The 55,954-nt window shown below is 70.7% G+C and carries 55 protein-coding genes and 7 pseudogenes (2 of these 62 running past the window's edge); 5 read left to right on the top strand and 57 right to left on the bottom strand.

Annotated elements, in window-relative coordinates; all coding sequences use genetic code 11:
• The 14 genes from QQK35_RS12430 to groES form a co-directional block, all read right to left on the bottom strand.
• Positions 1-261, bottom strand: the 5' portion of a protein-coding gene (locus QQK35_RS12430; protein WP_284254442.1) for a cation:proton antiporter. 1,188 nt of this gene lie to the left of the window's left edge; 261 of the gene's 1,449 nt are visible here — the first part of the coding sequence; the start codon lies at positions 259-261; its stop codon lies beyond the left edge, outside the window.
• Positions 261-788 (bottom strand): cation:proton antiporter regulatory subunit, encoded by a 528-nt coding sequence (locus tag QQK35_RS12425; protein ID WP_284254441.1) that lies wholly within the window; start codon positions 786-788, stop codon positions 261-263. Before QQK35_RS12425 ends, QQK35_RS12430 begins: the two co-directional genes overlap by 1 nt.
• 55 nt (positions 789-843) lie before the next feature.
• On the bottom strand, positions 844-1,965 hold the full coding sequence (locus QQK35_RS12420) for a GuaB3 family IMP dehydrogenase-related protein (RefSeq protein WP_425564953.1): 1,122 nt from the start codon (positions 1,963-1,965) through the stop codon (positions 844-846).
• Positions 1,966-1,967: 2 nt separating this feature from the next.
• Positions 1,968-4,841: a glycoside hydrolase family 2 TIM barrel-domain containing protein gene (locus tag QQK35_RS12415; protein ID WP_284254438.1), complete on the bottom strand. Its 2,874-nt coding sequence runs from the start codon at positions 4,839-4,841 to the stop codon at positions 1,968-1,970.
• Positions 4,838-6,949: an alpha-galactosidase gene (locus QQK35_RS12410; RefSeq protein WP_284254437.1), complete on the bottom strand. Its 2,112-nt coding sequence runs from the start codon at positions 6,947-6,949 to the stop codon at positions 4,838-4,840. The genes QQK35_RS12415 and QQK35_RS12410 overlap by 4 nt, the downstream gene beginning before the upstream one ends.
• A 14-nt stretch (positions 6,950-6,963) precedes the next feature.
• Positions 6,964-7,866 (bottom strand): carbohydrate ABC transporter permease, encoded by a 903-nt coding sequence (locus QQK35_RS12405; protein WP_284254436.1) that lies wholly within the window; start codon positions 7,864-7,866, stop codon positions 6,964-6,966.
• Positions 7,867-8,808 carry a carbohydrate ABC transporter permease gene (locus QQK35_RS12400; RefSeq protein WP_284254435.1) on the bottom strand — a complete coding sequence of 314 codons (942 nt, stop codon included), beginning with the start codon at positions 8,806-8,808 and terminating at the stop codon, positions 7,867-7,869.
• Position 8,809: 1 nt separating this feature from the next.
• A complete protein-coding gene (locus tag QQK35_RS12395) occupies positions 8,810-10,105 on the bottom strand; it encodes an ABC transporter substrate-binding protein (RefSeq protein ID WP_284254434.1) in 1,296 nt (431 codons plus the stop codon).
• A 107-nt stretch (positions 10,106-10,212) separates the two neighbouring features.
• Complete coding sequence (locus tag QQK35_RS12390; protein ID WP_284254433.1) at positions 10,213-10,767, bottom strand: substrate-binding domain-containing protein; 555 nt, start codon at positions 10,765-10,767, stop codon at positions 10,213-10,215.
• Positions 10,768-11,258: 491 nt separating this feature from the next.
• The gene (guaB, locus tag QQK35_RS12385) at positions 11,259-12,761 is read right to left on the bottom strand and encodes an IMP dehydrogenase (RefSeq protein ID WP_284254431.1); all 1,503 of its coding nucleotides are present in this window, start codon (positions 12,759-12,761) and stop codon (positions 11,259-11,261) included.
• A gap of 125 nt (positions 12,762-12,886) precedes the next feature.
• Positions 12,887-13,939 carry an ABC transporter substrate-binding protein gene (locus QQK35_RS12380; protein WP_284254430.1) on the bottom strand — a complete coding sequence of 351 codons (1,053 nt, stop codon included), beginning with the start codon at positions 13,937-13,939 and terminating at the stop codon, positions 12,887-12,889.
• Positions 13,924-14,139, bottom strand: a complete 216-nt coding sequence (locus QQK35_RS12375) for a hypothetical protein (protein WP_284254429.1) — start codon at positions 14,137-14,139, stop codon at positions 13,924-13,926. Before QQK35_RS12375 ends, QQK35_RS12380 begins: the two co-directional genes overlap by 16 nt.
• 51 nt (positions 14,140-14,190) lie before the next feature.
• The gene (rarD, locus tag QQK35_RS12370) at positions 14,191-15,090 is read right to left on the bottom strand and encodes an EamA family transporter RarD (RefSeq protein WP_284255697.1); all 900 of its coding nucleotides are present in this window, start codon (positions 15,088-15,090) and stop codon (positions 14,191-14,193) included.
• Positions 15,091-15,152: 62 nt separating this feature from the next.
• On the bottom strand, positions 15,153-15,446 hold the full coding sequence (groES, locus tag QQK35_RS12365; RefSeq protein WP_284254428.1) for a co-chaperone GroES: 294 nt from the start codon (positions 15,444-15,446) through the stop codon (positions 15,153-15,155).
• Between the two features lie 284 nt (positions 15,447-15,730).
• Here groES and QQK35_RS12360 point away from each other — a divergent pair, with 284 nt between their 5' ends.
• On the top strand, positions 15,731-16,906 hold the full coding sequence (locus QQK35_RS12360) for a THUMP-like domain-containing protein (protein ID WP_284254427.1): 1,176 nt from the start codon (positions 15,731-15,733) through the stop codon (positions 16,904-16,906).
• Positions 16,907-16,994: 88 nt separating this feature from the next.
• Here the strand turns inward: QQK35_RS12360 and QQK35_RS12355 are convergent, their stop codons facing one another.
• The 8 genes and pseudogenes from QQK35_RS12355 to glmS all read right to left on the bottom strand — a co-directional run bounded on the left by QQK35_RS12355 (position 16,995) and on the right by glmS (position 23,757).
• Complete coding sequence (locus QQK35_RS12355) at positions 16,995-17,354, bottom strand: hypothetical protein (RefSeq protein ID WP_284254426.1); 360 nt, start codon at positions 17,352-17,354, stop codon at positions 16,995-16,997.
• Positions 17,355-17,462: 108 nt separating this feature from the next.
• Positions 17,463-17,972: a DUF4190 domain-containing protein gene (locus QQK35_RS12350; protein ID WP_284254425.1), complete on the bottom strand. Its 510-nt coding sequence runs from the start codon at positions 17,970-17,972 to the stop codon at positions 17,463-17,465.
• A gap of 4 nt (positions 17,973-17,976) precedes the next feature.
• Positions 17,977-19,038, bottom strand: a complete 1,062-nt coding sequence (gene tsaD, locus QQK35_RS12345) for a tRNA (adenosine(37)-N6)-threonylcarbamoyltransferase complex transferase subunit TsaD (protein WP_284254424.1) — start codon at positions 19,036-19,038, stop codon at positions 17,977-17,979.
• Positions 19,035-20,105 carry a tRNA (adenosine(37)-N6)-threonylcarbamoyltransferase complex dimerization subunit type 1 TsaB gene (gene tsaB / locus QQK35_RS19810; protein WP_348534937.1) on the bottom strand — a complete coding sequence of 357 codons (1,071 nt, stop codon included), beginning with the start codon at positions 20,103-20,105 and terminating at the stop codon, positions 19,035-19,037. Before tsaB ends, tsaD begins: the two co-directional genes overlap by 4 nt.
• A 9-nt stretch (positions 20,106-20,114) precedes the next feature.
• Complete coding sequence (gene tsaE, locus QQK35_RS12330) at positions 20,115-20,549, bottom strand: tRNA (adenosine(37)-N6)-threonylcarbamoyltransferase complex ATPase subunit type 1 TsaE (RefSeq protein WP_284255696.1); 435 nt, start codon at positions 20,547-20,549, stop codon at positions 20,115-20,117.
• A 35-nt stretch (positions 20,550-20,584) separates the two neighbouring features.
• Positions 20,585-21,663: pseudogene (alr, locus tag QQK35_RS12325) on the bottom strand (alanine racemase).
• A complete protein-coding gene (locus QQK35_RS12320; protein WP_284254422.1) occupies positions 21,660-22,013 on the bottom strand; it encodes a holo-ACP synthase in 354 nt (117 codons plus the stop codon). Before QQK35_RS12320 ends, alr begins: the two are co-directional and overlap by 4 nt.
• A gap of 4 nt (positions 22,014-22,017) precedes the next feature.
• Positions 22,018-23,757 carry a glutamine--fructose-6-phosphate transaminase (isomerizing) gene (gene glmS / locus QQK35_RS12315; protein ID WP_431311808.1) on the bottom strand — a complete coding sequence of 580 codons (1,740 nt, stop codon included), beginning with the start codon at positions 23,755-23,757 and terminating at the stop codon, positions 22,018-22,020.
• 147 nt (positions 23,758-23,904) lie between these two features.
• Here glmS and coaA point away from each other — a divergent pair, with 147 nt between their 5' ends.
• The gene (gene coaA, locus QQK35_RS12310; RefSeq protein WP_284254421.1) at positions 23,905-24,843 is read left to right on the top strand and encodes a type I pantothenate kinase; all 939 of its coding nucleotides are present in this window, start codon (positions 23,905-23,907) and stop codon (positions 24,841-24,843) included.
• On the opposite strand, the gene QQK35_RS12305 is transcribed toward coaA, so the two are convergent.
• The 9 genes and pseudogenes from QQK35_RS12305 to QQK35_RS12265 all read right to left on the bottom strand — a co-directional run bounded on the left by QQK35_RS12305 (position 24,840) and on the right by QQK35_RS12265 (position 37,061).
• Positions 24,840-25,283, bottom strand: coding sequence for a nitroreductase family deazaflavin-dependent oxidoreductase (locus QQK35_RS12305; protein WP_284254420.1), 444 nt, complete (start codon positions 25,281-25,283; stop codon positions 24,840-24,842). The genes coaA and QQK35_RS12305 overlap by 4 nt on opposite strands.
• Positions 25,284-25,310: 27 nt before the next feature.
• A pseudogene (glmM, locus tag QQK35_RS12300) lies at positions 25,311-26,679 on the bottom strand (phosphoglucosamine mutase).
• Between the two features lie 5 nt (positions 26,680-26,684).
• Complete coding sequence (gene rpsI, locus QQK35_RS12295; RefSeq protein ID WP_284254419.1) at positions 26,685-27,170, bottom strand: 30S ribosomal protein S9; 486 nt, start codon at positions 27,168-27,170, stop codon at positions 26,685-26,687.
• 29 nt (positions 27,171-27,199) lie between these two features.
• Complete coding sequence (gene rplM / locus QQK35_RS12290; protein WP_284254418.1) at positions 27,200-27,646, bottom strand: 50S ribosomal protein L13; 447 nt, start codon at positions 27,644-27,646, stop codon at positions 27,200-27,202.
• 186 nt (positions 27,647-27,832) lie between these two features.
• Positions 27,833-28,279, bottom strand: a complete 447-nt coding sequence (locus QQK35_RS12285; RefSeq protein ID WP_284254417.1) for a hypothetical protein — start codon at positions 28,277-28,279, stop codon at positions 27,833-27,835.
• Between the two features lie 49 nt (positions 28,280-28,328).
• Positions 28,329-29,180, bottom strand: a complete 852-nt coding sequence (locus QQK35_RS12280) for a DUF7927 domain-containing protein (protein ID WP_284254416.1) — start codon at positions 29,178-29,180, stop codon at positions 28,329-28,331.
• On the bottom strand, positions 29,177-33,175 hold the full coding sequence (locus QQK35_RS12275; RefSeq protein WP_284255695.1) for a beta strand repeat-containing protein: 3,999 nt from the start codon (positions 33,173-33,175) through the stop codon (positions 29,177-29,179). The genes QQK35_RS12280 and QQK35_RS12275 overlap by 4 nt, the downstream gene beginning before the upstream one ends.
• Positions 33,106-36,480, bottom strand: coding sequence for a DUF7927 domain-containing protein (locus tag QQK35_RS12270; RefSeq protein ID WP_284254415.1), 3,375 nt, complete (start codon positions 36,478-36,480; stop codon positions 33,106-33,108). Before QQK35_RS12270 ends, QQK35_RS12275 begins: the two co-directional genes overlap by 70 nt.
• Positions 36,477-37,061 carry a hypothetical protein gene (locus tag QQK35_RS12265; RefSeq protein WP_284254414.1) on the bottom strand — a complete coding sequence of 195 codons (585 nt, stop codon included), beginning with the start codon at positions 37,059-37,061 and terminating at the stop codon, positions 36,477-36,479. The genes QQK35_RS12270 and QQK35_RS12265 overlap by 4 nt, the downstream gene beginning before the upstream one ends.
• Before the next feature lie 111 nt (positions 37,062-37,172).
• Here QQK35_RS12265 and QQK35_RS12260 point away from each other — a divergent pair, with 111 nt between their 5' ends.
• Positions 37,173-37,751 carry a hypothetical protein gene (locus QQK35_RS12260; RefSeq protein ID WP_284254413.1) on the top strand — a complete coding sequence of 193 codons (579 nt, stop codon included), beginning with the start codon at positions 37,173-37,175 and terminating at the stop codon, positions 37,749-37,751.
• A 101-nt stretch (positions 37,752-37,852) separates the two neighbouring features.
• Here the strand turns inward: QQK35_RS12260 and QQK35_RS12255 are convergent.
• Positions 37,853-38,760, bottom strand: a pseudogene (locus tag QQK35_RS12255) (tRNA pseudouridine synthase A).
• A 48-nt stretch (positions 38,761-38,808) separates the two neighbouring features.
• Here QQK35_RS12255 and QQK35_RS12250 point away from each other — a divergent pair.
• Together QQK35_RS12250 and QQK35_RS12245 are read left to right on the top strand one after the other, a co-directional pair.
• Positions 38,809-39,870: pseudogene (locus QQK35_RS12250) on the top strand (acyltransferase family protein); the annotation flags it as partial.
• A gap of 893 nt (positions 39,871-40,763) precedes the next feature.
• Positions 40,764-41,815, top strand: a pseudogene (locus QQK35_RS12245) (ATP-dependent DNA ligase).
• A gap of 12 nt (positions 41,816-41,827) precedes the next feature.
• Here QQK35_RS12245 and ligD read toward each other — a convergent pair.
• The 25 genes and pseudogenes from ligD to rplB form a co-directional block, all read right to left on the bottom strand.
• Positions 41,828-42,849: pseudogene (ligD, locus tag QQK35_RS12240) on the bottom strand (non-homologous end-joining DNA ligase).
• 78 nt (positions 42,850-42,927) lie between these two features.
• Positions 42,928-43,525, bottom strand: a pseudogene (gene rplQ, locus QQK35_RS12235) (50S ribosomal protein L17).
• A gap of 46 nt (positions 43,526-43,571) precedes the next feature.
• Positions 43,572-44,561 (bottom strand): DNA-directed RNA polymerase subunit alpha, encoded by a 990-nt coding sequence (locus QQK35_RS12230; protein WP_284254412.1) that lies wholly within the window; start codon positions 44,559-44,561, stop codon positions 43,572-43,574.
• Positions 44,562-44,743: 182 nt separating this feature from the next.
• Positions 44,744-45,145, bottom strand: coding sequence for a 30S ribosomal protein S11 (gene rpsK, locus QQK35_RS12225; RefSeq protein ID WP_284254411.1), 402 nt, complete (start codon positions 45,143-45,145; stop codon positions 44,744-44,746).
• Positions 45,145-45,525, bottom strand: coding sequence for a 30S ribosomal protein S13 (gene rpsM, locus QQK35_RS12220; protein WP_284254410.1), 381 nt, complete (start codon positions 45,523-45,525; stop codon positions 45,145-45,147). Before rpsM ends, rpsK begins: the two co-directional genes overlap by 1 nt.
• Before the next feature lie 191 nt (positions 45,526-45,716).
• Complete coding sequence (gene rpmJ / locus QQK35_RS12215) at positions 45,717-45,833, bottom strand: 50S ribosomal protein L36 (RefSeq protein WP_055821300.1); 117 nt, start codon at positions 45,831-45,833, stop codon at positions 45,717-45,719.
• Between the two features lie 72 nt (positions 45,834-45,905).
• Positions 45,906-46,127: a translation initiation factor IF-1 gene (gene infA, locus QQK35_RS12210; protein WP_284254409.1), complete on the bottom strand. Its 222-nt coding sequence runs from the start codon at positions 46,125-46,127 to the stop codon at positions 45,906-45,908.
• Positions 46,128-46,275: 148 nt separating this feature from the next.
• A complete protein-coding gene (locus tag QQK35_RS12205; protein WP_284254408.1) occupies positions 46,276-46,863 on the bottom strand; it encodes an adenylate kinase in 588 nt (195 codons plus the stop codon).
• Positions 46,860-48,206 (bottom strand): preprotein translocase subunit SecY, encoded by a 1,347-nt coding sequence (secY, locus tag QQK35_RS12200; protein WP_284254407.1) that lies wholly within the window; start codon positions 48,204-48,206, stop codon positions 46,860-46,862. The genes QQK35_RS12205 and secY overlap by 4 nt, the downstream gene beginning before the upstream one ends.
• 98 nt (positions 48,207-48,304) lie before the next feature.
• Positions 48,305-49,081: a 50S ribosomal protein L15 gene (rplO, locus tag QQK35_RS12195; RefSeq protein WP_284254406.1), complete on the bottom strand. Its 777-nt coding sequence runs from the start codon at positions 49,079-49,081 to the stop codon at positions 48,305-48,307.
• The gene (gene rpmD, locus QQK35_RS12190; protein ID WP_284254405.1) at positions 49,081-49,266 is read right to left on the bottom strand and encodes a 50S ribosomal protein L30; all 186 of its coding nucleotides are present in this window, start codon (positions 49,264-49,266) and stop codon (positions 49,081-49,083) included. The genes rplO and rpmD overlap by 1 nt, the downstream gene beginning before the upstream one ends.
• Positions 49,266-49,973: a 30S ribosomal protein S5 gene (rpsE, locus tag QQK35_RS12185; protein WP_425564966.1), complete on the bottom strand. Its 708-nt coding sequence runs from the start codon at positions 49,971-49,973 to the stop codon at positions 49,266-49,268. The genes rpmD and rpsE overlap by 1 nt, the downstream gene beginning before the upstream one ends.
• A gap of 35 nt (positions 49,974-50,008) precedes the next feature.
• Positions 50,009-50,398, bottom strand: a complete 390-nt coding sequence (gene rplR / locus QQK35_RS12180) for a 50S ribosomal protein L18 (RefSeq protein WP_284254404.1) — start codon at positions 50,396-50,398, stop codon at positions 50,009-50,011.
• Positions 50,398-50,934: a 50S ribosomal protein L6 gene (gene rplF / locus QQK35_RS12175; protein ID WP_284254403.1), complete on the bottom strand. Its 537-nt coding sequence runs from the start codon at positions 50,932-50,934 to the stop codon at positions 50,398-50,400. Before rplF ends, rplR begins: the two co-directional genes overlap by 1 nt.
• Positions 50,935-50,940: 6 nt before the next feature.
• Positions 50,941-51,339 carry a 30S ribosomal protein S8 gene (gene rpsH / locus QQK35_RS12170; protein WP_284254402.1) on the bottom strand — a complete coding sequence of 133 codons (399 nt, stop codon included), beginning with the start codon at positions 51,337-51,339 and terminating at the stop codon, positions 50,941-50,943.
• A gap of 89 nt (positions 51,340-51,428) precedes the next feature.
• Entirely contained in the window at positions 51,429-52,019 is a 591-nt protein-coding gene (gene rplE / locus QQK35_RS12165; protein ID WP_284254401.1) for a 50S ribosomal protein L5, read from the bottom strand.
• Entirely contained in the window at positions 52,019-52,378 is a 360-nt protein-coding gene (rplX, locus tag QQK35_RS12160; RefSeq protein WP_284254400.1) for a 50S ribosomal protein L24, read from the bottom strand. Before rplX ends, rplE begins: the two co-directional genes overlap by 1 nt.
• A 3-nt stretch (positions 52,379-52,381) precedes the next feature.
• Positions 52,382-52,750: a 50S ribosomal protein L14 gene (gene rplN, locus QQK35_RS12155; RefSeq protein WP_284254399.1), complete on the bottom strand. Its 369-nt coding sequence runs from the start codon at positions 52,748-52,750 to the stop codon at positions 52,382-52,384.
• 3 nt (positions 52,751-52,753) lie between these two features.
• Positions 52,754-53,050, bottom strand: coding sequence for a 30S ribosomal protein S17 (gene rpsQ, locus QQK35_RS12150; protein ID WP_284255693.1), 297 nt, complete (start codon positions 53,048-53,050; stop codon positions 52,754-52,756).
• A 140-nt stretch (positions 53,051-53,190) separates the two neighbouring features.
• The gene (gene rpmC / locus QQK35_RS12145; protein WP_284254398.1) at positions 53,191-53,532 is read right to left on the bottom strand and encodes a 50S ribosomal protein L29; all 342 of its coding nucleotides are present in this window, start codon (positions 53,530-53,532) and stop codon (positions 53,191-53,193) included.
• The gene (gene rplP, locus QQK35_RS12140; RefSeq protein WP_284254397.1) at positions 53,532-53,951 is read right to left on the bottom strand and encodes a 50S ribosomal protein L16; all 420 of its coding nucleotides are present in this window, start codon (positions 53,949-53,951) and stop codon (positions 53,532-53,534) included. Before rplP ends, rpmC begins: the two co-directional genes overlap by 1 nt.
• Before the next feature lie 2 nt (positions 53,952-53,953).
• Positions 53,954-54,709 carry a 30S ribosomal protein S3 gene (gene rpsC / locus QQK35_RS12135; RefSeq protein WP_284254396.1) on the bottom strand — a complete coding sequence of 252 codons (756 nt, stop codon included), beginning with the start codon at positions 54,707-54,709 and terminating at the stop codon, positions 53,954-53,956.
• Complete coding sequence (gene rplV / locus QQK35_RS12130; RefSeq protein ID WP_284254395.1) at positions 54,709-55,080, bottom strand: 50S ribosomal protein L22; 372 nt, start codon at positions 55,078-55,080, stop codon at positions 54,709-54,711. Before rplV ends, rpsC begins: the two co-directional genes overlap by 1 nt.
• Positions 55,080-55,361, bottom strand: coding sequence for a 30S ribosomal protein S19 (gene rpsS / locus QQK35_RS12125; protein WP_284254394.1), 282 nt, complete (start codon positions 55,359-55,361; stop codon positions 55,080-55,082). The genes rplV and rpsS overlap by 1 nt, the downstream gene beginning before the upstream one ends.
• A 30-nt stretch (positions 55,362-55,391) precedes the next feature.
• Positions 55,392-55,954, bottom strand: partial view of a 50S ribosomal protein L2 gene (rplB, locus tag QQK35_RS12120; protein WP_284254393.1) — the 3' portion only. 277 nt of this gene lie beyond the right edge of the window; 563 of the gene's 840 nt are visible here — the last part of the coding sequence; its start codon lies beyond the right edge, outside the window — the gene reads right to left on this strand; its stop codon occupies positions 55,392-55,394.

The raw sequence follows: 55,954 nt of genomic DNA, 5'->3' as shown, positions 1-55,954 counted from the left end.
GAACTCGAGGCCGAGGTTGAACAGCAGGAAGATGAGCCCGAAGACGGCGATGAGGTGCACGTCGGCGGACGGCACCTCGAGGGGGAAGAAGTGGAAGTTCGGGCTCGCGATGAGGCCGACCAGCATGTAGATCGGGATCGCCGGCAGTCCGATGAGCTTGCCGAGCCGCCCCAGGATGTAGGCGATGACGAACAGCGCGCCCAGCACGAGAAGCTCTTCGCCGATGGACTGGCCGGCATCGGACTGGGCGGCGAACAGCATCAGCGACCCGGCGGAGCGACGGCCTCGGACTTGGAGAACTCGCCGGCACGGTAGAAGTGGAACGCCTTCGCGACCTTCTCCGGAGCGCCCGCGAGCACGAGCGTGTCGCCCGGGAACACCTTGAAGTGCGTGTCGGGAGCGGGATTGGCGGACTCGCCGCGGACGACGGCCACCACGGTCACGCCGGCGAGCCCGCGCTCGGTCATGTCGCCGAGCGGCTGACCGGCGATGTGGTCGTCGTAGTCGACGTGGAACCAGTCGATGGACAGGCCCGGGATCTGGTCGAGGCCGCTGAGCGACTCGGTGATGCGGGTGCCGCCCAGCAGCTCCGCGAGCGTGTGCGCCTCGTCCTCGTCGAGCCGGAGCGAGACCTTGTTGGTGTGGTCCTTGTCGGCGGCGTCGGCGAACGACACGAGGTCGCTATGGCCGGAGCGGTGGGTGATGACGCCGACCTTGCCACCGTCGTCGGTCACGAAGGTGTGCAGCACCCCCACCCCGGGGAGCTTCACACGACGGACGTCGACCATCCTTCTATTCTACCGGCGCTCGTTTCGGGGCGCCCGGGGTTCGCGCAGAGCGAGGTCAGCTGCGGGTGTACGGCGCGACGACGACCTCGACGCGCTGGAACTCCTTGAGATCCGAGTAGCCCGTCGTGGCCATCGACCGGCGCAGCGCGCCGATCACGTTCGTGCGGCCGTCGGCCGCGCTCGACGGGCCGAACAGCACCCGCTCGAGCGGCGCCACCGTGCCCACCTCGACGCGGTGACCGCGCGGCAGCTCCTCGTGGTGCGCCTCGGCGCCCCAGTGCCATCCGGCGCCGGGCGCCTCCTCGGCACGGGCCAGGATCGAGCCGAGCATGACCGCGTCGGCGCCCATCGAGATCGCCTTGACGACGTCGCCGGAGGTGCCGAGGCCGCCGTCCGCGATGACGTGCACGTAGCGGCCGCCCGACTCGTCGAGGTAGTCGCGGCGTGCGCCGGCGACATCCGCGACGGCGCTCGCCATCGGCGCGTGGATGCCGAGGCTCGTGCGCGTCGTCGACGCGGCACCGCCGCCGAAGCCCACGAGCACGCCCGCGGCGCCGGTGCGCATGAGGTGCAGCGCCGCGGTGTAGGTCGAGGCGCCGCCGACGATGACCGGCACGTCGAGCTCGTAGATGAACTTCTTGAGGTTGAGCGGCTCGGTGGTCTTGCTGACGTGCTCGGCGCTCACCGTCGTGCCGCGGATCACGAACAGGTCGACGCCCGCGCCCACGACGGTGTCGCTCAGTTCGGCCGTGCGCTGCGGGCTGAGGGCGCCCGCGACCGGCACGCCGGCCGCCCGGATCTCCGCGAGGCGTTGGGTGACCAGCTCGGGCTTGATGGGCTCCGCGTAGATCTCCTGCAGCCGCCGGGTCGTCTCCGCCTGCGGCAGCGCGCGGATCTCGGCGAGCACCGGCTCCGGGTCGTCGTACCGGGTCCAGACGCCCTCGAGGTCGAGCACGCCGAGCCCGCCGAGGCGGCCGATCGCGATCGCCGTCTCGGGGCTCACCACGGAATCCATCGGCGCCGCGAGCACCGGCATCTCGAAGGTGAACGCGTCGATCGTCCAGCTGACGCTGACGTCCTGCGGGTCGCGCGTGCGGCGACTGGGCACGATCGCGATGTCGTCGAAGGTGTACGCCCGCCGCGCGCGCTTCGCACGCCCGATCTCGATGTCGCTCACCATCAGATTCTAGTGAGCGCGATGCGGCCTTCCACGGTGCGGGGAGTCAGGCGGTACGGCTCCAGCACGCCCGGGCCGCAGGATGCCGTGCCGATGCCGTGCTGCGCGAGATCGATGGTGAGCCAGCTGCCCTCGCCGGGGTCCGGGAGATCGGTGGGGTGTGCCGCCGCGGCGAGCTGGGCGGCGGTCCACGGGCTCACCGTGAACGCGAACGGCTCGCCCGTGATGCCGAGGCCGCTGCCGCGCGCGTCGGTCAGATCGACCGATACGACGCCGCGGCGCGAGCCGTTCTCCTGGGGGCGCACGTAGTCGGTCCGCAGCTCGTCGGGGCTCGCCGACCACTCGCCGAGGCGCGCCGCGAGGCCCGTGTCGGGGTACGCCTGCCCGGGCCCGAGCCCGAGCCAGTGAGCGCTCGGTGCGAACGGGAGCCGGAACCGCAGCCCCGCTCGCGCCCAGGTGCACGGCCACGCGCCCACGGGCTCCACCCGCACGCCCATGCCGAGCACGTCGCCGTCGCTCGTGTACCGGATGCGCACCCGCGCGCCCCAGTCGAAGATCGCGGGCGCGACCCGGGTCACGATCTCGACGAACGTGCCGCCGGCCTCCACCGACTCCACGCGGGTGGTCAGCCGCGGCAGCTCCGCGGCCTCCCACGCCTGCTCCTCCGAGAGCTCCTCGCGGTCGTGCCCGCGCAGCGGCAGCAGCCCGTGGCCGCGGTCGTTGTCGGTGGGCGCGCGCCAGAGCACGAGCTCCGGGCCGCCGAGATCGAGGTCACCCCGGTCCGGGTCGTCGAGGCGCAGCAGTCCCGTGACGGCGTCGATGCGGGCGGAGCCGAGCGCGATCGTGCGGCCCTCGCGCCGCGGCGCCCCCGTCGCGGCGGGAGCCGCCGGCACCGCGAGCGCGCCGCGCTGCGCCCACGCCACCTCGTGCCCGGCGGGTGCCCAGGTGCTCTCGCCGGCAGTCACCACGCGGATCGTGAGCACCCCGTCGCCGCGCGCCCGGTCGGGCAACGGCACGACGGCGCTCTCCCGCGGCGCGACCTCGGGCAGCGCGAGTTCGCCGCTCACGACCGCCCCCGCGGCGGTCGACAGCTCCCACTCTGCGCGCAGCCACGACACCCCGATGTGGTCCTGCCGGTTCGCGATCTCGACCTCGTCGGCGCCGATCCGCATCCGCACCGGTGCGAACACGGTCGCGAGATCCGCGAGCTGCGGGCGGGGGTTCCGGTCCGCATCGACGAGGCCGTCGGCCACGAAGTTGCCGTCGTGCACGGGCTCGCCGAAGTCGCCGCCGTATGCCCAGTACTCCCGCCCGTCGGGCGTGCGGCGCCGGATGCCGTGCTCCAGCCACTCCCACACGAATGCGCCCGCCATCCGGTCGCTCGAGTCCAGCAGCTCCTGGTACTCGGCCAGCCCGCCCGGCCCGTTGCCCATCGCGTGCGCGTACTCGCAGAGCAGGAACGGCATCCCGCGTCGGCGCGCATCGAGAACGGGGTCGTCGAGCGGCGGCTCCTCGCCGCGCGCGATGAGGGCGACCTCCTCGGGATGCGCGTACATGCGCGAGTAGACGTCGGTGTCGGCGGCCGTCCAGTCGCCCTCGTAGTGCAACGGCCGCGACGGGTCGCGCCGCCGCGCCTCCTCGGCCATCGCCGCGAGGTTGCGACCGACGCCCGACTCGTTGCCGAGCGACCACATGATCACGCTCGGGTGGTTGCGGTCGCGCTCGACGGTGCGCGCCATCCGGTCGCGGTAGGCGGCCTCGTAGGCCGGGTCGTCGCTCGGGTTGCCGCGCCAGTCGACGTGGATGAAGCCGTGCGTCTCGAGGTCGCACTCCACGATGAGCCAGAACCCGAGCTCGTCGGCGAGGTCGGCGAGGTCGGGATGCGGCGGGTAGTGCGAGGTGCGGATCGCGTTGATGTTGTGGCGCTTCATGAGCCGCAGCTCGTGCTCCACGGTCGCCCGCGGCACGACTCGGCCGAGGTCGGGGTGGTGCTCGTGCCGGTTGACCCCGCGCAGCAGCACCGGCCGGTCGTTGACGAGGAAGCGGTGCCCGTCGATGCGCACCGTGCGGAACCCGATGCGCAGCCGCGCGGTCTCGCCCGGAGCCGCCACCACGAGGTCGTACAGCCGCGGCGCCTCCGCCAACCACGGCTCGGCTCCCGGCACCTCCACCCGCTGCCCCGCGGCGAGCTCGATGCCCAGCTCGGGCACGCTCACCCGGGCGGGCGCGTCGGCATCCACCTCGACCCGCAGCGTCGCGACGCCGTCCCGCCAGTCGGCCTCGACCCGCAGGTCCCGGATGCCGTCCGCCGGCCGGTCGAGCACGGTGACCGGCCGGAACAGCCCCGGCAGCCACCACATGTCCTGGTCTTCGAGGTAGCTCGTCTCGGCCCACCGCGCGATCCGCACGACGAGCAGGTTCGAGCCGGACCGCACCTCGCGCGACACGTCGAACTCGTGCACGAGCCGGCTGCCGCGGGTCGTGCCGACCTCGACGCCGTTGACCACGACCGTGCCGGCGGCGTCGACGCCCTCGAGTCGCAGCACCGTCGCATCCCCCGGCTCCCAGTCGAAGCGCACCGCGTGGTCGGCGACCGGGTTCTCGTCGGGCACGAAGGGCGGCTCGACCGGGAACGGGAACTTCGTGTTCGTGTACCAGGGGCGTCCGTGGCCCTCGGCCTGCATCGGCCAGCTCGACGGCACCGGGATCCGGCCCCAGCCGTCGATCGCGAGCTCCGGATCGCCGAGGTCGTCCGGCGCCTCGGCCCACGACGGCGAGAACCGCACGGCCCACTCGCCATCGAGCGACAAGGTGCGCGCATCGGTCGCGAACCGCGCGCGCGCGGCGAGCGCGTCGGATCCCGTGAAGTCGGTCACCGCACCTCCCGTACGTCGAGCAACAACGCGTGCTCGGGCAGCAGTGCGGGCACCGGCACGCCGATGACCGCCAGCGCCGCGCCGGTCAGCTCGAGCTCGCCACCGGCCGCGATCCACGCGGGAGCACCGCGCTCGCCGACGCCGCGCTCGTCGAGCGGCAGGCCGAACCGCACCCGATAGCGCCGTGCCGGGTCGAGCCCGGGCAGTGTCGCGGGCGGGGTCTGCTCGTCCGGGGCGAGCGTCAGCTGCGCCACGACGAACACCGCCTCGGAGCGGTCGTCGGCGACGACGCCGTAGACCGTCGACGACGGGCCGCGGTCGTCGGCGTGCACGAGACGACCGGAGTGCAGCAGCTCCCGCCGGTCGCGGTAGTAGGCGATGGCCTGCGCCAGTTCGGCGCGCTCCGCGTCGGACGCGCGCAGGATGTCCCACTCGATGCCGAAGTGCCCCACGAGCGCGGTGATCGCCCGGAACGACAGGTCCTGCGTGCGGCCGGTCGTGTGCGAGTGGGCCGGGCCGATGTGCGCGCCGACCAGCTCGGGCGGGATCAGCGCCTGCGTGCCGCGCTGGATCAGTTGCCGTTCGAGCGCATCGTTCGTGTCGGAGGCCCAGACCCGATCGGTGCGGGCGAGCACGCCGAGGTCGACGCGCGCGCCGCCCGACGAGCAGCTCTCGATCTCGACGTCCGGATGCCGCCGCCGCAGCTCGTCGAGCATCCGGTACGCGGCGAGGGTCTGCGCGTGCGTCGAGGCGCGGCCACCGGAGCCGAGCTCGGTCTGGTCGCGGTTCTGGTCCCACTTGAGGAACGCGATGCCCTGGTTCTCGCTGAGCAGGGCGTCGAGCTGCCCGAGCACGTGCGCGAACGCGTCGGGGTTGACGAGGTCGAGCACCTGCTGATGCCGCCACTCCAGCGAACGCCGGCCCGCGGGTCCGGCGATCCAGTCGGGGTGCGCCCGCACCAGGTCGGAGTCCTCATTGACCATCTCGGGCTCGACCCAGAGGCCGAACCGCATGCCGAGCGCCTCGACGCGCTCGATGAGGGGGCCGAGCCCCTGCGGCCACACGTCGGCATCGACGACCCAGTCGCCGAGCCCCGCGTGGTCGTCGCGGCGGCCGCGGAACCAGCCGTCGTCGAGCACGAACCGCTCGACGCCGACCGCGGCCGCGGTCTCGGCCAGGCGGCTGAGCTCGTCCAGGTCGTGGCGGAAGTAGACCGCCTCCCAGGTGTTGAGCACCACCGGACGCGGGGTGCGAGGATGCGTCGGTCGCGCCCGCAGCATCCGGTGGAACCGTGCGCTCACGCCATCGAGCCCCTCGGTCGAATGCGCGGCCAGCAGCTCCGGAGCCGTGTACCTCTCGCCGGCGCCGAGCACGACCTCGCCCGGATGCAGCAGCTCGCCCGCGGCGATCACCGTCTGACCGTCGCCGAGTCGCTCGACGCGGTGGCGGTGGTCGCCGCTCCAGGCGAGGTGGATGCCCCACACCTCGCCGCGGCCGAAGCCGAACCCGGCGGTGCCGGCCGCGAACAGCCCGGTCGCATCGTGACCGGTGCGGCCGTGCCGCCCCGCACGCACCCACTCGCCGTGCGCGATCCCGTGGCGCTGCTGCTGCTTCTCGCGACCCCAGCGTCCGGCGTGGTCGAGCACCTCGGCCGCCCGCGCCGGCAGTGGCAGCGCCAGCTCGAGGCCCACGAGGCGATAGGCGGCGTCGCTCGCGTTCTCGAGCTCCGCCGACGCGTGCAGGATGCCGTGCGCGTCGAGCTCGAGCCCGATGCGCACGCGCAGCCGCGCCACGGCATCCTCGAGCTCGAGGTCCAGGCGGGTCGCGGTCGCGTCGGCCGACCGCACGGTCAGCAGCGGCGAGTAGCCCGAGCCGTCGTCGCGCGCACCGCTCAGCCCGGGAGCGCCGCGCCATCCGCGGGACGCCTGCGGCACGAGCGAGGGGCGAATCGGCACGTCGAAGTTCGACCGCGGCACCGCGGGGAGCAGCAGTGCGGCATCCGGCAGCGGCGCGGGCAGTGCGTCTCCCCAGTGCACGATGACGGCGTCCCCGTCGCGCAGGTCGACGAGCAGCGCGGTGCCGCCGTTCTCGAGGTAGGCCTGCTCCATTCCCGCGGGCACCGTCAGCCCTTGCTCGCGCCGAGGGTCAAGCCGGCCACGAACTGGCGTTGCAGCGCGAGATAGACGATGAGGGTGGGGATCACGATGATGACCGCCCCGGCCGCCAGCAGGTTGTAGTTGGACAGGAACTGCCCCTGCAGGTTGTTGATCGCGGTCGTCACCGGCAGCCGGTTGCCCGACTGGATGAGGATCAGCGGCCAGAAGTAGTCGTTGTAGATGAAGATCACCTCGAGTGTCGCGAGCGCGGCGAGCGCCGGGCGGGTGAGCGGCATGATGATCCGCACGTACTGCGTCCACACGCCCGCGCCGTCGACCCGCGCGGCCTCGGTCAGCTCGGTCGGGATCGCCTTCATGTAGTTCGACAGCACGAACGTGCAGAAGCCGATCTGGAATCCGGTGTTCGCGGCGATCACACCGACCAGCTGGTTCAGCAGCGTGCCGGAGTCGGAGATCGAGTACGGCAGCTGGATCAGCTTGAACAGCTCGAAGATCGGCGTCGCGAGCACCTGCGGTGGCAGCAGGTTGCCGGCGGTGAACATGATGAGCAGCGTCACGTTGAACTTCCACGAGAAGCGGCTCACCGCGAACGCCATCATCGACGCGAACAGCAGGGTGAGGATCACGGTCGGCACCGTGATGATCACGGAGTTGAGGAAGTAGGTCGGGAATCCGCCCTGGTTCCACGCGTCGATGAAGTTCTGCAGGTTGTAGGTGCCGGCGATCGAAAAGTACCCGTACTTGTCGGTGTCGGCCTTCGGGCGCAGCGCCGTGTACAGCGACCACAGCAGCGGGATCAGCCACATCACCGCCATGACGATGAGGAACAGGTGCGTGCCGACGTGCGGGCGCCTGCGTACCGGCCCCGTCCTCGACGGGGTGCGGGCGCTGACGGTGACGGCGCTCATTCAGATCTCCCGGTTGCGGAACGTGCGGACGAGATAGAAGACGATCGGCACGAGCGAGATCACGAGCAGCACGACCGCGAAGGCGCTGCCGATGCCGATCACCTGCGTCTCGCCGACCAGGTACTTGACGACCAGCACGCTCAGCAGCTCGAGGCCGTTGTTGCCGCCGTTGATGACCCACACGATGTCGAAGGCGCGCAGCGACTCGATGATCGTGATGACCACGATGATCACGTTCGTCGGCGCCATGGCGGGGAAGACGACGCGGAAGAAGGTCTGCGCCCCGTTCGCCCCGTCGAGGGATGCCGCCTCCCGCAGGCTCGGGTCCACGCCCTTCAAACCCGCCAGGTACAGGATCATGATGTAGCCCGCGTGGCGCCAGGTGGCCGCGACGAGCGCCGCCCACAGGTTGACGTTGGCGTTGCCGAACCAGTCGATCGCGCCGCTCGTGCCGGCGGTGCCGAGCAGGTTGTTGATGAAGCCGTTGTCCTGCGAGTACATGAGCTCCCAGATGATCCCGATGAGGGCGACCGAGAGCATGACGGGCAGGAAGAAGATCGACTGGTAGATGCGCGATCCACGGATCTTCTGATCCAGCAGCACGGCCAGCAGCAGACCGAGCGGCGTGCCGATGACGGCGAGGAACAGCAGCCAGACCACGTTGTGCAGCAGCGCTGGGAGGAACTGCGGCGACTGAGTGAGGGCGAACGTGTAGTTGGTGAGCCCGTTCCAGTGGAAGCTCGTGAACGACAGGCCGTCCCACTTCATGAACGAGAGGACGACGGAGGCGACGAGCGGCAGCCAGACGAGGATCACCTGGATGATCGTCGGCAGGCCGATCATGACGCCCAGGACCCCGCGGTCCCGGCCGGTGAGCTGACGCAGATGCCTCCGCGGCGCCGGGGTGACCGACGCCGCGGAGATCGGGTTCAGATCCGTCACGCTACTGCTGGGCGTAGAGCGTCTTCGCCTGCGACTCGATGTTCTTCAGGTCGACGGAGCCGCTCTTGAGGAAGTCGAGCATCGCGGGCTCGAGCACGTTGCTCGCCATGGCGGGCAGCGCGTCGCGGTCGAAGAACTGGCTGATCGACTTCGCGTCGGCGATGACGCCGCCGAGCTTCTTCGTGAACGCCGAGTAGCCCGACGTGTCGGCGTCCTTGGCCGTCATGATGTTCGACTTGTCGATCGAGTAGTACGCCTCCTGGCCGGCGCCGGAGCCCATGAACTGCAGCATCGCCTTGGCGGGAGCGCTCTGCCCGCCCTTCTTCGACAGCATCAGCCCGTCGATCGGAGCCTCGACCGCGTCGGTGCCCTCGACCTTGACGGCCGGGAACGGGAAGAAGTCGATGTCGGCGAGCACGGTCGCATCCGTGAACTGCTGGGTGATGAACGAGCCGAGAAGCATCATGCCCGCCTGCTTGTTGCCGAGCTTCTGGGCGCCCTCCTGCCACGTGAGGCCCGCGGCGCTCGGGTCCATGTAGGGCAGGAGCTCCTTCCAGGTGTCGAAGACCTCCTGCACCTTCGGCGTGTCCCAGCCCTCCTTGTGCGCGCACAGGTCGACGTGGAACTGGTAGCCGTTGATGCGCATGTTCAGGTAGTCGAACGTGCCGCACGCGGGCCACTGGTCCTTGTCGGTGAAGGCGACGGGGATGATCCCGTCGGCCTGCATCTTCTTGGCGAGGGTGATCAGGTCGTCCCAGGTGCCCGGGATCGTGTAGCCCTTCTCGGCCCAGAACGACTTGCGGTAGAAGAAGCCCCACGGGTAGTTGTAGTTCGGCACGAAGTACTGCTTGCCGTCGTCCGCCGTGGACGCCTTCTTGAGCGCCGGCGAGAAGTTGTCGCCGATCTTGTCCCAGACGTCGCTCACATCGCCGACGAGGCCCTTGCTCGCGTAATAGCGCATCCGGTAGCCGGCGAACCAGGTGAACGCGTCATCCGGGCTGCCCTGCAGGTAGTTGGTGATCTTGTTCTGGAAGCTGTTGTGGTCGCTCGTGTTGACGGTGACCGTGTCCTTGGACTTCTTCTCGAAGGCGGATACGAAGGCCGCGTAGGCCTTCTTCGGCACGGGGTCGGACGCGTTCGAGCCGAAGGTCAGCGACCCGGTGGAGGATCCACCGCCGCCGCCGTTGCTCGGGGCGCAGCCCGCGAGCGTGGGGATGGCGATGAGTCCGAGCGCTCCGACGCCGAAACCGGTCAGGAGACCGCGGCGGCTGAGCTGCGCTGTGGTGGGGTGCGGCATGGATCGACTTCCTTGTCTCTCGGTGGTCGCGACGCGATCAAGTTGACCGGTCACGTAGGAGCGTAGGCCCACCCGTCCGGGGAGTCAATCGACTTCCGGAGGCGGGATCAGACGCGCGGCGGCGCCGTGCTCTCGCGCACGTGCAGAGTCGTCTGATCCGTGATCTCACCGGCCGGCGCCGGCCGACCCTCGATGAGGGCGACGATGCGGGTGATGGCGGCATCGCCGAGCGCGGCGAACTCCTGGCGCACCGAGGTCAGCGGCGGGGTCGCGTGCCGCGCCTCGGGGATGTCGTCGAATCCGACGACGCTGAGCTCGCGCGGCACGTCCATGCCGAGCTCGTGCGCGGCGTGGAGCAGGCCGATCGCCATCTGATCGTTCGACACGAAGACCGCCGTGGCATCCCGCGCCGGCAGCACCCGCAGCCCGATCGCGTACCCCGAGTCGGCCGACCAGTCGCCGTGCTCCACCGGCAGCTGCTCGAGTCCCGCCTCATCGAGCGCCTGCCGATAGCCCTCGACGCGCTGCTCGACCTCGGCCCAGTGCAGCGGTCCGGCCAGATGCAGGATGCGACGGTGGCCGAGTCCGATGAGGTGCCGCACGGCGAGCAGGGCGCCCTCGCGCTGCTCGAGGGCGACCGTGTTGGCCGGTCCCCCTGCCACTGCAGCGTGAGGGACGGCTTGCCGCCCAGCCGCCGCTGGATGAGCGGCCACGTGCGCTCCTGGGGGCGATGACGATCATGCCGTCGACGCCGTGCACCATGAGCTCGTCGAGCGCCTCGGCGATCTCGTCCTCCGCCTCGGAGAGCACGGTGACCGCGGTGATCGCGTAGCCCTGCGCGCGCGCCGCGCGTTCGATCGCCTCCTTGATGCTCGCGGGGCCGAACATCGTCGCCGCCGTCGTGATGAGTCCGATCGTGCGGTGCCGCGAGGAGGCGAGGATCCGGGCGGCGCGGTTCGGCCGGTAGTCGAGCTCGTCGATCACCTTTCGCACCCGCTCGGCGGTGGCGTCGGTCATGCCGGGCAGGCCGTTGAGCACGCGCGACACGGTCTGGCGCGAGACCCCGCGCGCGCGGCCACGTCGCGGATCGACGCCGGCCGCGTGCTCTCCGCCTCCACGCCGCGATCGTAGACCCGCGCCGGGTGCGGGGCGTTCAGCGCGTGTAGTTGGGCGCCTCGACGGTCATCTGGATGTCGTGCGGGTGCGACTCCTTGAGCCCCGCCGGGGTGATGCGCACGAACCGACCGCGCTCCTTGAGCTCCGGGATCGTGCGCGCCCCGACGTAGAACATCGACTGCCGCAGCCCGCCGACGAGCTGGTACACGGTCGCGCCGAGCGCGCCGCGGTAGGGCACCCGGCCCTCGATGCCCTCGGGGATCAGCTGCGCATCGGACGGCACGTCCGCCTGGAAGTAGCGGTCGCGCGAGTACGAGGTCTTCTTGCCGCGATCGCTGAGGGCCCCGAGCGAACCCATGCCGCGATAGTTCTTGAACTGCTTGCCGTTGACGTAGACGAGGTCGCCGGGCGCCTCGTCGGTGCCCGCGAGCAGCGAGCCGAGCATCACGGTGTCGGCGCCCGCGACGAGCGCCTTCGCGATGTCGCCCGAGTACTGCAGACCGCCGTCGGCGATGACCGGGATGCCGTCCTCGCGCGCCGCGAGCGACGCCTCGTACACGGCGGTCACCTGGGGCACTCCGACCCCCGCCACGACCCGCGTCGTGCAGATCGAGCCCGGGCCGACGCCGACCTTGATCGCGTCGGCGCCCGCGTCGACGAGCGCCTGCGCGCCCGACCGGGTCGCCACGTTGCCGCCGATGATGTCGACGCCCGCGAACGCGGGGTCGGACTTGAGCCGCGCGATGATCTCGAGCACGCCCCTCGAGTCGCCGTTGGCGGTGTCGACGACGATGACGTCGACCCCCGCATCGAGCAGGGCTCCCGCGCGGTCCCACGCGTCGCCGAAGAAGCCGATGGCCGCGCCGACGCGGAGGCGTCCGGCGTCATCCTTCGTCGCGTTGGGGTACTTCTCGCTCTTGTCGAAGTCCTTGACCGTGATGAGCCCGCGCAACCGGCCCTCGGCGTCGACGAGCGGCAGCTTCTCGATCTTGTGCTGCGCGAAGATCGCGACCGCGTCATCCGGGTCGATGCCCTCGGGAGCGGTGATGAGCGGCATCGTCGTCATCACGTCGCGCACGAGCGTGCTCGCCTTCTCGAACGGCGAGACGAAGCGCATGTCGCGATTGGTGATGATGCCCACCAGCCGGCCGTCGTCCTGCACGACGGGCAGGCCGGAGACCCGGAAGCGACCGCACAGCTCGTCGACCTCCGCGACCGTCGCGTCGGGGGTCGTCGTCACCGGATTGGTGATCATGCCCGACTCGGAGCGCTTGACCTTGTCGACGTGGGCCGCCTGGTCCTCGATCGACAGGTTGCGATGCAGCACGCCGAGACCGCCCTGCCGCGCCATGGCGACCGCCATGCGCGACTCGGTCACGGTGTCCATCGCGCTCGACACGAGCGGCGAGGCGAGGCTGATGCGGCGGGTGAGCCGGGATGCCGTGTCCGCCTCGCTCGGGATCACGTCGGTGTGACCCGGCAGCAGCATCACGTCGTCATAGGTGAGGCCGACGAAGGCGAACGGGTCGTGCTGTTCCATGGCTGTCCTCTGGGCCGAGTTCGGGAGTGCAGAAGCGCCCGGCTGCGACGGTGGAGACCGGTGTTCCATGCTAACGGGACAGCGGCTCCCGGCATTCCGCGGCACGGGCCCGGAACGCGGCGCGTTCAGAAGCGGACGGTGCCGCTCCGCGCGTACTTGTTGCTGCCGTCGTAGGCGTACACGCCGTAGCTCGCGACCGCCGGCGCATCCGACCGGTCGAGGTCGAGGGTGCCGCTCAGGCCGTCGTAGTCGATGTCGGGCTCCGTGCGCAGCACGTCGACGCACTCGGCGTAGCTGCCGCACTTGATGCCGCCGGTCGATGCCGCCACGAGGTGCGAGGCGACCGCCGGTCCGGCGTCGTCGTGGGCGAGGTCGGCGGCGAGCGCGGCGAGCACGACCGCGTCGTAGGTCTCGGGAGCGTACGCGAACGAGCCGAGCCCCGAGGTCGCGCCCTTCAGCTTGGCCTGGAACGCGGCGTCCGCTGCGGCGCCCTCCAAGATGCCCCGCACGCCGGCGAGCATGCCGCCCTGCAGCGCCTGCGAGTAGTCGGCCATGTTCTGGCCCGTGAGCCACAGCTTCGTGCCGCCGAGCCCCGCCGAGGAGAGCGCCGTGATGAGCGAGCGGCTCAGGTTGCCGTTGTCGGGCGTGGCCAGCACCACCGCATCCGGGGCCGCCGCCTTCGCCTGGCCGGCGATCGCCGCCGCATTCGCGCCCGAGAGCGGCACCGTGATGGATGCCGCGAGCGTGCCGCCGTGCGCCGCGAGCGCCGCCTTCAGGGGCGCGGCGATCGAGGCGCCGAGCGCCTCCTGGGTCGCGACGAGCACGACCTCCTTGGCGCCCTTGCCCGGGAGCAGCGACCCGAGCACGGTGCCCTCGTGCCCGAATGCCGGCACCGTGCGGAAGAAGTCGGGCTGATCCGCGAGCTGCGGGTATCCGGCCGCCGGCGAGATGAGCGGCACGCCGGCCTTCTGCGCCGGGTCGAGCAGTCGCTGCGCCAGCGCCGACGAGACGGGACCGACGACCACGTCGGCGTGGTTCTTCACGAGGTCGGCGAACGAGGCCTCGGCCGTGCGTGTGGATGCATCCCCGGAGTCTCGCGACACCAGCACGACGGGCTTGCCGTTGACGCCGCCCGCGGCGTTGATGTCGGTGACCGCCACCTTCACGGCGGCCGCCATGGGCGGAGTGATGTAGGTGCCGCCCCCGTCGTCGGGAGGAGCGTCCCGATCGTGAGCGTGCCGTCGCCGGCCGGGCGCACGGTGGGCGTCGGCGTGGTCGTGGGGGTGGGCGTCGGCGCACTGGTGCACCCGGCGAGCAGGCCGGCGAGGGCGAGCAGGCCGAGTGCGGCAGCGCCGCGTACGCGGGGGACGCGCGGCATCGCCATCCTCTCGGGAAGGGTCTTACGGGCTGCGGCGACCCTATCGCGACGTCAGCGGATCTCCGGGGACGCCGGCAGCGGCACCGTGCCGCGTCGCCGGGATGCCGCGACGAGATCGACGGTCAGCAGCACGAGGGCCAGCCACACCATCCCGAATCCGATCCACCGCCCCGCCGGCATCGTCTCGTGCAGCAGCGCCACCCCGATGACGAACTGCAGCGTGGGGATGATGTACTGCGCGAGCCCGATGATCACGAGCGGCAGGCGGCGCGCCGAGCCGGCGAACATGAGCAGCGGGATGGCGGTGACCACCCCGGCGAGGAGCAGCGCCACCGTCTGCCCCGCCCCGTGCCGTCCGATCGCCAGACCCGTCCCTCCCGCGACGATCGCCAGCTGCACGAGCGCGAGCGGGGTCACCCACGCCGTCTCGAGCGTGAGGCCGCTCAGCGCATCGACCCCCGGTCCCACGCGCTTCTTCACGAGCCCGTACAACCCGAACGATGCGGCGAGACCGAGGGCGACCCACGGGACGGTGGCGCCGCCCACCGCGACGACCACGATCGCCACGACCGAGACGCCCACGGCGGTCCACTGCAGCGGACGCAGGCGTTCGCGCAGCACGAACACCCCGAGCAGCACCGTCACGATCGGGGTGATGAAGTATCCGAGCGCGGCGTCGACGACCTGTTGGGCGTCGATCGCGATGACGTAGATCTCCCAGTTCGCGAGGATCAGCACGCCGCTGAGGGCGAGGGCGAGCAGCACGCGCGGCGTGCGCACGATCCCGGCGATGCGCGGCCAGCCGCGCAGCACGGTGATCAGCAGCGCGCAGAACACCAGCGAGAGCAGCACGCGGAACGAGACGACCTCGTAGGCCGTCGCCGGGACGAGCAGGAGGAAGTAGAGCGGGAACAGGCCCCACAGCACGTTCGCCCCGACGGCGAGCGCGATCCCCCGACCAGACGCCGAAGGCCCCGCCGGTGCGGCGGGGCCTTCGGATGAGCTGCGGTTCGTCAGCCGACGATCGCGAGCACGTCGCGAGCCGACAGGACGAGCAGGTCGTCGCCGCCGAACTTGACCTCGGTGCCGCCGTACTTCGAGTACAGGACCTTGTCACCGACCTTGACGTCGAGCGGCACGCGGTTGCCGTTGTCATCGATGCGACCGGGGCCGACCGCCACGACCTCGCCCTCCTGGGGCTTCTCCTTCGCGGTGTCGGGGATCACGAGACCCGACGCGGTGACCTGCTCGGCTTCGACCTGCTTGATGACGATGCGATCCTCGAGCGGCTTGATGGAGACCGACACGTGTGACCTCTTTCTGAAAGTTCTAGGGTTGGCACACTCCGGTCGGGAGTGCCAGATCAACTGTAGCGCCTCGTTAGCACTCGTTCAATGCGACTGCCAGCCACCCCCGGTCGAGGGCGCAGGACCCCGCGTCGCCTCGGCCCAGGTCACGGGTTCAGGACCGGGTCGCGCCTCCCCCTCCCCCTCCCCTCTCCCCCGTCAAAGGTTCAGGACCCCGGCGGCGCGTCTCGGCGATCGCGGCCCGGACGCGCCGCCCGATCCTCGACTTTCGACAGGATGGGGGGATGGACGCCGCCGAACTGCGCGCGCTGCTCACGCCCGAGGGGCTGCGGCTGCTCGACGAGGTGGGGCCGATCGACCGCACCGCCGACGTCGTGCGCCTCGTGTCGCGGCTGCGCGCCGACGGGCATCCGCCGGCTCTCGTCGCGGCCGTGCTGGAGCAGGCCCGGCTGCGCTCACGCGCCCGCGCGAAGTTCGGCGAGTTCGCCGACCGCATGCTGTTCACGCCCGATGGGCTCGAGCAGGCGACGCGGCTGCGGGTGGCCGCCGTGCACGCGGGGCGGTTCCGGGATGCCGGCATCGACGTCGTCGCGGACCTCGGCTGCGGCATCGGCGGCGACGCGATCGCCCTCGCCGGCCTCGACCTCGGCGTCGTCGCGGTCGAGCGCGACGAGGTCACCGCCGCCGTCGCCGCGTACAACCTCGCCCCCTTCCCCTCGGCCCGGGTCGAGGCGGGCGCCGCCGAGGAGGCCGACCTCGCCGCCGTCGGCGCGGTCTGGCTCGACCCCGCCCGCCGGTCCGAGGGCGTGCGGCGGCGCGACCCGGCCGCGTGGTCGCCGCCCCTGGACTGGTCGTTCGGCCTCGCCGATCGGCTGCCCGTCGGCGTCAAGCTCGGCCCCGGCATCGACCGCGACCTGCTGCCGGCCGGCGCGGAGTGGCAGTGGATTTCCGCCGACCGGGATGTCGTGGAGGCCGTCGTATGGGCCGGCGGCCTGCAGCGCGAGGGCATCGGTCGCGCGGCCCTCGTGCTGGGCGCGCACGGTGCGGCCGAGCTCACGGGGCCGCGGGATGCCGACGACGCGGAGGCCGGCGGGCTCGGCGAATACCTGGTGGAGCCCGACGGCGCCGTCATCCGGGCCCGCCTCATCGGCGACCTCGCGCGCGGTGTCGAGGGGCGGATGCTCGACCCGACGATCGCGTGGATCACTACGGACGCAGAGCCGACCACGCCGTTCGGGGCGGTGTTCCGCGTGCGCGAGCGTTTCGCGCTCGATGTGAGGACTCTCAAGAAGGAGCTCGCGGCCCGCGGGATCGGCACGCTCGAGATCAAGAAGCGCGGCGTCGACGTCGACCCGGCGGAGTTCCGCAAGCGGCTCGCGCTGCGGGGAGAGAACAGCGCCGTGCTGGTGCTGACGCGGATCGCCGGGGCGCGGGTGGCGATCCTGGCCGACCGCGTCTGAAGCCGGGTCTGAAGCCGACCCGCGGACTGAAGCCCCCGGGAACGACGAAGGGGCCGGACTCGCGTCCGACCCCTTCGTACTGCTCGACTCAGTACGAGTTGAGGTTGCCCACCGAGGCCAGCGCCACGAGGCCGATGATCGTGAAGATCAGCACGAGGGCGGCGATCACGAGGCCCACGATGCTCAGGATGAGGCCGATGAGCTTCATCCAGTTCGGGGCCTGCGGCTCGCGGCCACGGGCGATCAGCGAGATGATCAGGCCGGCGATGGCGACGAGCAGGCCGAAGATGAAGACCCACGAGAAGACGACCGCGGCGATGCCGAGGATGAATCCCGTGAGGCTCAGGCCCTGCTTCACCGGGGTGCCCGGGGCGTAGGCCGGCGCTGCAGGGGCGGCCGGCGTTGCCGGCTGCTCGGGCGTCGGCGGAGGAGGAGTGGCGTCGCTCATGGGAGCTCCTTGTCTTGAGGCGTGCCTAATACGGGGTAATCCTGGCAGCGCCCTGGGAGGGCGTCAATGCGAACCGCCGTGCGGACCCAATGTGGATTCGATCAGTTCTCAGCTGCCGGAGAAGGATCCTGTCGAGGCGGCGATGCCGAACACGACGGCCAGGATGACGATGTACGCGACGATGAACAGCACCCAGAGGCCGACGACGACGTAGCCCACGATGACGCCGGCGAGCGCCATCCCGCGCCCGGCCTCGGCGGTCCGCTTGATCTGCGAGAGCGCGATGTGCCCGCAGATGATGCCGCCGACGGCGGTGATCCCGCTCACCAGGCCGACGAGCGACAGGATCATCGACACCAGCGCGAGCGTGTTGGTACGGGGACCGGCGACGTAGGCGGGAGGGTACGGCTGGCCGTAGACCGGCTGCCCGTACACCGGCTGGCCGGCCACCGGCTGGCCGTAGACGGGTTGACCCGGCATCGGCTGGCCCGGCACCTGCTGACCCGGCGCCTGCTGACCGTAGGGCGGCTGACCGGGCGCCGGCGGCACGGGCATCGCGGCCGGGTCTCCCGGCGGCACCGGGGGCGTGGGCGGGACGGGCGGCGTCGAATCGCTCATGGGGCTAAGCCTGCACCACGGTCGCGGGCAGGGTCGAGTCGGCGCCCACATCCCATCCGGACGGTGCCCGCCCGGCCATGACCAGCTGCGCGCCGACCGCGGCGATCATCGCGCCGTTGTCGGTGCACAGCGCGAGCGGCGGGATCCGGAGCGCGACACCGGATGCCGCGGCGCGTTCGGTCGCGACCTCCCGCAGCCGCGCGTTCGCGATCACGCCGCCGCCCAGCAGCAGTCGTGGCACCCCGAGCTCGCGGCAGGCGGCGAGCGCCTTCGCGGTGAGCACGTCGACCACGGCCTCCCGGAACGATGCCGCGACATCGGCGACGGGCACCGGCTCACCGCGCGCCTGGCACTGCTCGACGTAGCGCGCGACCGCCGTCTTGAGCCCCGAGAACGAGAAGTCGAACCGGTGGGCGGCCTGATCCTTGGCGGCCGTCAGGCCGCGCGGGAACGCGATCGCCGCCGGATCGCCGCCCGCGGCCGCGCGGTCGATCTGCGGCCCGCCGGGATAGGGCAGCCCGAGCAGCCGGGCGACCTTGTCGAAGGCCTCCCCCGCGGCGTCGTCGACCGTCTCGCCGAGCAGCTCGACGTCGTCGAGCAGGTCGCGCACGAGCAGCAGCGACGTGTGGCCGCCGGAGACCAGGAGCGCGACGGTGGGCAGCTCGAGCAGGCCGCCGCCGGCATCCGCGGGCCGCAGCAGGTCGACCCCGACGTGCCCGACCAGGTGGTTGACCGCGTAGAGCGGCCGGCCGAGCGCGATCGCGAGCGCCTTCGCGGCGCCGACGCCCACCATGAGGGCGCCCGCGAGCCCGGGTCCACTCGTCACCGCGACGGCGTCGACGTCGGAGAGCGCGACACCCGCCTCGGCGAGCGCGGCATCCAGGGTCGGGGTGAGCGCCTCGAGGTGGGCGCGTGCCGCGATCTCGGGCACGATGCCGCCGTAGCGGGCCTGCTCGTCCATCGAGGAGGCGATCGCGTTCGCGAGCAGCGTCGTGCCGCGCACGATGCCGACACCGGTCTCGTCGCAGCTGGTCTCGATCCCGAGGATCAGCGGCTCGCGGGTCACGACGCGGTCCTCCTCATCACCCAGGCGTCCTCGCCGTCGGGCTGGTAGTAATGCGGACGCACCGCGATGCGCTCGAATCCGAGCGAGGCGTAGAGGCCCTGCGCGATCCCGTTGCCGGCGCGCACCTCCAGGAACACCTCGTCGGCGCCGCGGCGGCCGGCCTCCGCGAGCAGCGCGTTCAGGAGCGCGCGGCCGATGCCGCGACCGCGCGCCGGCTCGGCGACCGTGAGGGTCTGGACGTCGCCCTGGTGTGATCCCTCGGGCGCCAGCAGCCCGCCGTATCCTCGATGCCGGCGCCGCTCCCGTCGCCGCTCTCGTCGACCGCGACGAGGTAGTAGCCGTGCGGACCGCTCAACTCGGCGCGCATCGACGAGGTCGACCAGGCGTCGTCGGGGTAGCTGGCGCGCTCGATCGCCATGATCGCGTCGAGGTCGCTCGCCTCGGCGCGCCGCAGCACCGTCACGACCCCACCCGCTTCGGGACGGAGAGCGTGACATCCGGGGCGCGCAGGTACAGCGGCTCGACGGGGCCGAAGCCCCGCCCCGCCGCATACAACCGCTCGCCGAGCATGCCGAGTGCTCCCGCCGGGATCGCCGGGGCGTCGATCCGTCGGTAACCGGCGACGACGGCGTCGATCTCCCCACCGGCGCGAGCGCCGGACCGGCCACGCGCACCGGCAGGCCGAGCTCGTCGGCGGCGGCGTACGTCGACCACGCGAGCTCGCGACGTCGGGCATCGGTCACGACGGCGATCGGCTCCGTGGCATCGAGGGCGAGCGCGTCGTGCGAGGCGAGCGGCACGACCGGCCTGCCGACGCCGGAGGCGAAGGCGCGCGCGGCCGCGATGCCGACCCGAAGTCCCGTGAACGGCCCCGGTCCCATGCCGGCGACGACGCCGCTCAGCTCGAGGGGTGCGACGCCCGCGCGCTCGAGCGCGCGCAGGATGAGCACACCGATCACCTCGGCGTGGCGGCGGGTGTCGGCCTCGTCCTCCTGCGCCAGGATGCCGCGGTCGCGATCGACGACGGCGACGCTCGTGCCCGCCGAGGTGTCGATCGCGAGCAGCACGATCCGAGCCTACGAGCCCAGGGCGTTCAGCACCGGGGCCCACCGCGCTCCGGATGCGTCGATCGTCACGCGCCGCGGCTCGGCCTCGGCGTCGGGGTCGCCCGCCGCGGGGCGCTCGATGCGCAGCCGGAGCCAGGAATCCGCATCCACCCGGTCGTTCGGCCACTCGACCACGACGATCGAGCGCTCGAGGTCGAGGTCGAGGTCGTCGAGCTCCGCGGCGCTGCCGAGCCGGTAGGCGTCGACGTGCACGAGCGGCGGGCCGGATGCCGTGGGGTGCTCCCGCGCGAGCACGAAGGTGGGGCTCGTCACGGCACCGCGCGCGCCGAGCCCGCGCCCGATGCCGCGCGTGAGCGTCGTCTTGCCGGCGCCGAGCTCGCCCTCCAGCAGCACGAGGTCGCCCGCACGGAGCTCGCGCGCGAGCCGCTCGCCGAGCGCCTCCATCGCCTCAGGGTCGGCGATCGTCAGCTCGAGGTCGCTCACGCCGGCACCCGGGGCACACGCGGGCCGACGCGCGTGACGATCTCGTAGCCGATTGTGCCGGCGGCGGCCGCCCAGTCCTCCGCGGAGGGTGCTCCGGTCGCGGGGTCGCCCCACACCACGACGCGATCGCCGACCGCCACGTGCGCGTCGCCCACGTCGACGACGCACTGGTCCATCGCGATCCGGCCGACGACGGGATGCCGGCGGCCGCCGATCGCGACCTCCGCCTCGCCCGTCGCGGCGCGCGGCAGCCCGTCGGCGTAGCCCAGAGGCACGAGCGCGAGCGTCGTCTCGCGCTCGGTGCGATGCACGAAGCCGTACGAGACGCCCTCCCCGCCGGCACCCGGCGCACGGCGGCCACCGACGCGGCGAGCTCCATGGCGGGGCGCAGCCCGAGGGCCGCGACGTCGACGTCCTCGGCCGGCGGCAGCCCGTACATCGCGATCCCGATGCGCACGAGGTCGTACCGCGTCGCCGGAGCGGCGATCGCGGCCTCGCTCGCGGCGAGATGCCGCACCTCGGGGTCGAGGCCGGCCGCGCGGGCCGCGGCCACGGCATCCTCGAAGCGCCGCCGCTGCCGCTCGGTCTCGCGCGCTCCGGCGTTGGCGAGATGGCTCCACACGCCGCGCACGCGGAGCACGCCGGTGCGCTCGAGCTCGGCGGCGCGCGCCACCGCCGCATCCCAGTCGGCCGGCGGGATGCCGTTGCGGCTGAGACCCGTGTCGATCTTGAGGTGCACCACCGCGCCCACCGCGCGCTCGAGCTGCTCCCGCGACGAGACGCCGATCTCGATGCCGGCGTCGACCGCGGCGTCGAAGTCGGCATCCGGAGCATGGAGCCAGGCGAGCACGGGCGCGTCGATCCCGGCGGCGCGGAGCTGGAGGGCCTCGGCCAGGTCCGCGACGCCGAGCTGGTCGGCGCCGCCCTCCAGCGCGGCACGCGCCGCGAGCTCCAGCCCGTGGCCGTACCCGTTCGCCTTGACGACCGCGAGCACGCGCGCCGGGGCCACGAGCCGCCGGATCTTCGCGACGTTGTCCCGGATCGCGGACAGGTCGATCCGCGCCTCGCGCATCATCGCTCGGCCACCACCATCGCGACCGCGACGCCGGCGTCGTGCGACATCGACAGGTGCCACGACGTGATGCCGCGCGCGTCGGCGAGCGCCGCGGCCGCCCCCGAGAGCTCGACCGCGGGGTTGCCGAGGTCGTCGCTCACCACGACCATGTCGTGCCAGCCGACGCCCGTCGACTCGCCGAGCGCCTTGATGACGGCCTCCTTGGCCGCGAACCGTCCCGCCAGCGACCGCAGCGGGCGCTCGCGTTCGCTGGGGGCGAACAGGCGCTCGAGCAGCACGGGCGTGCGGCTCAGGGCGCGCTCGAACCGGGCGAGGTCGACGACGTCGACGCCGATCCCGACGACGGCCATCGGATCACTCGACCGTGACCGACTTGGCCAGGTTGCGCGGCTGGTCGACGTCGAGACCCTTGGCCGAGGCGAGCTCCATGGCGAACACGTGCAGCGGCACGACCGCGAGCAACGGCTCGAACATGGGGGCGGCGAACGGGATCCGGATCACCTCGTCCGCGAACGGCGCGACCGCGACGTCGCCGATCTCCGCGACGGCGATGACCCGCGCCCCGCGCGCGCGGATCTCCTGGATGTTGGAGACCACCTTCTTATGCAGCGAGTGCTCGTTGCGCGGGCTCGGCACGATCACGAACACGATCTGCCCGGGCTCGATGAGCGCGATCGGGCCGTGCTTCAGCTCACCCGCGGCGAAGCCCTCCGCGTGGATGTACGCGAGCTCCTTGAGCTTGAGCGCCCCCTCGAGCGCGATCGGGTAGCCGACGTGCCGACCGAGGAACAGCACGGACTGCGTGTCGGCCATCCAGTGCGCGAACTCCGCGATGCGGGCCGGCGTCGACTCGACCACCTGGTCGAGCTTGTCGGGGATGTCCTGCAGCTCGGCCAGCAGCTTCGCGATCGCCGGCTCGTCGAGCGCACCGCGCAGCCGGGCGAGGTGCAGGCCCAGCAGGTAGAGGGCCGTGATCTGGGCGACGAACGCCTTCGTCGAGGCGACCGCGACCTCCGGCCCGGCGTGCGTGTAGAGCACGGCGTCGGACTCGCGGGGGATCGTCGCGCCCTGCGTGTTGCAGATGGAGACCGTGTGGGCGCCCCGCTCCTTCGCGGCGCGCACCGCGAGCAGGGTGTCCATCGTCTCGCCCGACTGGCTCACCGAGACGACGAGGGTGCGCTCGTTCACGACCGGATCGCGGTACCCGAACTCGTGCGAGAGCTCGACGTCGACGGGCAGCCCGGCCCACGACTCGATCGCGTAGCGGCCGACGAGCCCCGCGTACGCCGCCGTGCCGCAGGCCAGCACGATCACCCGGTCGATGCCGGTGAGCGTGTCTGCGATGTCGTCGAGCTCGGGGAGCGTCACAGCGCCGTCATGGATCCGGCCGAGAAGCGTGTTGGCGACGGCCGCGGGCTCCTCGCTGATCTCCTTGCGCATGAAGCTCGACCAGCCGCCCTTCTCGGCGGCGGACGCGTCCCAGGCGATCTCGAACTCGGTGGCGGCGACGGGGGTGCCCGCGAAGTCGGCGACCTCGACGCCATCCGGCCGGATCGTCACGATCTGGTCCTGCCCGATCTCCATCGCGCGCCGGGTGTGCTCGACGAACGCGGCGACGTCGGAGCCGAGGAAGTTCTCGCCGTCGCCCAGCCCGATCACGAGGGGCGAGTTGCGCCGCGCGCCGACGACGACGCCCGGCGCGTCCTGGTGCATGACGAGGAGCGTGAAGGCGCCCTCCAGCCGGGCGACGGTTCGGCGCAGCGCCTCGGTGAGGTCACCGGTCTCGCGGTAAGCCCGGCCGACGAGCAGCGCCGCGACCTCGGTGTCGGTCTCGCTCGTGAAGTCCTCGTCGCCGAGCTCCGCCTTGAGCTCGGCGAAGTTCTCGATGATGCCGTTGTGGATGAGCGCGAGCCGCCCGTCGTCGCCCAGGTGCGGGTGCGCATTCGCGTCGGTGGGGCCGCCGTGGGTCGCCCACCGCGTGTGCCCGATGCCAGTGCGGCCGTCGGCCATGCCGCTGCGGTCGAGGTCGTCGACGAGCGCCCCGAGCTTGCCGGCCTTCTTGCGCGTGCGCAGCACGCCGTCCACGCCGAGCACGGCGACGCCGGCGGAGTCGTACCCGCGGTACTCGAGGCGCCGGAGGCCCCGAGGAGCACGTCGACGGTGCTGCCCGGACCGACGTAGCCCACGATTCCGCACATGGGCTCGATCCTATGGTCTGGCCCTGTCGGTAATCTGGTGCGGATGTCCGACCTCGGCGCCTCCGGAACGACGCCGTTCGTCGAGATCGAGCGCCGCGACTGGGCCGCCCTCGCGCCGAGCGCGCCGATGCAGCTCACCGAACGCGACATCGAGCGTCTGCGCAGCCTCGGCGACCCCCTCGACCTCGACGAGGTCGCCGAGGTCTACGTGCCCCTCAGCCGTCTGCTCAACCTCTACGTGCAGGGTGCCCGCGGCACCCGCCGGGCCGCGAGCGAGTTCCTGCGGCACGACATCGCGCCGACGCCGTTCGTCATCGGCGTGGCCGGCTCCGTCGCGGTCGGCAAGTCGACGATCGCCCGGCTGCTGCGCGAGATGCTCGCCCGATTCCCCGACACCCCGCAGGTCGAGCTCGTCACGACGGACGGGTTCCTGCTGCCCAACGCCGAGCTCGAGCGGCGCGGACTCATGCAGCGCAAGGGCTTCCCCGAGAGCTACGACCGCCGGGGGCTGGTGCGGTTCGTGAGCGAGGTCAAGAGCGGCGCATCCGAGGTGAGCGCACCCGTCTACTCGCATCTCGTCTACGACATCGTGCCCGGGCAGGCGGTCGTCGTGAAGCGCCCCGACATCCTGATCGTGGAAGGCCTGAACGTGCTGCAGCCGGCGGTCGGCGGTCGGCTCGCGGTGAGCGACCTGTTCGACTTCACGATCTACGTGGATGCCCGCACGGCCGACATCGAGCGCTGGTACGTCGAGCGGTTCCTGCGCCTCCAACGCGGCGCGTTCGCCGACCCGGACAGCTACTTCCACCGCTACGCCGACCTCACGGAGGGCGAGGCGGTCGCCCGCGCCCGCTCGATCTGGGCGGAAATCAACGGCCCCAACCTCGAGCAGAACGTGCTGCCCACCCGGGGCCGCGCGTCGCTCGTGCTGCGCAAGGACGCGGATCACTCCGTGTCGACGGTACTGCTGCGCAAGCTCTAGGACTCCAGCGCGCGCTCCAGCAGGAACACGGGGATCCGGCGCTCGGTCCTGGTCTGATAGACCGCGTAGTCGGGCCACGCCGCAACGGCGCGTTCCCACCACGTGCGGTACTCGTCGCCGTCGAGCTCCCGAGCCGTGTAGTCGTGCTTCTCGGGGCCGTCCTGCAACTCGACGTGCGGGTTCTTGACGAGGTTCCAGTACCAGACCGGATGCTTCGGGGCGCCGCCCATCGACGCGACGACCGCGTACTCGCCGTCGTGCTCGACCCGCATGAGCGCCGTCTTGCGCAGCTTGCCCGTCTTCGCGCCGACGCTCGTCAGCACGATGATCGGCCTGCCGCGCATATCGGGCGACTCGGCGCCGCCGCTCGCCTCATAGACGTCGGCCTGCTTGCGCGCCCACTCGGCGGTGCTCGGTGCGTACTCGCCGCTCAGCGGCATGGTGTCCTCCTCGGCTCGGAGAGGATCTCAGGCGACGACCGCGAGCCGATCCCGGACGACATCCGCGAGTTCGTCGGCGATGGCGACCGCGGCGTCGTGATCCTCCGCCTCCACCATGACACGCACGAGCGGCTCCGTGCCGGACGGGCGCAGCAGCACGCGGCCGGTCGACCCGAGCCGCTCCTGCGCCGCCGCCACCGCCGCGGCCACGGCCTCGTCGGAGTCGAGCCGCTCGCGGTCGACGCCCTTCACGTTCAGCAGCACCTGCGGGTAGACCGTCATGACCTCGGCGAGCTCCGCGAGCGGCTTGCCGCTGCGCACGATCTCGGCGGCGAGCTGCAGTCCGGTCAGGATGCCGTCGCCGGTCGTCGCGTGGTCGCGGAAGATGATGTGCCCCGACTGCTCCCCGCCGAGGCTGAGCTGCTGCGCGTCGAGCTCCTCGAGCACATAGCGGTCGCCGACCTTGGTCTCGACCATCCGGATGCCGTGCTCCTGCATCGCGATGCGCAGGCCGAGGTTGCTCATGACCGTGGCCACGAGGAGTCGCGGGCCAGCAGACCGCGCTCCTTGAGCGACACCGCCAGGATCGCCATCATCCGGTCGCCGTCGACGATCTCGCCGTTCGCGTCGATCGCGAGGCAGCGGTCGGCGTCGCCGTCGTGCGCGATGCCGAGGTCGGCGTGGTGCTCGAGCACCGCCGAACGGAGGTGGTCGAGGTGGGTCGACCCGACGCCGTCGTTGATGTTGAGACCGTCGGGGTCGGCGCCGATCACGGTGACCTTCGCGCCGGCGAGCGCGAACGCCTCCGGCGACGCTCCGGATGCCGCCCCGTGCGCCGCGTCGATCACCACGTGCAGGCCCTCGAGCCGCACGTCGAGCGTGCCGACGAGGTGCACGATGTAGCGGTCCTCGGCGTCGGAGAAGCGCCGGATGCGGCCCACTCCCCGCCGGTCGGCGTCATCTTCGGCTGGCTGAGCGCGAGCTCGATCCGGTCCTCGACCTCGTCGGGCAGCTTGGTGCCGCCGATCGCGAAGAACTTGATGCCGTTGTCGGCCGCCGGGTTGTGCGAGGCGGAGACGACGACGCCGAAGTCGGCGTCGATGTCGCCGATCAGGAACGCCGCGGCCGGGGTCGGGATGACTCCGGCATCCAGCACGTCGACGCCGGAGCTGGCGAGCCCGGCGGCGACAGCCGCGGCGATGAACTCGCCCGAGACTCGCGGGTCGCGCGCCAGAACAGCGGTGGGCCGGCGGCCCTCGGTGCGCAGCTGGTCGGCGTGCCGACCGTGCGTGAGCACCCGCGCCGCCGCCTGGGCGAGCCCGAGGGCCAGGTCCGCGGTGACGACGTCGCCGTTGGCCAGGCCCCGGACTCCGTCGGTCCCGAACAGGCGGGGCATGGCGGTTACCGCTTGGAGAACTGCGACGCCTTGCGGGCCTTCTTGAGACCGGCCTTCTTGCGCTCGATGACGCGGGCGTCGCGAGTGAGGAATCCGGCCTTCTTGAGGGCGGGGCGGTTGTTCTCGCGGTCGATCTCGTTGAGCGCGCGTGCGATCGCCAGGCGCAGGGCACCGGCCTGGCCCGAGGGTCCGCCGCCGGTGATCTTCGCCGTCACGTCGTAGCTGCCCGCGAGCTCGAGCACCTTGAACGGATCGTTGATGAGCTGCTGGTGCAGCTTGTTGGGGAAGTAGTCCTCGAGCGAGCGCCCGTTGACGATGAAGCCGCCGGTGCCGGGCGTCAGTCGCGCGCGGGCGATGGCCTCCTTGCGTCGGCCGACAGCCGCGCCGGGCACGCTGAGGTTGCGCGGAGCGCGGACCTCGGCGGTCTCCTCGGCCGGGGTCTCGGTGGAATAGCTCTGGAGCTCGGGAGCCAGGTCCTCGATGTTCGCCATTGTCTGTCCTAAGAAGTCGATGCGGGCGCTTACTGCGCGACCTGGTTGAGGGTGTAGGGCGTGGGCTGCTGCGCGGCGTGCGGGTGCTCGGCGCCCGCGTAGACCTTCAACTTCTTGATCTGGGCACGGCCCAGCGAGTTCTTCGGGAGCATGCCGCGCACGGCCTTCTCCACGGCGCGCGTCGGGTGCTTCTCGAGCATCTCGATGTAGGTCTCGCTCGAGAGGCCGCCCGGGTAGCCCGAGTGGCGGTAGGCGAGCTTCTTCTCGAGCTTCTGGCCCGTCAGCGCGACCTTCTCGGCGTTGATGACGATGACGAAGTCGCCCATGTCCATGTGGGGGGCGAAGGTGGGCTTGTGCTTACCGCGGAGCAGCGCCGCAGCGTGGCTGGCGAGACGGCCGAGCACGACGTCGGTCGCGTCGATGACGACCCAGTCGCGCTTGATGTCCGCCGGCTTGGGGCTGAACGTACGCGTCATGAATGACTCGTTTCTGTCGAGGAGAATCGTGAATCCCGCTCCGGTGAGCGTTCTCGGCGGATCGCCGGGAACCCTGCGGTGGAGGGCTCGGAACGTCGCCCACGCGGGTGGGCAACCTCAATAGGTTAGTCGATCGGCGTCGATTCGGCCAATTCCGGCGCACCCGCCCGCTCGGGGCGACCGGGCTCAGGTGGCGGAGCGTGCCCGTGCGCGCCGGCGCCCGCGGATCCACAGCAGCACGGCGAGCGCGACCACGATGATGGCGCCGCCGATGATCGCGGTGATGACCAGGGGCGCGTTCGACTGCCCCGCCGAGGCTCCGGGCGACCGCACCGAGTGTGCCGGATCGACGACTCCCCGGATGCCGTCCGGGTCCGCCGTGCGGACCAGGATCCGACCTGGCTCCCCCTCCGGATACAGGGTCGCCAGGGTCGTGAAGCGCACCTCGCCGCGGGGAATGCGGCCCACACGGACGGTGGTCTCGCGGCTGACCGTCTTCCCCGCCCCGACGGTGATCGGCCAGCTGAGGTCGGAGCCCGTCTTCTTCCCCGACGCCGAGTGGGCGTACGACGCATAGCCGGGCACCGTGACCTGCAGTGTGCCCTTGACCGCACTGGCGCCGGCGTTGGTCACGGCAGCCGTGTAGGTCAGGATCGCGCCGGACTCGGTCTGAGTGGTCGCGTCACTGAGCGTGATCGACAGGCCCGCGGGCGGAGCGACCGCCGCTGCCGGCTCGACGGAGGTGAGCCCCGTCATGGCGAGCGCGGCGAGCCCCGCCAGGATGGCGGCGGACGCCGCCCGTGAGCGCCTGCCGGCCCGCGCTGTGGTCCGATTCATGCCCGCGACCATCTCCTGTCTCCGAGAACGTGGCGACTGCAGCGGCATCAGCTACGACGACGACGGAGCCGGATTGCGAGGGTGATGAGCGCGCCCGCCGCGAGGAGGAGACGGCCCACAGCAGCGCCGGCATCACGTCGAGCCCGGTGAACGCCACCTGGCCGCCGGACGCCGTCGCCGACCGGACCGTGACGTTCGCGGCGCAGGACGGATCCGGATCGCCCGGCAGGCAGTTCGACATCACGCCCGACGGGTCCTCCGGTGTCACCACGGTGTTCAGCAGCCTCTCGCCCGCCGACGCGTCCGCGGCCAACCGCACCGAGTACGTGACCGACACGACCCCGCCGATCGGCAGCGCGCCGGACCAGTGGATGGTCGGCTCCGCGTAGGTCGCGCCGCTGTCGACGTCGCCGTCATAGCTCGCGTACGTCAGGACGTTCGTCAGGTCGTCGCTGAACGAGGCGGGCCGATCCTGCGTGAACGCCACCTCGCCGGTGTTGATGACGGTGATCGTGTAGTCCACCACCGCACCCGGCACCGCCGTGGCGGCGTTCGCCGTCTTGACCACCCGGAACGACTGCACGGGCACCGTGACCGAGCACGCCGGGTCGGACGACCCGGCGACGCAGTCGCCGCCCGGGGTGACCACGGTGTTCTTCAGCAGATGATCCCCCGAGTCCGGTGTGTTCACGGTCACCGAATAGGTGATGGCCTGCGACCCCCGATCGGCAGCGCCCCGCGCCACGACAGTGTGGGAGCGACATACGTCGCGCCGTTCGTCGCGTCGAAGTCGTACGTCGCGTCGTCCAGAACCCGGGACAGGTCGTCGGTGAAGGTGGCGGGCGCCGCCGAGGTGTAGTCGACGGATCCGGTGTTGGTGACCACGATCGTGTAGGTCACCACCCCTCCCTGCAGGGTCGACGTGGTCGAGGCCGTCTTGGCGACCGTGTACGACTGCACCGGAACGTGGACCGCGCAGTCGGGGTCGGTGGTGTCCGCCGTGCAGTTGCCGCCCGAGCCGACCGGGGTCAGCACCGCGTTGTCGAGCGACTGATCGCCGTGGTCCGGATCGTCGACCGTCACCGAGTAGGTGATGGTCTCCGACTCTCCGACCGCCAACGGCCCGGACCACGACAGGGTCGGCGCCGAGTACACCGCCCCGTTGGTCGCGTCGTCGTCGTAGCGGGCGTCGTCGAGCACCTGCGACAGGTCGTCCGTGAAGCTCGCCGGCTTCGCCGCCGTGTAGTCGGTCGCCCCGATGTTCGTCACGACGATCGTGTAGGTCACCGTGGATCCCGGGCTCGTCGTGGTCGTGGAGGCGGACTTCGTGACGTGGAAGGCGGTCGTGGGCACCTGCACCGAGCACGACGGATCGGTCGACCCGTCGAAGCAGTTGCCGGTCGAGCCCGTGACGACGGCGTTGGTCAGCAGCGCATCCCCGGCATCCGGCGTGTTCGCCGTCACGGAGTAGGTGAAGGTGAGGCTCTGGCCGACGGCCAGGGCGCCGGACCACGACAGCGACGTGCCGTCGAAGGTCACCCCGGCGGTGGCATCGCCGTCGTACGTCGCGTCGTCGAGCACGCTCGACAGGTCGTCGACGAACGTCGCGGGGTCGTCCACGGTGTACGGCACCTCGCCGGTGTTGGTGATCGTGATCGTGTACGGCACGACGTCGCCCGGGTCGGCGGTCGTCGCCGAGCTGGTCTTCACCGCGCGGTACGCCTGCACGGGCGTGTGCGTGGAGCACGCCGGATCATCCGAACCGGCCGGGCAGTTGCCCACCCCCGGCGGGGTGAACACGGTGTTCGCCAGCACGTGGTCCCCGTTGTCGGGGTTCTTCACGGTGACCGTGTACGTGATGGTCTGCGTCGCGCCGACCGCCAGAGCACCGGACCACGACAGGGTCGGCGCCGCATACGTCGCCCCGTTTGACGCGTCGTTGTCGTAGGTCGCGTCATCCAGCACGCCGGAGAGGTTGTCGGTGAACGTCGCCGGGCGCGTGGCGGTGTACGCGAACTGCCCGGTGTTGGTCACCAAGATCGTGTACGTCACCGTCGCCCCCGGAGTCGCGACCGCGGCCGAAGCCGACTTGGCGACCGTGTAGTCGGCGACCTGGGTGGTCGTGCTGCACGCGCTCTGGCTGACGCAATCGCCACCCGATCCCGTCGGTGTGACGGCGTTCGTCAGGAGGTGATCTCCCGCGTCGGGGGAGTCGACGGTCACCGAGTAGGTGATCGTCCGTGTCCCGCCGACCGCGAGCGCTCCGGACCACGACACGGTCGGAGCCGCGTAGGTCGCACCGTTCGACGCGTCGTTGTCGTACGTCGCGTCGTCCAGCACGGCCGCGAGGCTGTCGCTGAACGACGCCGGATGCGCGGCGGTGTACGCCACCGAGCCCGTGTTGGTCACCGTGACGGTGTAGCGGACGGTGCCGCCGGGCGCCGTCGAGGTCGTCGAGGCGACCTTCGCCACCGTGTAGGACTCGACCGGTGTCGTCGTGTCGCACCCGCCCGTCGTCGCGCACGCGCCTCCGGATCCGGTGGGAACGACCGCGTTCTTCAGGATGTCGTCGCCGCCATCCGGCTCGTCCACCGTCACCGAGTACGTGATGGTGCGGGTGGCGCCGACCGCGAGGTCGCCCGCCCACGACAACGTCGGAGCGGCGTAGGTCGCGCCCGCGCTCGCGTCGCCGTTGTACGCCGCGTCGTCCAGCACTCCCGTGAGGTCGTCCGCGAAGCTCGCGGGGTTCGACGCGGTGTAGGCGACCTGCCCGGTGTTGGTGACCAGCACGGTGTAGGTCACCGTCGCACCCGGCGTCGCGGTGGCCGTCGACGCCGACTTCGCCACCGTGTACGAGGCGACCGGCGTCGAGGTCGTGCACGCCTCGGGCGTCGTGCAGGTGCCGCCGGATGCGGTGGGCACCGCGGTGTTGGCGAGGACGCCGTCGCCGGTGCCGGGATCGTCGACGGTCACGGAGTAGGTGATCGTCTCGGTGGCGCCCACGGCCAGCGCACCGGACCACGACAGGGTCTGCGATGCGTAGGTCGCCGCATTCGTCGCGTCGTCGTCGTACGCCGCGTCGTCCAGCACGTCGGCGAGGCTGTCGGTGAAGGTCGCCGGGTCGGCGGCCGTGTACGGAACGGCGCCGGTGTTGGTGACCGTCACGGTGTAGTCCACGGTCCCGCCGGGTGTCGTCGTCGTCGCCGACGAGCTCTTGGTCACGGTGTACGACCGCACCAGCGTGGTCGTCGAGCAGTCGCCCGCGGCGGCGCACGAGCCGCCCGCCGCGCTCGGCACGACGGTGTTGTGCAGCGCGTGGTCACCGGTGTCGGGGCCGTCGACCGTCACCGAGTAGCTCACCATCTCGGATCCGCCGACGGGCAGCGCTCCTGCCCACGAGAGCGTCGGCGCGGCGTAGGTGGCCCCGTTGGTGGCGTCCCCGTTGTAGGTGGCGTCATCGAGTGCCGCGCTCAGGTCGTCGGTGAAGGTGGCGGGGATGGCGGCGGTGTAGTCGACGTCTCCCGTGTTGGTCACCAGCACCGTGTACGTCACCCGCGATCCCTCGGTCGTCGAGGTCGTGGAGACGGTCTTCTGGACGGTGTAGGACTGCACGGGCACGTGGACCGCGCAATCGGGGTCCGTGGTGTCCGCGGTGCAGTTCGCGCCGGATCCCGCGGGGGTCAGCACGGCGTTGTCCAGAGCATGGTCCCCGTTGTCAGGATCGTCGACAGTCACGGAATACGTGATCGTCTCCGAAGCGCCGACCGCGAGCGGCCCGGACCACGACAGGACGGGGGCCGAGTACACGGCGCCGTTGCTGGCGTCGTTGTCGTAGCTCGCGTCGTCGAGGACCCCGGCCAGGCTGTCGGTGAAGGAGGCCGGGGCCGCCGCCGTGTAGTCGGTCGCTCCGGTGTTGGTGACGACGATCGTGTACGTGATCGTCGCGCCGGGCGTGGTGGTCGACGCGGACGACGTCTTCACGACGTCGAACGCCTTCGTCGGCACGTGCGCGGAGCACGACGGGTCGGTGGAGGTCACCGAGCAGTTACCCGTCGACCCCGTGACGACCGCGTTGTTCAGCTCCTGGTCGCCCGCGTCCGGGGTGTTCACCGTGACCGAGTAGGTGATCGTGACGGTCGCGCCGACCGCGAGCGGTCCCGACCACGAGAGCGTCGGCGCCGCGTAGGTCGCCCCGCCCGTGGCGTCGTTGTCGTAGGTGGCGTCGTCGAGCACGTCCGAGAGCGAATCCGTGAAGGTCGCCGGGGCGGCCGCCGTGTAATCCACCTGTCCCGTGTTGGTCACGGTGATCGTGTACGGCACGACCTCACCCGGGGTGACGGTCGTCGCCGTGGTCGTCTTGACCACCCGGTACGACTGCACCGGGGTGACCGGCGAGCAGGCGGGATCGGTCGATCCCGCCGAGCAGTTGCCGACGCCCGGCGGTGTGAACACGGTGTTCTTCAGCAGGTGATCGCCGTTGTCCGGGTTGTTCACGGTCACGGAGTAGGTGATCGTGTGGGTGCCGCCGATCGGCAGCGCCCCGGCCCAGCTGAGTGTCGGCGCCGAGTAGGTCGCGCCACCGGTCGCATCGCCGTCGTACACCGCATCGTCGAGCACACCGCTTAGGTTGTCGGTGATGGTGGCGGGCTTGGCCGCGGTGTACGCCACCTGCCCAGTGTTGGTGACCACGATCGTGTAGGTGATGCTCGATCCGGGCGTCGTCGACGACGCCGAGGCCGTCTTGGACACCGTGTACGTTCCGACCGGGGTGTGCGTCTGGCAGGCGTCGGCGGTCGCACAGGTTCCCCGGTGCCGGTCGGCACGACGCTGTTGGTCAGTACGTGATCGCCGGCATCCGGTGTGTTCACGGTCACCGAGTAGGTGATCGTCTGGATGCCGTCCACCGCGAGCGGGCCGGCCCACGACACGGTCGGCGCGGCATACGTCGCACCGTTCGAGGCATCGCCGTTGTAGGTCGCGTCGTCGAGGACACCGCTGAGGTCGTCGGTGAACGAGGCCGGCGTACCGGCTGTGTAGGCCACCTTCCCGGTGTTCTTCACGGTCACGGTGTAGACGACGGTGCTGCCGGGACTCGTGCTCGCGGGCGACGAGGTCTTGGTAACCGTGTACGCGGCGACCGGCGTCGACGTGGTGCAGGCCGCGGGGGTGTCGCAGACGCCGCCGTCGCCGGTCGGCGACACGGAGTTCTTCAGCACGTGGTCGCCCGCTTCGGGCGAGTTCACGGTCACCGAGTAGGTGACCAGCTGGGTCGCGCCGACGGCGAGCGCCCCCGACCATGACACGTTCGGAGCCGAGTACGTGGCGCCCGCGGATGCGTCGTTGTCGTAGCTCGCGTCATCCAGCACTCCGGTCAGGCTGTCGGTGAACGTCGCCGGGTGGGCGGCCGTGTATGCGGCCTGGCCGGTGTTCGTCACCGCGATCGTGTACGTGACCTTCTGTCCTTCGGCCGCCGAGGTGACGGAGACGGATTTCGCGACCGTGTACGACTCGACGTCGACGGTCACCCTGCAGGCGGGGTCCGCGTTGCCGGTCACGCAGTTGCTTCCGGTGCCGCTGGTCACCGTGTTCGTCATGACCTTGTCGCCGGCATCAGGGCTGTCGACGGTCACCGAATACGTGATGGTGATGGACTGCCCGGGCATGATCGAGGGCGCCGACCAGTTCAGGGTCTGGCCGCTGACCGTCGCGGTGCCCGAGCTCGCGGCGACATCGCCGTCATACGCGGCATCGTCCAGAACGCCGGACATGTCGTCCGCCAGGGAGGGGTTCAGCGAGGGCGCGGCGCTCGTCGCGGGCTCGGACACCGTCACCGTGTAGGTGACCTTGGAGCCGGGCGCGATCGGGCTGCCGGCGGCGGGGACGGAGGTCTTCGCGACGTGATACGGCTCCGGGACGGCGATCCCGGCCGGGTCGCTCGCGGTGAGCACGGGACCCGACGGCGGCGTGACGCTCGCGGAGGCCGTGTTCACGGTCGTTCCGACCACGGCGGTCGACGTGCAGGTGTTCGACGCCGAGGCCCCGGCGGCGAGCGAGGGCACCGTGAAGTCGCAGCCCGGCACCAGGGAGTCGGTGACCGGGATGTCGGTCAGGGTGCCCGTGCCCTTGTTCGTGACGGTGATCTTGTACGGCACGGCGTCGCCCGCCGCGTACTGCTGGTAGTCGGCGGTCGCGTTGGCGTCATGCCAGTCCGCCGCCGTCGCGGGGTTGCCACCCTTGACCAGCACGTACTTCTTGAGGTCGAACGCGTAGCAGTCGCCGATGGTCGTCGTCGCGCTCGAGAGCATGGGCAGGGCCGTGTGCCCGGCGAACGACAGGGCCGAGTTCACCAGCACCTGTCCCGGCTGGTTGTCCGTCGCCGACGGCGCCGTGCAGCTCGTTCCCGCCGGCGTCGTGAACGCGATGCGGATCCTCTGGGTGGCGCCGGGAGCGAGGGCGGGCGCGATGACCCGAATGGCGGTCGGGTGCGCGACGGCCGTGGCGGACCATCCCACCGTGTTGCCGCTGATGCTCCCCGGCGTGCCTCCGTTCGACGCGGCGCGCGGGTCGTTACTGAGCGATCCGATCGGCGCGGACGAGTAGTACACGGTCGATCCGGCGGGAGGCGTCACGCCGGTGATCGAGTAGCCGCCGGTGATATTTGTGCCGCGACCGTCCGCTGTGCTCGGCAGGATGTCAATGGTGTCCGTGAAGGAGTTGGTCACAGGGTCCTGCGAGTTGATCGCGAGGTCCCACGCCGAGCTGTCGCCGTAGAACGACAGCACGTTCGACTCGACCGACTTGCCGAGCGTGGTGGCGCTGTTGCTCGGGACGGTCACTCTCGCGCTCGCCTGCCGGACGGCGGCCGGGCGGTTGTCGCCGGGCACGTCGATCTGGGCGACGTTGGTCAAGACGGTTCCCGGCGCGACCGAGGCGCTCGCCGGGATCTGCGCCCGGTAGGTGATGGGCTGCGCCGTGTTCGCCGGCACGTTTGTGAAGGTGTAGCTGAGCACCTGCTGACCGGAGCCGTTGGTCGACAGGGCCGGCGTCGGAGTGCCCGAGCCGGCGACATAGGCCATGCCGGCCGGGAGGGTGTCGGTGACCGTGAACGTCTGGTTCGGCGGGGTCTGGACGGCGAGATCCGCCTCGGCGCTGAGGGTGTAGGTCACGGGGACGCCGGGCTGTGCCGTCGTGCTCGGCGTCGTCTTGGTGATGACGCCGGTCGGGCCCTGGATGCGCAAGGCGTCGCGCATGCCGTTGGTGTTGGGGCCGTAGGTGCTGCCCGGAATGGTCGCGTAGACCGTCGGGTTGGTGCTGAGGTTGGTGTAGTTGTTCAGGGTCGGATAGCCCGGGAACACCGTCGCGGTGTTGTAGGGCGCGTTGAACGCCCCGACCACCCACGACTCCGCACCGATCGGGGCCGTCGGCGGAATGTAGCCCCAGACTCGCAGGAAGTGGTGGAACTGCTTGTCCACCGCCGGATCCCAGGTCATCTTCACCGCGGTCACACCTGCCGGGAGGGCGGCGATGCACGGGTCATCCGAGTACGCAGGCGAGATCGAGATGCTCTGCGTGGCGCACGCGGCGCCGACCGGGGCGGCGATCCACGGACTCCCCGCCACGCCGACCGGCTCGCCGCAGGTCTCCGTCTTCGTACTCAGCGCATCGGTGCGGTACCAGAGATGTGCGGTCTTCATGTTGGAGTACGAGGCTCCATCTGCGGCGACGAAATCCGCCCATCTCGGAGTGAACGCGGCCGGGTTCTGCACCATCACGCAGGAACCCGCCAGATTCGCCGCGCCCGGACCGCTGTACGTCGACCACGTCACGCTGTCCGCCTGACCCACGAGAGGCTCGTCGGCGAGGGTGTACGGGCCGGGATCGGTCGACGAGCGCGCCGGAGGCCAGGGGAGCGTCTTGTCCTGCGCCGTTCCCGGTGCCACCCAGAGATTGGCGTCCCACGGCGCGCGACCGGCGGTGGGGCCGCCCTGCCAGCTCATCGAGAACACACCGGGGAGGACCAGCGTCGTGCCGGAGACGTCGTTGGTGGTGTTGGTCTCCGGCTGCGTGACCCCATCGCTGAAGACGAAGGGGTCGAAGTCGCCCCGAACGTCACTCCCACGGTGGTCGTGATCGGAGTCGTGTAACTGAACAGCAACTGGCCGGAGGCGACGAAGGTGCTCGTCGACGGGATCGCGTTCCCCAGACTGTCGACGGTGGGGACCTGCTTGAGCGAGTAGTCCAGCCCGCTCAACGTCACCGTGTAATGCGTGCTGCTGCCGGTGATGGTGCACGTGGGCGCATTGGTGCGGTTCTTGAAGGCGGAATCGGAGTAGGGGATCCCGGTGGCCTGGGCCGAGTCGTCGACCGGCCGGCAGCCCTCCCATTGCAGTCCCGGGAGCTGCCCGGCGACGGAGACCGCGATGTCCACCGTGAACGAATAGCTCGACGGACCCGGGATGCTGCCCGTCGTCATGGCGACGCCGTAGTCGACCACCACGGTCGGACGGTTGCCGCCGCTGCGACTCTGCACGGTGGTCTGCTGATAGTTCTGGTTCGGCGCGCTGAGCACGAGGTCCATGCCGTGCGTTCCCGTGATGGGAAGCGACGTCGTGGTCGCGGGCCCCGCCGTCGCGACGGCCGAGTCGGAGGTGACCGTCCCGGAGACGGAGAGCGCGGATCCCCCGCTCCTGTGGCGCGCACGGGCGCCTGGATCACCGAGGCCGTGCCCTCGGTGATGGTGCCGAGGTTGCACACCAGCGTCGAGCCGTTCGCCGAGATCGAGGAGACGGGCGTGACGCCCTTCGTCTTGCAGACGGTGGGGATGCTGGCGAACACGCCGTTCGTGACGGTGAGCGTCGCGCGCACGTCGTTGACCGGGTCGTTCGCCTCCGGATCGGTGGCATCGTTCGTGCTGATGTGCCACTCGGACGTGACCGCCTTCCCGTATGGCGCCGACGAGGGGCTCCCGACCCAGTTCGCCGTGATCTCGTGCACGGCCGTGGTGGCCGCGTTGGCGGCGCCGGCCAGACCGAAGACGGAGAAGCCGGCGATCGTCAGCACCACCGCCGCTGAGAGCGCCCGGAACCCGCGGGTGGGCGAATCCGTGTACCAGAAAAGACCCCGCACGCCGATGGCCCGCCGATGCTGCGCCGGGTGCGGCTCCGGTCGGCTATTTGACGACATGCCCCATCGACCGTGCATGGCTGCTCCCCCTGTTGCTGTCACCCGAGCCGATCGGCCGCGCCCCCGCGGCCTCGATCAACGTTGAATCGAGGGTTGACAGTTGGATTCAATCGCGTTGAACATACCCCCTCGGGACCGATTCCGAGAATTCACCCGTTTATCACCTGGTCACGTCGGCCGGCTCCCTCAGTCGGCCGCCTGCAGCTCTCCCGCATCGCGACGAGCGCGGGTGCGCTCCACGCGTGACGCGAGCTCGTCGTCGGAGGGATAGCCGACCTCGACGAGGGTGAGACCGCGGGCCGGCACGACCGTGAATGCCGACGTCCGGAGGCCGGCATCCCGCAGCGCCGCCGTTTCGCCGCCGGCGAGCCGCCCCTCGCCCGCGGCGATGCACGCGCCCACGAGCGCACGCACCATGCTGTGGCAGAAGGCATCGGCACGCACCTCGGCTACGAGCACACCCGAGTCGTCGCGCTGCCACGAGAAGGCCTGCAGCGTGCGGATCGTCGTCGCCCCCTCACGCGGACGGCAGAACGCGGCGAAGTCGTGCAACCCCAGCAGCGACTCCGCGGCATCCAGCATGGCCGCCTCATCCAGCGGGCCCGGATGCCAGAGCGTGTGATCGCGACGACGCGGGTCGCGCTCGCCGGCGGCGTCCGCGATCCGGTACTCGTACCGCCGCCAGAGCGCCGCGAACCGCGCATCGAATCCCGCCGGAGCCACCCCGCTGCGGCGGACGACGAGATCCGAGACCGGACCGCCCATGCCCGTGAGCCGTCGTGCGAGCGAGTCGGGCCCCGACGACGTCGCGTGGCCCCGGACGCGCGCGAGCACCGCGAGCTCCCCGGCGCCGAGGTCGACGTGGCCGACCTGGCCGGTCGCGTGCACGCCCACGTCGGTGCGGCCGGCGACGGTCACGCGGGGCGTCGCACCGGTCGAGGCGAACAGCGCGGCGAGGCGCTCCTCGAGCTCCCCTGCACGGTGCGCAGTCCGGGCTGGCGCGCCCATCCGGAGAAGCCGGTGCCGTCGTAGGCGATGTCGAGCCTCACCCGGACGACTCCTGGATCGATCCCGGCCGGCCCCGCCTCGAGCATGCCGCGAGTCTAGGCTTGACGGCGCACCCGCCCCGATCCCGAAGCCCCATGACACCGAGTCGACCGAGCCGCCCCGCGCCTGCGCCCGCGGAGACGCCCTCGACCCGCGAGGACCCCGTGACCCGGCTGCCCGGTGCCGGCCCGTACCGTGTCGTCGGCCTCGACGGCGTCCGCGCGATCGCCGTCGTGCTGGTCATCGTCTTCCACCTCGGCCCCGGCGCCCTCGTCGGCGGCTATCTCGGTGTCGACGTCTTCTTCGTGGTCAGCGGGTTCCTCATCACGACGCTGCTGGTGCGCGAGCGCGACGAGACCGGGCGCATCCGGCTCGGGTCCTTCTGGCTGCGACGCGCTCGACGGCTGCTGCCCGCGCTCGTCGTGCTCGTGCTCGTCTGCTGCAGCGCGGCATGGGCGATCGGCGGCGATGTGCTGGTCGGTATCGGCCGCCAGCTGATCGGCGCGGCGACGTTCAGCACCAACTGGCTGCTCATCGCGAGCGGGTCGACCTACTTCGGCACCGGCTTGCCGGAGCTGTTCCGCAACCTGTGGTCGCTCGCCGTCGAGGAGCAGTTCTACCTCGTCTGGCCGCTGCTGCTCGTGCTCGTTCTGCTGCGCATCCCGCGCTGGCTGCGCATCGCGATCGTGCTGCTGCTCGCCGCCGCCTCCGGGCTCGCGATGGCGCTGCTGGTGGACCCGACCGACAGCACCCGCGTCTACTACGGCACCGACACGCACGCCTTCGGACTCGCCATCGGGGCGGTTCTCGCGTTCGCCGCGGTGCGGTGGCCGATGCGCCGGATCGCCTGGCCGCGCGCCGTCCGCTGGCTGCTGCCCGTCGTCGGCGTGTTCGCCCTCCTCGCGCTGATCGGCCTCTCGGTCGTCCTCGACGGCGCCGACCCGGACGCCTACCGCGGCGGGCTCGTGCTCGTGGCCGTCCTCACCGCGGCGGTCATCACGTCGCTGCTGGTGCCCGGGTCGTGGCTCGGCCGCGCGCTCGAGACAGGCCCGTTCCGGTGGGTCGGCCGGCGCAGCTACGGCCTCTACCTCTGGCACTGGCCGGTGCTCCTGCTCGTGCAGAGCGCACTCCCGACGTGGCAGCGCGACGGGTGGCAGGGCTGGGCGCTCGGCGGCATCGCCGCCGCGATCACGGTCGTCGCGTCCGCCCTGTCGTACCGCTTCGTCGAGCAACCGGTCCGGCGGTTCCGGTTCCGCCGCTCGGCACGTCCGTCCGGCCGCGCACGGTGGCGCGTGCCGGTGTGGGCGGTCGCGATCGGAGCCCTCCTGGTCGTCGCGGGGGCGGGCAGCACGCTCGCGCTCGCCGCCGATCCGGGCATCGGGCAGACCCAGCAGCAGGTGGAGGCCGGGCGCAAGGCGATCCGATCGGCATCGCCCGCGCCGACGCCGGATGCCGCGCCCACGCCCGGCGCCTCGGGCACCCCGACACCCGTGCCGACACCGGTCGGCGGCAACCAGGTCACCGCCATCGGCGACTCGGTCATGCTCGCGGCGGCCCCGGAGCTGCAGGCTGGACTGCCGGGCATCGCGATCGACGCCGCCGTGTCGCGCTCGATGTATGCCGCCCCGGGCATCATCCAGGCGGACCTCGACGCCGGGTCCCTGCGCAAGGTGGTGCTCATCGAGCTCGGCACCAACGGCCCGATCGATCATGCGACGCTCGAGCAGATCCACAAGCTGGTCGGACCGGACCGCGAGATCATCGTGGTCTCGGCGCAGGCGCCGCGCGGCTGGACCCCGGCGTCAATGCGGCGCTCACCGCCTTCGCGGACCGGTACCGCAACGTGGTGCTCGCGAACTGGCACGACGCCGTGCAGCCGTATCTCTCCGAGCTCAACCGCGATCAGATCCACTTCGGCGGGGCGGGAGCCCGGCTCTTCACGAGCGTCGTCAAGGACGCCCTGCAGCAGCTGGCCGAGCTGCCGCCCCCGCGCGACGAGCGCGACGATCTGGCCCTGCCGATTCCGGTGTAGCGCGCCTACGCTGGCCGGATGGCGCTGCCGCTGCACCCGCCGACCGAGCCGATGCTCGCGACCGCCGTCGACGCGGTGCCCGAGCCGGACGCGGTCGAGGGCGGGTACGACTACGAACCCAAGTGGGACGGCTTCCGGGGCATCGTCTTCGCAGATGGCGCGGACGTCGAGATCGGCAGCCGCGGGTCCAAGTCGCTCACGCGCTACTTCCCCGAGCTCGTCGACGTGTTCGCCGCGCAGCTGGGCGAGGGCTGCGTGGTCGACGGGGAGATCGTCGTGCGCACCGGCCGGCCCGGCGCCGAACGGCTCGACTGGGACTCCCTGTCCCAGCGCATCCACCCGGCAGCCAGCCGGGTCGCGAAGCTCGCCGAGGAGACGCCGGCGTCGTTCGTGGCCTTCGACCTGCTGGCTGCCGACGGCCGCTCGCTGCTCGACGAGCCCTTCGCCCAGCGCCGCGCCCGGCTCGAGACCCTCTTCGCCGACGTCGCGCCGCCGCTGCACCTGAGCCGGACGACCCGGGATGCCGCCCTCGCCCGCCGCTGGTTCACCGAGTTCGAGGGGGCCGGCCTCGACGGGGTCGTCGCCAAGCCGCGGGCGGCCGCGTACCAGCCGGGCAAGCGGGTGATGCGCAAGGTCAAGCACCACCGCACCGCCGACGTCGTGCCGGTCGGCTACCGGGTGCACAAGTCCGGCACCGGCGTCGGGTCGCTCCTGGTCGGCCTCTACGACGCCGACGGCACGCTGCGCGGCGTCGGCGGCGCCTCGGCGTTCAGCACCGCCCGCCGGCTCGAGCTTCTGCACGAGCTGGAGCCGCTGGTCGAGCGCGATGCCGCCGGCGAGCCGGTGCGCGGCGAGGGCGAGCGCAGCCGGTTCTCGGCCGCCAAGGACGTCGGCTTCGTGCGGCTGCGCCCCGAGCGCGTGCTCGAGGTGCGCTACGACCAGCTCGAGGGCGGGCGATTCCGGCACGCCGTGCAGTTCGAGCGCTGGCGGCCGGATCGCGACCCCGCGTCGTGCCGCTACGACCAGCTCGAGAGCCCCCGGCCTACGACCTCGACGACGCGCTCGGCTGAGCCGGACCGCGACTACTCCGCGGATTTGCGCGCACGGCTCGGCTGCACGCGCGGCGGCTCCCCCGGCATCTTCGGATACTCCGGCGGGTAGGGCAGCTCGCCGATCCCGGCCGCGAGGTCGCGCTCCCACCAGCCCAGCAGCACGTCGAGGGTGCCGCGGTGCTCGGCCATCCCGCGCCACGGATCGCCGTGCGCGCGCAGCCGGTCGGGCACCGACCGCACGGTGAAGGCGGTCGGGTCGACGCCGTCGAGCTCGTCCCACGTGATGGGGGTGGAGACCACCGCGCCGGGCCGGGCGCGCGGGCTGTAGGCGCCGGCGATCGTGCGGTCGCGCGCGGTCTGGTTGAAGTCGACGAACACCCGCTCGCCGCGCTCCTCCTTCCACCATGCCGTCGTGACCTCGCCCGGCATCCGGCGCTCCAGCTCCCGCGCCGCGGCGATGACGGCGTGCCGCACGTCGATGAAGTCGCGCACCGGTTCGATGGGGGCGTAGACGTGCAGGCCGCGGTTGCCCGATGTCTTCACGTACGGCGTCAGCCCGGCCTCCTCGAGGATCCCCTTCAGCACGGGCGCCGCGCGCACCGCATCGGCGAAGCCGACGCCCGGCTGCGGGTCGAGGTCCATGCGGAGCTGATCGGGATGATCGATGTCCTCGGCGCGGGAGGGCCAGGGTGGAACACGATCGTGTTCATCTGCGCCATCCACACCGCGGCGGCGGGCTCGTCGATCACGAGCATGGGATGCGCGCGGGCGCTCGGGAACGTCACCATCGTCGTGCGGATGAAGTCCGGGGTGCCCTTCGGCGGCGCCTTGCTGAAGAACTCCTCGCCCTCGATCCCGGCGGGGAAGCGCTGCAGGGCCACGGGCCGGTCGCCGTTGGCCTCGACGAACGCGTCGCCGACCGCCACCAGATACTCGACGAGCTCGCGCTTGGTGACCCCGGCATCCGGCCAGAGCACACGGTCAGGGCTGGAGACCCGCATCGACCGTGGGCCGTCGGGTCCCTCGACGTCGAGCGTCACCGCGTCCGCCATGCCGCCACCGTACGCCGCGACGACGACGAACGCCCCGCCGGATTCCGGCGGGGCGTTCGGGTGCTGTCTGCTGTGGCGTTACTTCGCGTCGTCCTCGGCCGGCGCGGCGTCGGTCGATCCCTCGACCGCCTCGTCCTGCGCCTCGACCGCGGCCTCCTCGACCTCGGGGGCGTCGGACTCGGCACCGCCCTCGGCCACGACCTCGGACTCCTCGGCCTCGATCGCCTCGTCGGCCTGGGCGGTGTCGGCCTTCTTCGGAGCCGCCTTCGGCGTCTCGTTGCGGGCGGCGGACTTCTTCGACGACGCCGGCTTCTTGTTCACCGGCTCGAGCACCAGCTCGATGACGGCCATGGGGGCGTTGTCGCCCTTGCGGAAACCGGTCTTGATGATGCGGGTGTAACCGCCCTCACGCTCGGCGACGAGCGGCGCGATCTCCGTGAAGAGCTCGTGCACGACCGACTTGTCGCGGATGATCGTCATCACCCGGCGTCGGGCGTGCAGATCACCCCGCTTGGCGAAGGTGATGAGGCGCTCCGCCAGGGGCGCAGACGCTTGGCCTTCGTCTCCGTGGTCTGGATGCTCTTGTGGGTGAAGAGGGCCGACGCGAGGTTCGCGAGCAGCAGCCGCTCGTGCGCCGGGCCTCCCCGAGTCGGGGTCCCTTGGTGGGCTTGGGCATTGTTCCGTGTCTTCCTGTGTCTTCCGAGTCTCAGAGCCGTGGAGCGTCAGACGTTCTCGTCGTCGTAGCCGCCGTAGAAGTGCGCGCCGTCGAAGCCGGGCACGCTGTCCTTGAGCGACAGACCCATCTCGGTGAGCTTGTCCTTGACCTCGTCCACCGACTTCTGGCCGAAGTTGCGGATGTTCATGAGCTGCGTCTCCGACAGCGCCACGAGCTCCGACACGGTGTTGATGCCCTCGCGCTTGAGGCAGTTGTACGAGCGCACGGACAGGTCGAGGTCCTCGATCGGCATGCTCAGCTCGCTCGAGAGCACCGCGTCGACCGGCGCGGGGCCGATCTCGATGCCCTCGGCCGCGGCGTTGAGCTCGCGGGCGAGGCCGAACAGCTCGACCAGGGTGCGGCCGGCCGACGCGATCGCGTCGCGCGGGGTGATCGCGGCCTTGGTCTCGACATCCACCACGAGGCGGTCGAAGTCGGTGCGCTCGCCGGCGCGGGTGGCCTCGACCCGGTAGGTGACCTTGAGCACGGGCGAGTAGATCGAGTCGACTGGGATCTGACCGGCCTCGCTGAACTCGCTGCGGTTCTGGGTCGCCGACACGTAGCCGCGGCCGCGCTCGATGGTGAGCTCGAGCTCGAACTTCGCCTTGTCGTTGAGCGTCGCGATGACAAGCTCCGGGTTGTGGATCTCCACCCCCGCCGGCGCCGAGATGTCGGCGGCCGTGACGACGCCTGCGCCCTGCTTGCGCAGGTAGGCGGTGATCGGCTCGTCGTGCTCGCTCGAGACGGTCAGGTTCTTGATGTTGAGGACGATGTCGACGACATCCTCCTTGACACCCGGAATCGTGTCGAACTCGTGCTGGATTCCGTCGATGCGGATGCTGGTCACCGCGGCGCCCGGAATGGACGACAGCAGGGTGCGACGCAGCGAGTTGCCGAGGGTGTAGCCGAAGCCCGGCTCGAGCGGCTCGATCACGAACCGGGACCGGAACTCGGAGAGGTTCTCCTCAGACAGGGTGGGGCGCTGTGCAATGAGCACGGATGGTTCCTTTCGGCGAGGGCGTCCGCCATATGACGCCCACGTGAAGTACGGCGGGTGGCTGGGCCGCCGGGGTTTTGAGTTGTGAAGTTCAGTGGCTGGCTTCCGGCGCTGCGGCCGAGACGGCCGCAGCGTGAGGCCGCGGCGGAAGGCCAGAAATGGCCTTCCGCCCGGTCTCGTAGCTAGACGCGCCGCCTCTTGGGCGGCCTCACGCCGTTGTGCGCCTGCGGCGTGACGTCGTTGATCGAGCCGACCTCGAGGCCCGCCGCGGTGAGCGAGCGGATCGCGGTCTCGCGACCCGAACCCGGACCCTTGACGAAGACGTCGACCTTCTTCATGCCGTTCTCCTGCGCCTTGCGCGCGGCCGACTCGGCGGCCATGCCCGCGGCGTACGGCGTCGACTTGCGCGAGCCCTTGAAGCCGACGTCGCCGCCGGAGGCCCATGCGATGACCGCACCCGAGGGATCGGTGATCGAGACGATGGTGTTGTTGAACGTCGACTTGATGTGGGCCTGGCCCACCGCGATGTTCTTCTTCTCCTTGCGGCGCGGCTTGCGGCCGGCGGAGGCCTTCGGAGTGGCCATTACTTCTTGCCTGCCTTCTTCTTGCCGGCGACGGTGCGCTTCGGTCCCTTGCGGGTGCGGGCGTTGGTCTTGGTGCGCTGACCGCGCACCGGGAGGCCGCGACGGTGGCGGATGCCCTCGTACGAGCCGATTTCGACCTTGCGGCGGATGTCGGCCTGCACCTCGCGGCGCAGGTCGCCCTCGACCTTGTAGGTGCCCTCGATGTGATCGCGGAGGGCGACCAGCTGGTCGTCGGTGAGGTCCTTCACGCGGATGTCACCGGAGATCCCGGTCTCCTGGAGAGTCGCGAGAGCGCGCGTGCGCCCGACTCCGTAGATGTAGGTGAGTGCGACCTCCACGCGCTTGTCGCGCGGGATGTCGACACCGGCGAGACGTGCCATGTCGGCAGTTCCTTACTCGGTATCCGGAGGTCTGCGCGTCACCGGTGCTCGGGCCTCCGGACCCGGGGTGTCACGCCTCGCGGCGATCCTGGTGACGCTCTGTTCTGTTCTCTTGTCCCCGGCTTGGCCTGGGGGTCCGAGCCCGAGACGGGCTCGGCGTCAGGGGAAAGAGGTCCGAAAGGACCTCTTTCTTATCCCTGACGCTGCTTGTGGCGGGGGTTCGACTTGCAGATGACCATGACGCGGCCGTTGCGACGGATCACCTTGCAGTGGTCGCAGATCGGCTTGACGCTGGGGTTGACCTTCATGTTGCTGCTTCTCTCGCTGTCATCGTGACCCGGGCGGCGGATGCCACGGCGGGACCGTTACTTCTCAGCGGACTACTTGTAGCGGTGGACGATCCGGCCGCGAGTGAGGTCGTAAGGACTGAGCTCCACGATCACGCGGTCCTCCGGGAGGATGCGGATGTAGTACTTGCGCATCTTGCCCGAGATGTGGGCGAGAACCTTGTGTCCGTTGCTCAACTCGACGCGGAACATCGCGTTCGGAAGAGCCTCGAGCACCGAGCCCTCGATCTCGATGACGCCGTCCTTTTTGGCCATACTTCGGTGAATCAGCTCCAAGAGTCTGCTGGTCGTGCGGGATTGTGTGGTCTGCAGAGCGCAGACACCAAGGGTCAACCTTACGCGATGGCGAAGTATTCCGCCAACTGCACCTCCCCCACGGGCGGCGCGCCGTTCGCGTCGTCGGTCACGCGGCGCGGGCGATGCCGCGCGCCGACAGTGCCGCGCGGATGCGCTCCCAGACCTCGTCGACCGTGCCGAGCCCGTCGACGCGCAGCAGCAGCTCGCGGTCCCGGAAGATCTCGAGAAGCGGCTGGGTCTCGCGCTGGTAGACGGCCTGCCGGTGCCGGATCGCCTCCTCCGAGTCGTCGGCGCGGCCCTGCTCGCCGGCGCGCTGCCGCAGCCGGCGCACGAGCTCCTCGGGGTCGGCCACCAGCTGCAGCACGGCGTCGAGCGAATGGCCGTGCGATGCGAGCAGGCCGTCCAGGTAGGCGACCTGATCGGGCGTGCGGGGATAGCCGTCCAGCAGGAAGCCGCCGTCGGCGTCGGCCTGCTCGAGGCGATCCTTCACGAGCGCGTTGGTGAGCTCGTCGGGAACGTAGTCGCCGTTGTCGACGATCGCCTTGACCTGCTTGCCGAGCTCGGTGCCCTCGGCGATGTTGCGGCGGAAGATGTCGCCCGTGGAGATCGTCGGCACATCCAGGTACTCGCAGACACGAGCAGCCTGGGTCCCCTTGCCGGCGCCAGGGGGACCCACGATGAGCAGGCGGGTCACCGGAGAAGGCCCTCGTAATGCCGCTGCTGCAGCTGCGAGTCGATCTGCTTCACCGTCTCGAGGCCGACACCGACCATGATCAGGATGCTCGTGCCGCCGAACGGGAAGTTCTGATCCGCGTTGATGAGGGCGAGCGCGATGAGCGGGATGAGCGCGACCAGACCCAGGTACAGCGAGCCCGGGAGCGTGACGCGGGTGAGCACGTAGTCCAGGTACTCGGCCGTCGGCCGGCCGGCGCGGATGCCCGGGATGAAACCGCCGTACTTCTTCATGTTGTCGGCGACCTCGTCCGGGTTGAACGTGATCGCGACGTAGAAGTAGGTGAACCCGACGATCAGCAGGAAGTAGATCGCCATGTACAGCGGGTTGTCGCCGCGGGTCATGTTGTTGTTGATCCAGTCGACCCAGGCGGGGTTCTTGCCCGTGGCGCTCTGGTTGAACTGGGCGATGAGGGCCGGCAGATACAGCAACGACGAGGCGAAGATGACCGGAACGACGCCCGCCATGTTCACCTTGATCGGGATGTACGTGTTGTTGCCGCCGTACGTTCGCCTGCCCACCATGCGTTTCGCATATTGCACCGGGATGCGGCGCTGCGACTGCTCGACGAAGATGACCGCGACGAGGATCGCCAGGCCGACGATCACCACGCCGATCACCAGCTCGACGCCGTTGTTGCCGCCGTTCGCGTAGACCTGCTGCATCGACGGGATGAACCGCGACGCGATCGAGGTGAAGATCAGGATCGACATGCCGTTGCCGATCCCGCGCTCGGTGATCATCTCGCCCATCCACATGATGACGCCGGTGCCGGCGGTCATCGTGATGACCATGAGCACGATGCCGACCCACTCGAAGGGGTCCGGCGGCAGCGAGAGCAGGCTCTGGCAGGAGCTCGAGTTGTTCGACGTGCCGAACAGGGCACCGGTGCGCGCGACCGTGATGAGCGTCGTCGACTGGAGCAGGCCGAGGCCGATCGTCAGGTAGCGGGTGTACTGGGTGAGCTTGGCCTGTCCGGCCTGACCCTCCTTGTACAGGTTGTCGAAGTGCGGGATGACGACCCGCAGCAGCTGCACGATGATCGACGCCGTGATGTACGGCATGATCCCGAGCGCGAAGATCGACAGCTTCAGCAGCGCGCCGCCGCTGAACAGGTTGACGAGGTCGTAGAGGCTGCCCTGGTCGCCCGAGACGCCGGCGAGGCAGTCCTGCACGTTCTGGAAGTTGACGAACGGCGACGGGATGAACGATCCCAGGCGGAAGAGCGCGATGAGCGCCAGCGTGAAGAGGATCTTCTTGCGGAGATCCGGTGTGCGGAAGATCCGCCCGATCGCGCTGAACACGTCGCCTCCCGGAGTGTCGTGGGGCTGGGTCTGCGAGGACCCGGGGTCCGGCGGCCCCCGGAGGGGCCGCCGTCCCGAATGGTTGCGGTGAGCCGGCGCTACTTGATGGTGCCGCCGGCGGCGACGATCTTCTGCTCCGCAGAGCTCGAGACCTTGTCGACCGCGACGTTCAGCTTAACCGAGATGTCGCCGGTGCCCAGCACCTTGACCTTCTCGTTCTTGCGCACGGCGCCCTTGGCGACCAGGTCGCCGATGGTGACGTCGCCGCCCGAGGGGTAGAGCTCGGCCAGGCGGTCGAGGTTGACCACCTGGTACTCGACCCGGAACGGGTTCTTGAAGCCGCGCAGCTTGGGCGCACGCATGACCGCGTTGAGGTTGCCGCCCTCGAGGCCGACGCGCACCTGGTAGCGGGCCTTCGTGCCCTTGGTGCCGCGGCCGGCGGTCTTGCCCTTCGAGCCCTCACCGCGACCGACCCGGGTCCGGTCCTTCTTGGAACCGGCGGCCGGACGCAGGTGGTGCGCCTTGAGGATCTGCGGACGTGACGCGCTCGGCGCCGACTTCTTCGCGGCGGCCTTCGTCGGAGCCGTGGTCGCCGACTTGTCGGCGGACGCGGCGGCGGTGTCGTCGCTCTTCGGCGCCGCGGCCTTCGACGCAGCCGGGGCCTTGGCGGCCGGCTTCTTCTCGGCGGCCGACTTGTCGGCGGCAGCCTTCGTCGTCGCGGGCTTGGCGGCGGCCTTGGCCGGCGCCTTCTCCGCAGCGGGCTTCGCGGTGGCGCTCTTCGCGGGCGTCTTCTTCTCGGCCGCCGGCTTCGCGGCCGGCGTCTTGGCGGCGGCCGGCTTCTTGGCCGGCGCCTTCTTGTCTTCTGCTTCAGCCATCAGTCAATCTCCTCGACCTTCACGAGGTGGGCGACCGTGCGGACGTAGCCACGGTTGGCCGGGGTGTCCTCACGGACGACGGTGTCGCCGATCCGCTTGAGGCCCAGGCTCCGCAGTGTGTCGCGCTGGTTCTGCTTCTCGCTGATAACGGACTTGGTCTGGGTCACCTTCAGACGCGCAGCCATCAGGCACCTGCCTTCCCGGTGTTGTAGACGCCCTGCGCGGCCGCGCGGTCATCGGCCTCGGCGCGCACGAGGCGCTCCGGGGCGACGTCCTCGAACTCGAGCCCGCGGCGGGCGGCGACGGCGCGCGGCTCTTCGAGCTGCTTGAGCGCCGCGACCGTGGCGTGGACGATGTTGATCGTGTTCGACGAGCCCAGCGACTTGGACAGCACGTCGTGGATGCCGGCGCACTCGAGCACGGCACGCACCGGTCCGCCCGCGATGACGCCGGTACCGGCGGCCGCGGGACGCAGCAGCACGACGCCGGCAGCGGCCTCGCCCTGCACCGGATGCGGGATCGTCTTGTTCGTGCGCGGGACGCGGAAGAAGTTCTTCTTCGCCTCCTCGACGCCCTTGCTGATCGCCAGCGGCACCTCGCGCGCCTTGCCGTAGCCGACGCCGACCGTGCCGTTGCCGTCGCCGACGACGACGAGCGCCGTGAAGCTGAAGCGACGGCCGCCCTTGACGACCTTGGAGACGCGGTTGATCGTCACGACGCGCTCGAGGAACTGGCTGTCGCCGCGGTCCCGCGAGTTGCGGTCGTTGCGCAGACTCCGCTCCCGGCCCCCGCGGCGCTGCTCGCGCTCGTTGGGATTCGAGATCGTGCCGGCCGCCGTCTCGACGACCTGACCCTCGCTGACGGTCGCGTCGGTCGAACTGGTGTCGCTCACCGGTGCGGTGTTCTCCTGGGTGTTGGACGTGTCGCTCACAGGCTCAGGCCTCCCTCGCGAGCGCCCTCCGCGATTGCGGCGACGCGCCCGGCGTACTTGTTGCCGCCGCGGTCGAACACGACGGTGTCGACCCCGGCCTTCTTGGCGCGCTCGGCGACGAGCTCGCCGACCTTCCGCGCCTTGGCGGTCTTGTCACCGTCGAACGTCCGCAGGTCGGCCTCGAGGGTCGACGCCGACGCGACGGTCTGGCCCTTCGTGTCGTCGACGACCTGCACGAAGACGTGGCGGGCCGAACGGGTCACGACGAGGCGCGGGCGCTCCGGCGTTCCGGCGATGTTCTTGCGCAGACGCGCGTGACGACGGTTCCGCTGCGCGGACTTGCTCTTGGCGGTCTTGCCGCCCGCCAGATGGCGCTGTGCGGTCATTACTTACCACTCTTTCCGGCCTTGCGGCGCACGACCTCGCCCGCGTAGCGCACGCCCTTGCCCTTATAGGGCTCCGGCTTGCGCAGCTTGCGGATGTTCGCGGCCACCTCGCCCACGGCCTGCTTGTCGATGCCGCGGACGGTCAGCTTGTTGTTGCCCTCGACCTCGAACGAGATGCCGGCGGGCGGGTCGACCGTGATCGAGTGCGAGTAGCCGAGGGCGAACTCGACGGAGCCGCCCTTGGCCTGCACGCGGTATCCGGTGCCGACGACCTCGAGGCCCTTGGAGTAGCCCTCGGTGACGCCGATGATCTGGTTGGCGATGAGCGTGCGGGTCAGCCCGTGCAGCGACCGCGAGACGCGCTCGTCGTCGGGACGGGTGACGAGCACCTGGCCCTCCTTGAGCTCCACCGCGATGGGGCGGGCGACGGTGAGCGAGAGCTCGCCCTTCGGACCCTTGACCGCGACGGCCTGGCCGTCGATGGTGACGGTCACGCCCGCGGGCACGTCGATGGGGAGACGTCCGATTCGAGACATGTCAGGTCACCACACGTAGGCGAGGACTTCCCCGCCGACGCCCTTCTTGGTCGCCTCGCGGTCGGTCAGCAGACCGGAGGAGGTGGACAGGATGGCCACGCCGAGGCCGCCCAGCACGTGGGGAATCTCGCTCGACTTCGCGTAGACGCGCAGGCCGGGCTTCGACACGCGCTTGATGCCGGCGATCGACCGCTCGCGGTTCGGGCCGTACTTGAGGTCGATGGTGAGCGTCGAGCCGACGCGCGCCGGGTCGACCGTCCAGCCGGTGATGTAGCCCTCGCGCTGAAGGATCTCGGCGATGTGGGTCTTGAGCTTCGACGACGGCAGCGACACCGACTCGTGATACGCGCGGTTGGCGTTGCGGAGTCGGGTCAGCATGTCGGCGACCGGGTCGGTCATCGTCATGGGATTGTCTCTTCTCTTCTATCTGGTATCGACTCGGGGACAGTGCCCTGGGGGATGGCCCGGCCGACCTGGATGGGTGGGCGACGCGGCTAGGCCGCGGCGTCCTGGTTCCGGAAGGGGAAGCCGAGGCGGCGCAGGAGCGCGCGACCCTCGTCGTCCGTCTTCGCGGTGGTCACGACCGTGATGTCGAAGCCGCGCACGCGGTCGATCTGGTCCTGGTCGATCTCGTGGAAGATCGACTGCTCGGCCACGCCGAAGGTGTAGTTGCCGTTGCCGTCGAACTGCTTGTCCGAGAGCCCGCGGAAGTCGCGGATGCGCGGCAGGGCCAGCGACAGCAGGCGGTCGAGGAACTCCCACGCCCGGTCGCCGCGCAGCGTCACGTGGGCGCCGATCGGCATCCCTTCGCGCAGCTTGAACTGCGCGATCGAGACGCGCGCCTTGGTGACCTGCGGCTTCTGGCCGGTGATGAGGGCGAGGTCCTTGACCGCGCCGTCGATCACCTTGGAGTCCCGCGCGGCCTCGCCGACACCGGTGTTGACGACGATCTTGACGATCCCCGGCACCTGGTGCGGGTTGGTGAAGCCGAACTCCTCCGCGAGCGCCGGAGCGATCTCGGAGCGGTACTTCTGCTTGAGGCGGGGCTGGGTGGTGCCAGTCTCCGCGGCAGTCGCCTTGGCCATCAGAACTTCTCTCCGGACTTCTTCGCGTACCGAACGCGAACGGTCTTCTTCACGCCGTCCTTCTCCACCGTCTCCTCGCGGAATCCGATGCGGGTCGGCTTCTTCGACTTGGGGTCGACGAGCTGCACGTTTGAGATGTGGATCGGGGCCTCATGGGTCTCGATGCCACCGGTCTTCGTGCCGCGCTGGGTCTGGCCGACCTTCACGTGCTTCGTGACGTAGTTGACGCCCTCGACCACGATGCGGTCCTGATCCTTGAGGATCTCGATGACCTTGCCCTGCTTGCCACGGTCGCCACCGCGATCCTGAGTCGGACCGGTGATGACCTGGACGAGGTCGCCCTTACGGATGTTCGCCATGAGTTAGATGACCTCCGGGGCCAGCGAGATGATCTTCATGAACCGCTTGTCGCGGAGCTCGCGACCGACGGGTCCGAAGATGCGGGTACCGCGCGGGTCGCCATCCGACTTGAGGATGACGGCGGCGTTCTCGTCGAACTTGATGTAGGAGCCGTCGGGACGGCGGGTCTCCTTCTTGGTCCGGACGATGACCGCCTTGACGACATCACCCTTCTTGACGTTGCCGCCCGGGATCGCGTCCTTGACGGTCGCGACGATGACGTCGCCGAGACCGGCGTAGCGACGGCCGGAGCCGCCGAGCACGCGGATGGTGAGCAGCTCCTTGGCGCCGGTGTTGTCGGCGACCTTGACGCGGGATTCCTGCTGAAGCATGGCCTACTTCGCCTTCTCGAGGATCTCGACCAGACGCCACCGCTTGGTGGCCGAGGTCGGACGGGTCTCATTGATGAGCACGAGGTCGCCGATGCCGGCGCTGTTGGCCTCGTCGTGCACCTTCACCTTGCTGGTGCGGCGGATGACCTTGCCGTACAGCGGGTGCTTCACGCGGTCCTCGACCTCGACGACGATGGTCTTCTCCATCTTGTCGCTGGTCACGTAGCCGCGGCGCGCCTTGCGGTAGCCGCGAGCGCTCGCGTCGCGCACGTCGTGCGCGGAGTGCTCGTGACCCGACACCTCGGCCGCAGCGGCGTCGGCCTTCTCGGCCTTCGGGGCAGCGGCCTTCGGCGCGGCCTTGGCGGCCGGCTTCTTGGCCGGAGCCTTCTCCGCAGCAGCCGTGGCCTCCGCAGCCTCGGGCTTCTCGGTTGCCTTCGCCATTACTTGCTCGCCTCCTCGGCGGTGTTCTCGTCGGTCGTGACCTCGTCGGCGGGCGCCTCGGTGGTCTCGGCCTTCTTGGATCCGCGCTTCGGCTTGGCCGGCGTCTCGACGGCGACCGGAGTCGGCCGGATGCCGAGCTCGCGCTCGCGGATCACGGTGTAGATACGGGCGATGTCGCGCTTGACCGCGCGCAGGCGCCCGTGGCTCTCGAGCTGCCCGGTGGCCGACTGGAAGCGCAGGTTGAACAGCTCCTCCTTGGCCTTCTTGAGCTCGTCGACCAGACGATCGTTCTCGAAGGTGTCGAGCTCGACGGTGCCGAGCTCCTTGGATCCGACGGCCATCAGGCGTCGCCCTCCTCACGCTTGATGATGCGCGCCTTCAGCGGCAGCTTGTGGATCGCTCGCATGAGGGCCTCGCGGGCGAGTCCCTCATCGACACCGGCGACCTCGAACAGCACGCGGCCCGGCTTCACGTTCGCGACCCACCACTCCGGCGAGCCCTTACCGGAACCCATGCGGGTCTCGGCGGGCTTCTTGGTGATCGGGCGGTCCGGGTAGATGTTGATCCACACCTTGCCGCCGCGCTTGATGTGACGGGTCATCGCGATACGCGCTGACTCGATCTGGCGGTTGGTCACGTACGCCGGCGTGATGGCCTGGATGCCGAACTCGCCGAAGCTGACCTTCGTGCCACCGGTCGCGGCCCCATCCCGTCCGGGGTGGTGCTGCTTGCGGTGCTTGACCTTGCGGGGAATGAGCATGGTTACGCCTCGGCTCCTGCGGTGGCGGGCTGCTCGGCGCGCGGACCGCGGCCACGGCCGCCGTCACGACGCTCCGGGCGCGACGACTTCTGGGCCGCCTGCTCGCGAGCGAGCTCCTTGTTGGTGATATCGCCCTTGTAGATCCAGACCTTCACGCCGATCCGGCCGAAGGTCGTGCGGGCCTCGTAGAAGCCGTAGTCGATGTTCGCGCGGAGCGTGTGCAGCGGCACCCGGCCCTCGCGGTAGAACTCCGACCGGCTCATCTCGGCGCCGCCCAGGCGGCCGGACACCTGGATCCGGACGCCCTTGGCGCCGGCGCGCTGCGCGCCCTGCAGACCCTTGCGCATCGCGCGGCGGAAGGCCACGCGCGCGCTGAGCTGCTCGGCGATGCCCTGCGCGACGAGCTGAGCCTCCGCCTCGGGGTTCTTCACCTCGAGGATGTTGAGCTGGATCTGCTTGCCGGTGAGCTTCTCGAGGTCGGAGCGGATCGCCTCGGCCTCGGCGCCGCGGCGGCCGATCACGATGCCCGGGCGGGCGGTGTGGATGTCGACGCGGACCCGGTCGCGGGTGCGCTCGATCTCGATCTTGGCGACGCCGGCGCGGTCGAGGCGCTTCGTCAGCAGGCGACGGATCCTGACGTCCTCCGCCACGTAGTCGGCGTAGCGCTGGCCGGGCTTGGTCGAGTCGGAGAACCACCGCGACACATGGTCGGTGGTGATCCCCAGACGGAAGCCGTACGGGTTGACCTTCTGGCCCATTACTTGGTCCCTCCGAACTCATCGGGTGTTGCGAGCTCGACGGTGATGTGGCTCGTGCGCTTGTTGATGCGGAATGCGCGGCCCTGGGCGCGCGGCTGGAACCGCTTCAGTGTCGTGCCCTCGTCGACGTAGGCCCGGTGCACGACCAGGTCCTGCTCGTCGAGGTAGCTGTTGCTGGCATCCGCCTTGACCCGCGCGTTGGCGATGGCGGACGCGACCAGCTTGTAGACCGGCTCGCTCGCCGACTGGGGTGCGAACTTCAGGATGGCCAGGGCCTCCTGCGCCTGCTTGCCGCGGATGAGGTCCACGACGCGACGCGCCTTCTGGGGCGTGACGCGGATGTGCTTCACGCGTGCGATCGACTGGACCATCAGCGACGCCGTCCCTTCCGGTCGTCCTTCTCGTGGCCGCGGAAGGTGCGGGTCGGCGCGAACTCGCCGAGCTTGTGGCCGACCATCGTCTCGGTGACGAAGACGGGGATGTGCTTGCGACCGTCGTGCACCGCGATCGTGTGACCGAGCATCGAGGGCACGATCATGGAGCGGCGCGACCACGTGCGGATCACGTTCTTGGTGTTGGCCTCGTTCTGAGTCGAGACCTTGCGGAGCAGGTGCTCGTCGACGAACGGGCCCTTCTTAAGACTGCGCGGCATTCTCTTCGCTGCTTCCTTCTCGAGCCCTGGCTACTTGCGCTTCTTGCCGACGGTGCGACGACGGATGATGAGCTTGTCGCTCTCCTTGTGGGGGTGCCGGGTGCGACCCTCGGGCTGACCCCACGGGCTCACCGGATGACGACCACCGGAGGTCTTGCCCTCACCACCACCGTGCGGGTGGTCGATCGGGTTCATGGCCACACCGCGGACGGTCGGGCGGATGCCCTTCCAGCGGTTGCGGCCCGCCTTGCCCCAGTTGATGTTCGACTGCTCGGCGTTGCCGACCTCGCCGATCGTCGCGCGGCAGCGCACGTCGACGTTGCGGACCTCGCCCGAGGGCAGGCGCAGCTGGGCGTACGGGCCGTCCTTGGCGACGAGGCGCACGCTGGAGCCGGCCGAGCGGGCGAGCTTGGCGCCCCCGCCGGGCTTGAGCTCGATCGCGTGCACGACCGTGCCGACCGGGATGTTCTTGAGCGGCAGGTTGTTGCCCGGCTTGATGTCGGCGCCCGGGCCGCTCTCGACGATGTCGCCCTGGTTGAGCTTGTTCGGCGCGATGATGTAGCGCTTCGTGCCGTCCACGAAGTGCAGCAGCG

Source organism: Pseudolysinimonas kribbensis, from assembly GCF_030161895.1.
GTDB classification, from domain to species: domain Bacteria; phylum Actinomycetota; class Actinomycetes; order Actinomycetales; family Microbacteriaceae; genus Pseudolysinimonas; species Pseudolysinimonas kribbensis.
Note: the sequence above shows the minus strand (reverse complement) of the source record. Positions and strands in the feature narration are given on the sequence as shown.

What these genes read in the sequence shown, in the direction of transcription:
- QQK35_RS12425 (WP_284254441.1), bottom strand. Translation starts at nt 788, where the DNA reads ATGGTCGACGTCCGTCGTGTGAAGCTCCCCGGGGTGGGGGTGCTGCAC.
- QQK35_RS12410 (WP_284254437.1), bottom strand. Translation starts at nt 6,949, where the DNA reads ATGGAGCAGGCCTACCTCGAGAACGGCGGCACCGCGCTGCTCGTCGAC.
- QQK35_RS12405 (WP_284254436.1), bottom strand. Translation starts at nt 7,866, where the DNA reads ATGAGCGCCGTCACCGTCAGCGCCCGCACCCCGTCGAGGACGGGGCCG.
- QQK35_RS12395 (WP_284254434.1), bottom strand. Translation starts at nt 10,105, where the DNA reads ATGCCGCACCCCACCACAGCGCAGCTCAGCCGCCGCGGTCTCCTGACC.
- guaB (WP_284254431.1), bottom strand. Translation starts at nt 12,761, where the DNA reads ATGGAACAGCACGACCCGTTCGCCTTCGTCGGCCTCACCTATGACGAC.
- QQK35_RS12380 (WP_284254430.1), bottom strand. Translation starts at nt 13,939, where the DNA reads ATGGCGGCCGCCGTGAAGGTGGCGGTCACCGACATCAACGCCGCGGGC.
- QQK35_RS12375 (WP_284254429.1), bottom strand. Translation starts at nt 14,139, where the DNA reads ATGCCGCGCGTCCCCCGCGTACGCGGCGCTGCCGCACTCGGCCTGCTC.
- QQK35_RS12360 (WP_284254427.1), top strand. Translation starts at nt 15,731, where the DNA reads ATGGACGCCGCCGAACTGCGCGCGCTGCTCACGCCCGAGGGGCTGCGG.
- QQK35_RS12355 (WP_284254426.1), bottom strand. Translation starts at nt 17,354, where the DNA reads ATGAGCGACGCCACTCCTCCTCCGCCGACGCCCGAGCAGCCGGCAACG.
- QQK35_RS12350 (WP_284254425.1), bottom strand. Translation starts at nt 17,972, where the DNA reads ATGAGCGATTCGACGCCGCCCGTCCCGCCCACGCCCCCGGTGCCGCCG.
- tsaE (WP_284255696.1), bottom strand. Translation starts at nt 20,549, where the DNA reads ATGGAGGCGCTCGGCGAGCGGCTCGCGCGCGAGCTCCGTGCGGGCGAC.
- QQK35_RS12320 (WP_284254422.1), bottom strand. Translation starts at nt 22,013, where the DNA reads ATGGCCGTCGTCGGGATCGGCGTCGACGTCGTCGACCTCGCCCGGTTC.
- coaA (WP_284254421.1), top strand. Translation starts at nt 23,905, where the DNA reads ATGTCCGACCTCGGCGCCTCCGGAACGACGCCGTTCGTCGAGATCGAG.
- QQK35_RS12305 (WP_284254420.1), bottom strand. Translation starts at nt 25,283, where the DNA reads ATGCCGCTGAGCGGCGAGTACGCACCGAGCACCGCCGAGTGGGCGCGC.
- rpsI (WP_284254419.1), bottom strand. Translation starts at nt 27,170, where the DNA reads ATGGCGAACATCGAGGACCTGGCTCCCGAGCTCCAGAGCTATTCCACC.
- rplM (WP_284254418.1), bottom strand. Translation starts at nt 27,646, where the DNA reads ATGACGCGTACGTTCAGCCCCAAGCCGGCGGACATCAAGCGCGACTGG.
- QQK35_RS12270 (WP_284254415.1), bottom strand. Translation starts at nt 36,480, where the DNA reads ATGAGCTGGCAGGGCGGCCCCACCGCCGGTCGCGCGCCGTGGGACGCC.
- QQK35_RS12265 (WP_284254414.1), bottom strand. Translation starts at nt 37,061, where the DNA reads ATGGACCTCGTGCTCAGCGCGCCGAACCAGAACTATCAGCAGACCACC.
- rpsK (WP_284254411.1), bottom strand. Translation starts at nt 45,145, where the DNA reads ATGGCCACTCCGAAGGCCTCCGCCGGCCGCAAGCCGCGCCGCAAGGAG.
- rpsM (WP_284254410.1), bottom strand. Translation starts at nt 45,525, where the DNA reads ATGGCACGTCTCGCCGGTGTCGACATCCCGCGCGACAAGCGCGTGGAG.
- rpmJ (WP_055821300.1), bottom strand. Translation starts at nt 45,833, where the DNA reads ATGAAGGTCAACCCCAGCGTCAAGCCGATCTGCGACCACTGCAAGGTG.
- infA (WP_284254409.1), bottom strand. Translation starts at nt 46,127, where the DNA reads ATGGCCAAAAAGGACGGCGTCATCGAGATCGAGGGCTCGGTGCTCGAG.
- rplO (WP_284254406.1), bottom strand. Translation starts at nt 49,081, where the DNA reads ATGGCTGAAGCAGAAGACAAGAAGGCGCCGGCCAAGAAGCCGGCCGCC.
- rpmD (WP_284254405.1), bottom strand. Translation starts at nt 49,266, where the DNA reads ATGGCTGCGCGTCTGAAGGTGACCCAGACCAAGTCCGTTATCAGCGAG.
- rplR (WP_284254404.1), bottom strand. Translation starts at nt 50,398, where the DNA reads ATGACCGCACAGCGCCATCTGGCGGGCGGCAAGACCGCCAAGAGCAAG.
- rplF (WP_284254403.1), bottom strand. Translation starts at nt 50,934, where the DNA reads ATGTCTCGAATCGGACGTCTCCCCATCGACGTGCCCGCGGGCGTGACC.
- rpsH (WP_284254402.1), bottom strand. Translation starts at nt 51,339, where the DNA reads ATGACGATGACCGACCCGGTCGCCGACATGCTGACCCGACTCCGCAAC.
- rplE (WP_284254401.1), bottom strand. Translation starts at nt 52,019, where the DNA reads ATGGCCAAGGCGACTGCCGCGGAGACTGGCACCACCCAGCCCCGCCTC.
- rplX (WP_284254400.1), bottom strand. Translation starts at nt 52,378, where the DNA reads ATGGCGAACATCCGTAAGGGCGACCTCGTCCAGGTCATCACCGGTCCG.
- rplN (WP_284254399.1), bottom strand. Translation starts at nt 52,750, where the DNA reads ATGCTTCAGCAGGAATCCCGCGTCAAGGTCGCCGACAACACCGGCGCC.
- rpmC (WP_284254398.1), bottom strand. Translation starts at nt 53,532, where the DNA reads ATGGCCGTCGGATCCAAGGAGCTCGGCACCGTCGAGCTCGACACCTTC.
- rplP (WP_284254397.1), bottom strand. Translation starts at nt 53,951, where the DNA reads ATGCTCATTCCCCGCAAGGTCAAGCACCGCAAGCAGCACCACCCCGGA.
- rpsC (WP_284254396.1), bottom strand. Translation starts at nt 54,709, where the DNA reads ATGGGCCAGAAGGTCAACCCGTACGGCTTCCGTCTGGGGATCACCACC.
- rplV (WP_284254395.1), bottom strand. Translation starts at nt 55,080, where the DNA reads ATGGTCCAGTCGATCGCACGCGTGAAGCACATCCGCGTCACGCCCCAG.
- rpsS (WP_284254394.1), bottom strand. Translation starts at nt 55,361, where the DNA reads ATGCCGCGCAGTCTTAAGAAGGGCCCGTTCGTCGACGAGCACCTGCTC.